Genomic DNA, 57671 nt, shown 5'->3' with positions numbered 1-57671 from the left:
AAGTTGAGCCTCCCTGTCAGGCGAACTGCTGTTGACACATTGTAGAAGGGATTGTTCGGTGTCAACTGGTTGAGAAACCACAATCTAGCTTGTGCAAATGATGTGGGGAAGATGAAAACTTCTGCTTCTTCAGGAATATTGAGTTTTTCTTCAGCAGTTGAGTGAGAGTTATCGTAAAGATGCTGACTCATAAGCTGCTGAATTGTCTAGAGTGCATTGACATTTTATCGCTGTTTCATGTCAATTGATCTCAACCTCAAAAGTTTGTCCTTCCACCGTCACTTTATCGCCCGATATTAATTTCCGTCCTCGTCGGGTTTCGATTGTACCATTGACTTTTACATCGCCTTCTTGAATCATCAGCTTGGCTTGTCCACCTGTCGGCGCTATTCCAACGAACTTCAAAAACTGGTCAAGTTTAATCGTATTGTCGCTTGTGTTCATAGGTAGTTTATCTCTGTTCGCTTTCTTTATTCAATGATGAGAGTTTCATCCGCCGACTCTCACGCGAAAGCGGCACTAAAGCTGGAGCATTACTCTGACTATTGCTATCTTTAAAACTTTCAACCACCTTAGATAATTCTGCAATTGTCGGTGCTTCAAATACACTACGCAAAGGTAACTCCACCTTGAAAGCGTCACGCACTCTAGAGACAAGCTGAGTTGCCAGTAAGGAATGACCTCCCAAGGTAAAGAAATTATCGTGAATACCTAAGCGCTTAAGTCCCAAAACCTCAGCAAAAATTTTCACCAGCACTTCCTCAACGGTAGTCCGAGGTGCAACATAACCACCTACCAATTCTGACTTGATTGTATTGGGTGCAGGCAAGGCGCGGCGATCGACTTTGCCGTTTGGTGTCAGAGGTAGGGACTCCAGCACCACAAAAGCTGATGGCACCATGTACTCAGGTAGCTTTTGTGCTAGATAAGTCTGCAATTGTGGCACTAACTGACGCGCTGCTTTGGCTTGTAGGGGATTATTGGCGTAAGATTGCCACGGACGGGAGTGAATGCTGAGTGGAAAAATAGTTCTCTGACCTATTGCATCTTGCCTAACAAAAACAACGTCGTAGCGTCCTTCACTACCCGAATCTGACCAGCTTATATCAACTTTATAGGGTAATTCCTCAGCTAGCGCATAAAAATCTTCTGGATCAACTCCCACATTCTGGAATCGTTGCAATGCTTCACGCATTTGACCTACAGTTTTAAAGTCTCCTGCGCCTGACAGCCATTCTGCTGTTTTAACGGCTGCCATGACGCGTGCATTAGGCACATTAGTAATGCCTAAAATCTCTGGTTCGTTGTTAATCAATAATTGTCGCACTGCTGACACTGTGAGATTATCTTCAGACCAGTTCAGCACTGAATCATTCCCAAGATGACTAACAGTTTCACCGCCAATATGAAGAATTACATTGTAACGAAACTGAGTTAACTCATTGTGATAGCGACCCCGCATCAGTTGAATTTGTACGTCACTAATCTCGGGAAAGTGCTGCTTTAAAGCACTGAAAAAAGCTGGGTCAATCACTAACTCTGTTTCTTGGAAAATTTGCATTTGTACCCGTTGCTGCAACTGTTCGCGGGTGAGAGAGGGTTCAGCTTGATACAGTTGCACCGAAGCATGGAAAGCTTGCAGCAGTGTCAGACTACGCACATCTCCTATAAAGATAAAGCCACCGGGGGCAGTTACCTGCACAGCACCTTCTATCACCCGCAAAAGATAGTCAATACTGGGGAAATATTGCACAACCGAGTTGAGAATCACTGCATCAAAAGCTTGTGCTTCCACTCCCTCAAAGTCAGTAGCCATCTTCTGGTGCAGCGTTACCTGGTGTAGAGACGTTGCATGCAACGTCTCTACATTTGCCAACTGCTTTTGAATGTAGTTAAGTGCCGTAGGGGAAAAGTCTGTCCCACAATATTTAGTGCAGTGAGGCGCAACTCTAAACAGAATTAGACCTGTTCCACAACCAATTTCTAGCACCCGACTAGGTTGCAAAGCCAGAATTTGCCCCACTTGGTTATTCACCCACTCGCGCATTTGCTCTGCTGGAAGAGGCTGATTGGTGTAACTGCTATTCCAACCGATAATATTGAATGTGCGATCGCAATCAGCAGCAGGTTGATCATAAGTTTCGTTGTAGAGCATCTGCCATTGCAAAACCTGCTCATCTTGCAATGGCATCTGTTGCATATGCTCTTGCTGACTGTTGTATTTAGCATTTATCGCCACATAAGCTACTAAACGCTTTTCCCTTTCATCCTCACGAGTCATGACTACCGTTTGCAGCACTGCGGGATGCTGACTTAGCACCGCTTCAATTTCTCCCAACTCAATGCGGTAGCCCCGCACCTTAACCTGCTCATCGAGGCGACCTAAAAATTCGATGTTGCCATTTTGTCGATAGCGAACTAAATCACCTGTTTTATAAAGACGTGTTTTTGGCTGATTGTTAAAAGGATGAGAAATAAATCTTTCAGCAGTTAAATCAGAACGGTTTAAATAACCTCGCGCCAGTCCATCGCCAGCAATGTACAATTCTCCTGGAACACCAATGGGTACAGGTTGCAAATGTTTATCCAGTACATAAACTTGTGTGTTGGCAATAGGACGACCAATTGCAGGTGGTACGTCTGCTTGATTTTTCACAGGAATCTGATAAGAAGTGGTCACAACTGTATTTTCAGTTGGACCATAATTATTTATAACTTGAAAAGCATACTCAGCCAGAGGATACTGATGAAGTTTGTCTCCACCTGTTAGTAATATTCGTAAAGCTGTATTATTCGACCAATCTAATAATAAAAGTTTCTCTGCCAAAGGTGTTGGTACAAAGCTAATTGTTATCGCTTTTGAGACTAGCCAATCTTGCAGTTTCTCAGGAAAAAGTTTAGTTTCATCATCTGGAAAATAGATACTTGCTCCAGCACTAAGATAAGGCAAAATTTCCCACCCGTAAGCATCAAAAGCCACTCCAGCGATTTGCGTGACTCGGTCAAGCGGTGAAACGGCAAACGTTTTTTGATGCCAAAAGACAAGATTTAACAATCCTCTATGTTCAATTTGAACCCCTTTAGGCTTTCCGGTTGAGCCAGAGGTGTAGATGACATAAGCAAGATTGTTTGCTGTAATGTTGCTGGTAGGATTATCTTCGCTTTCTTGAGCAATTGTCTCCCAATCTTTATCCAAACAGATAATTTGTGAATTGTGCCTTCCAAGACGCTCAACCCAGCGCTGCTTAGTCAATAAAACAGGGGCTTGAGCATCTTCAAGCATACAGTTCAAACGCTCAGGGGGATAGGTTGGGTCTAAAGGCACATAAGCTCCACCCGCTTTCAAAATGCCCAACATAGCGATTACCATTTCGGGCGATCGCTCTACACAAAGTTCTACTAAAACTTCTGCACCAACACCCAATTTTTGTAAGTAATGTGCAAGTTGGTTGCTGCGTTTATTTAACTCTTGATAGCTGATATGTAGAGACGCGCCATGGCGCGTCTCTACATTTTCAAATACTAGCGCCAATGCATCAGGAGTTTGCTGTATCTGAGCCTCAAATAGCTGATGAATGCACTTGTCTTGAGGATAATCTGCCTGGGTATTGTTCCATTCCACTAACAACTGATTTAGCTCAGATTGCGTTAATAGCGGTAAATTTACAATTCGTTGTTCTGGATTTGCAACTATATTCTCTAGCAGACTTTGGAAATGTCCCAGCATCCGGGTAATAGTAGCCTCATCAAATAAATCGGTGCTGTAAATAACAAAACCGCTGATTCCTTCTGAACTATTCACCCATAACCCATTTTCAGGAGTTCGCTCCCATAGGTGAAACTCCAAATCAAACCGCGTTGTTTCACTATCAAATGGCAGTGGACTTAGCGTTAACCCAGGTAATTCTAGCAATGCAATAATTTCTGCTTTGCGCTCTTGAATTTCTGCACGCAGTTCTGATGTGAGGGTTCCTTCAGGGGCGTTACAGCGCAGGCGTTCCTCTTCAACAAAAACCTGAATATCTAAGCTGCGAAGATAAGATAGAAACTCAACTGTGTTCAAAATTACGCCCCTTCGCAACAGATGTTAGTTGCTCGTTGTCAATTGACCCAGATCTTTTAACACACTCAGAACCCCATACAAATCATTCCTAGGGTTGAAAATATCGCACAGCTAAAGGCGCTTTTCAGCTGCCTCCTGCCATTTTTGAACCATCTGCTTATATATTGCAACTAGCCGTATGTATGCGTTTGTGGCATTTATGTGCCCCTCTACTACCTGTTTGTATAATAAAGCCTTCTTTTCAGTGTTACCCCCCCCCGCGTTAGTTTTAATTAGCACACGCTTTCGTTCTACCTCTGTGTAGTAATGCAGGAATTTCTTGTACTCTTCCATGAACGCTTTATATTCTTGTGTACATATTTTATACATTAAATTCACAGATCGATTAGCCATTTAATAAAGTTAATCACGCGCTGTTTTTCCCGACAACTGCCGGAAGAACCAGTGAAATGTTAAGTCTGTCTGTAATTAGGGCTACCTTGTGTGCTTATTGCAGCTTCGCTTTCGTTATCCCTCTCAGTACTATGTCTGCATCAGTTGAAAACTTCTTGGTAAAATTCTTTAGAACTCTACCTCTTCTCGGTCATTTCCCGTACTTCCAGCCATATCCACACCTTTAGCTGCCCAACACATTGTTTCAATGTACCTAGCAAGTTGTGCCACAGTCGGTGCTTCAAACAAGTTGCGTACAGACAAATCTATCTCAAAGGCATCGCGTATTCGAGAAACCAGTTGAGTCGCTAGTAAAGAATGACCACCCAATTCAAAGAAATTATTGTGGACACCGACTTGCTGTTTTCCCAAGACCTTAGCCCAAATTTCCACTAGCACCTCTTCTACGGATGTCCGTGGTGCCAGATAATCTTCTTTTATATCCAGCGTGAGTGTATCGAGTGCTCTTAAAGCATGGCGGTCTATTTTGCCGTTGGGTGTCAGTGGAAGGGATTCTAGCACCATAAGGGCTGCTGGTATCATGTAAGCTGGTAACTTTTGTTTCAGGTATTGGCTAAGATCACTCATCAGTGCTGAGTCAGATGTTCCTCTCAAGACTCGACCTTCAGGACTCAGAACAATATAAGCAACCAAAAGCTTATCACCAGGTATGTCTTCTGTAGCAATGACTACTGTTTCTTCCACTGCTGGATGTTGACTCAGCACCGCTTCAATCTCTCCCAACTCAATGCGGAAGCCGCGAATCTTCACTTGATTGTCGATGCGACCTAAAAATTCAATATTGCCATCTGGTAGATAGCGGGCTAAGTCACCCGTCTGATAAAGACGGGCTTCTAGTTTATTACTAAAAGGATTAGGAATGAAGCGTTCAGCATTAAGGTAGGGACGATTGAGATATTCTCGCGCCAGTCCATCACCGCCGATGTACAACTCGCCGACAACACCAATAGGCACAGGTTGTAAATTGGTATCAAGTAGATAAATCTGTGTGTTCGTAATGGGGCGACCAATGGGAATAGATATGGCTAATTCTGGTAATTTTTGCACACAGTAATAAGAAGAAAATGTGGTATTTTCTGTAGGACCATAAACATGAATGAATTGCTTTGGTGAACCATTTTTTATAACTTTTCTAACCCACCTTATATCAACACTCTCTCCACCAAATAGCAAATATCGTAACGAAGCAAAAGCTTGCGGACAATCTCTGGCAATTTGTTGAAATAAGGCAGTGGTCAAAAACAGAACGCTGATGTTTTTTTGTCGTAGTTGTAATGCCAATTCGTGAGGCGAAATGATGATATCTTTGCTAATTCCAAAAAGTTGAGCGCCGTTAAGTAGCGCCCCCCAAATCTCAAATGTTGCTGCATCAAAGGAAGTATTTGAGGCTTGGGCAATTTTATCAGCAGGTTGCAATTTTACATAGTTTGTGTTGCACACCAGGCGATTTACAGCTTTGTGAGTGACAGCCACTCCCTTAGGCTTTCCTGTAGAGCCAGAAGTATAAATGACATAGGCTAAGTTGTGGCTATTCACATCACTTTGGGGGGTTGCTTCACTTTCTTGGGCAATAATTTCCCAGTCTTTATCTATACAGACAATTGGGTTTGAGAAAGCTTCAAAATGCTTGAGCAACTTTTCCTGAGTCAGCAATACTGGAACCTGTGCATCTTCAAGCATGAAATTCAGACGCTCTTGAGGATAGCTAGGGTCTAAAGGTACATACGCTCCCCCTGCTTTCAAGATGCCCAGCAACCCGACTATCATTTCTGGTGAAGGCTCGATAGAAATGCCTACTAAAACTTCCGAATCTATCCCCAATTTTTGTAGGTGGTGTGCTAGTTTATTGCTGCGGATATTCAACTCCTGGTAGGTGAGTTGCTCATTTTCAAAGATGACTGCTATGGAATCAGGATGTTGCTCTACCTGCTCTTCAAACAACTGATGAATACACCTATCTTGAGGATAATCGGCATAGGTGTTATTCCATTTCACTAATACCTGATGTAGCTCCTGTTCGCTCAATAGCGGTAGATTTGCAATTCGTTGTTCTGGATTAGAAACAAGACCTTCTAGCATTGTTTTAAAATGTTCTAGCATTCGGGTAATAGTGGCTTGATCAAATAAATCAGTGTTGTACACCATTACACCTCTAATACCTTCGGAATGCTCCCAGTTTGCTCCCCATAAACTCCGAAAATCCTCAGAACATTTCCACAGGTGCAACTCCAAATCAAAGCGCGTTGTTTTAAAGTCAATATTTATAAAGCTAGGCACTAACCCAGGCAATTCTAGCGCCGACATTGGCGCATTCTCAAAACCAAACACCACTTGAAATAACGGATGGTGGCTCAAGTTTCGCTCTGGATGCAGTTCCTCAACTAGCTTTTCAAAAGGCAAATCTTGGTGACTGTATGCTCCTAGTGTGACCTCTCGTACTCTGCCTAGCAGTTCCCGGAAAGTTGGGTTTCCACTAAGGTGAGTGCGTAGCACCAAACTATTGACAAAAAAACCAATGAGTCCTTCGATTTCGCTGCGGTTACGGTTAGCAATTGGCGAACCAACGGCAATATCTTCTTGGTGTGTGTAGCGATAAAGCAACGTCTGAAATGCTGCCAGCAGCGTCATAAATAAGGTGACACCTTCTTGCTGCGAAAGTCTTTGCAGTGCATCACATAACTTTTTCGGTAACTCTAGAAATTGTGTTGCTCCTTGATAGCTTTGTATAGCTGGTCTCGGTCTGTCTGTAGGCAGATGCAACATGGAAATGCCGTTTAATTGCTGCTGCCAATAAACTAACTGGGTTTGCAGCACTTCTCCTTGTAACCATTCGCGCTGCCAGTGGGCAAAGTCGGCGTACTGGAGAGGCAGTTCCGGCAAGGATGTAGAGACGTTGCATGCAACATCTCTACAAGCTGTGTAAAGCGTTGCCAGTTCCCGAATCAGTACCCCGATAGACCAATCGTCGCAGATAATGTGGTGCATATTCAGCACGAGAATATGTTCTGTCTCCCAAAGCTGTAGCAGCATCACTCGCAGCAAAGGTCCACAGGACAAATCGAAAGGACGTTCTATCTCTGCCGTAACGATGCGCTTTGCTTGTGCCTCCTGTTCGTCTGCTCTTATGTGCCGCAGGTCTAATAGAGAAAGGGGTATGGTTAGAGAGGCTGCAATGACTTGCACAGGTTGCCCCTCTAGCACTTTAAATGTAGTCCGTAAGGCTTCGTGGCGATGCACGATTTCGTTAAACGTTTGTTCTAGTGCCGCTAAATTGAGCGAACCTGTCAAGCGAATGACTGTCGGCACATTATAAAGGGTATTGCCGGGTATCAACTGGTCGAGAAACCACAGCCGCTGTTGGGCAAAAGATGTAGGAAAGACAAAGACCTCTTGAGAAGACATAAAGTATAAACTTTTTGAACCATGTTTTCAGCATATGGGATGCAAGATATGACATAGACAAATTTATCCAAAGTTCTGTGTTTTTAATAAGTCATAGATTGAGCTATAAGCAATGACTTAAAAGCAGTTGAATTTTGATTACGCAATTTAACTTTCAATTAATTAAGTGTATAGCTAAGATATATGTAAACAATTGATTATGTTTCCCCACTCAAATAACAATATAACTTAAGATAGATGCGGAAGCTATCAGCTTCCTGGGTCTTAACCTCACACGAGCGAGAAGACAAAGATAAAAATGAGTATCACCATTGCCGATTACAACCTCATCGAAGTCATTTATGACGATACCACTACCTGTGTTTACCGTGCTTCGAGAGAGTCAGAGGAAACCTCGGTGATTATTAAAACTCTTAAAGCTGAGTATCCCACTCTCGAACAGTTGACCCAATTAAAACACGAATATCAAATACTCCAAACCTTGGACATAGAAGGAATTGTTAAACCCCTAGCATTGGAAACTTATCAAAATGGTTTAGCACTAATTTTATCAGATGTTGGGGGAGAAAGCCTGAAAAATTTTATCACCAAGCGAAATTTTGATTTAAGCAATTTTTTGCAAATTGCTATTCAATTGTCTTCAACGCTGGCTCAGTTACATCAAAACAATATTATTCACAAAGATATTAAACCCCAGAATATCCTTATCAATGCGAAAACAGGTCAAGTTAAAATTATAGACTTTAGCATTTCATCGCGTCTATCGAGTGAAAATCAGACAGCCAATAACCCCAATTTGCTTGAAGGCACTCTAGCCTACATGTCACCAGAGCAAACAGGAAGGATGAACCGCTCAATTGACTACCGAAGTGACTTTTACTCCTTAGGTGTCACCTTCTATGAAATGTTAACAGGACAGCTACCTTTTCAAACGACCGACCCTTTGGAATTAGTTCATTGCCATATTGCTAAAACACCTGTTCCACCTAAACAACTTAATCCAAAGATTCCCCAAGCAGTTTCTGATCTTGTGATGAAATTATTAGCCAAGACTGCTGAAGAGAGATATCAAAATGCCTTGGGACTAAAAGCAGACTTAGAGGAGTGCCTAACAAGACTACAAGCAACAGGAAAAATTGAAGATTTTGTTGTTGGTCAACTCGATTTATACAGCCAATTTATTATTCCGCAAAAACTTTATGGTCGGGAAAAAGAAGTTGCCACCCTAATGGATGCCTTTGAGCGAGTTAGCCTTGGGGCAACCGAAATGATGTTAGTGAGTGGTTACTCAGGTATTGGCAAATCTTCCTTAGTGAATGAAGTTCATAAACCCATTGTGCGCCAGCGGGGTTACTTTATTTCTGGTAAGTTTGACCAATTTAAACGGAATATTCCTTATGCTTCCTTGATTCAAGCGTTTCAGGAATTAATCCGGCAGTTACTAACCGAAAGTGCTGATAAGATAGCCGGCTGGAAAGCAAAACTTTTAGAAGCCTTAGGTTCTAATGGTCAGGTGATTATTGATGTGATTCCGGAAGTTGAAAGGATTATTGGTGTTCAGCCAGATGTTCCTCAATTGGGACCAACTGAATCGCAAAACCGATTTAATCGGTTGTTTCAACAATTCATTCATGTATTTACCAAACCCGAACACCCATTGGTTCTCTTCTTGGATGACTTACAGTGGGCAGATTTAGCTTCCTTGAAGTTGATTCAGTTGCTTGCCTGTGAGCCAAATAGTCAATATTTGCTACTGATTGGAGCGTATCGAGATAACGAAGTCAGTGCAACTCATCCGTTGATGGTGACTTTAGAAGAAATTCAAGAAAAGGGTGCAGTTGTTAACAATATTGTGCTCCAACCTTTGCATATCACTCATGTCAATCAATTAATCAGTGATACCTTCCGCAGTGACACGTTAAAGACAATATCGCTGGCTGAGTTAGTGTTTAACAAAACTCAGGGAAATCCTTTCTTCTTAACTCAGTTACTCAAATCTCTATATAACGAAAACCTATTGTCCTTTAATTTCGATCAAGGTTGCTGGCAGTGGGATATTCAGCTACTGCAAGACATTGATATCACTGATAATGTCGTTGAATTGATGATTAATCAGATTCATAAATTATCACTAAAAACACAGAATATTTTAAAATTGTCTGCCTGTATAGGAGATAAATTTACCTTAGATATTCTGGGTATTGTTAATCAAAAATCGTTGTCTGAAACAGCCGTAGATTTGTGGGAATCTTTGCAGACGGGTCTAGTTTTACCCTTAGACCAATCTTACAAAATTCCTTTAGTTATTAGTACTGTGCAAAATGAACAACTCACAAATGACCTAGATGCACAAGCAGCTTCCCGAAGCGTAGAACAACTGACAATTGCCTACAAGTTTCTACATGACCGAGTACAGCAAGCAGCTTATGCTCTCATTCCAGATTCGCAAAAAAAAGAAACTCATCTCAAAATTGGTCAATTGTTACTACAAAATATTACGCCGGAAGAACGAAAAGAAAATATCTTTGCTTTGGTCAACCAACTGAATTATGGTACCGACTTACTCACCTTAGAGTCGGAAAAATATGAGCTGGCTGAACTTAATCTCATAGCAGGTCAGAAAGCGAAAGCAGCGGCGGCGTATGAGTCGGCTATGCGCTATCTAAAGGTGGGTTTGGAATTATTAGCGGTAAATAGCTGGCAGAATCAATATGAGCTAACACTAGCACTTTATGAGTCAGGGGTAGAAACAGCGTACCTGAACGGCGATTTTGAGCAGATGGAGAAATGGGCAACGGTTGTCCTACAGCAAGCAAAAAGCCCTATTGACAAAATGAAAGTCTATGAGGTCAAAATCCAGGCTTGCATGGCGCAAGTGAAACAGCTTGAAGCGATCGAGATCGGGTTACAAGCACTAGAACTACTGGGGATTAGCTTCCCAGAGTCGCCTAGCGCCTCGGATATCGAGCAAACACTGACTCAAACAGCAAGAAATTTAAGCGGGAGAAATATCGAAGACCTGATTAACCTACCATTAATGACGGAGGTGGATAAGCTAGCAGCTGTAAGGATGTTAGCATGCCTAGGTTCTCCGACTTATCAAGCTGGACCTGCCTTGTTGCCGTTAATTGCGTGCGAACAGCTGAATTTGTCCATCGAATATGGAAATTCCCCTTTCTCAGCTTATAGTTATGTTCTTTACAGCATCATGATCAACGGGTTGTTTCAGGACATTGAGTCGGCTTATCAATTTGGCAAGTTGGCTTTAAGTCTTGTAGAAAAATTCAATGCTGTAGAACTCAAAACAAGTGTCTTTTTCGTGGCAGGTTCATCTGCGTTTCATGGAAAAGTTCATGCTAAGGAAACGTTGCCACTTTTGCAGGATTCATACTCTAGTGGATTGGAAAACGGACATTTTGAATATGGTGGTTATGCCGCCATGCAAAAATGCTACTATTCATATCTCATCGGTCAAGAATTGGCAAAAGTTGAACGAGAAATGGCAGCAATCAGTAATGTCCTTGCTCAACTTAAGCAAGAGAACGCCTTGAGTTGGAATCAAATATTTCAGCAGTCAATTCTTAATTTGCTAGAACCTTGTGAAAAACCGTGTTGTTTATTAGGTGAAGCATACAACGAGGAGAAATCTTTACCGGTGCTTAAGCAAGCCAATGACAGAACCGGACTTCACTACTTCTATTCAAACAAACTGATACTCTGTTATTTATTTGGAGAGTACCATCAAGCATTGGAAAATGGAGTTCAAGCCGAACAGTATTTAGATGGGGTAAAAGGATTCTTGATTGTGCCAGTATTTCATTTTTATGATTCTTTAGCACAACTAGCGATTTATCCATCAGTACCACACTCACAACAAGAACACCTCTTGAGCAAGGTGACAAAAAACCAGGAAAAGATGCGAAAATGGGCAGATCATGCTCCAATGAATTTTCTGCATAAATATGAGCTTGTGGAGGCAGAGAAAGCGCGGGTATTAGGTCAATATTGGCAAGCAATGGAATATTATGATCGAGCCATTGCGATCGCTAAAGAGCAAGGATATATCCAGGAAGAAGCGCTCTTCAATGAACTGGCAGCAAAGTTTTATTTTGAGTGTGGCAAACAAAAGGTGGCTCAGACTTATTTAACTGATGCTTACTATGGGTATATTCATTGGGGAGCAACGGCAAAAATCAAAGATTTAGAAGCAAGATATCCTCACATCTTCTTCCAGATACCGCAGCGGGAAACCAAAGGTTTAGATACGAATACAGCTAGTGTCGGTTCTCTGGATTTAGGCGCAGTTATGAAAGCATCCCTTGCGCTTTCCGGCGAAATTCTTTTAGACAAATTACTAGCTAAATTGATGCAGATTGTGATAGAAAATGCTGGTGCAGAAACAGGATTTTTAATTTTAGAAAAATCAGGACAGTTACTCATAAAAGCCTCAAGCTTCGGGCAAAATGAGATAACGGTACAGCCATCGATCCCAGTAGAAACTAGTCAGCAGCTACCCATATCTGTCATTAATTATGTGCGAAGTACTCAGGAGAATATCTTACTGAATGACGCTAGCTCTGAGGGAGTATTTACGACAGATAGTTATATCATCAACAAAAAACCAAAATCCATTTTGTGTACGCCAATTGTTAATCAAGGTAAACTTATTGGCATTCTTTATTTGGAAAATAATTTGACCACTGGTGCATTTACGCCGAAGCGGTTGGAAGTTTTACAACTTTTATCCTCTCAAGCAGCAATCTCGATTGAAAATGCGCGTCTTTATAATGATTTAGAGGAATATAACCGGACATTAGCAGCGAGAGTCGAAGAGCGAACCTTGGAGTTACAAGATAAAAATTTACAACTCCAACAGGAAATCAAAGAACGCAAGCGAGCAGAAGAAGCAGCCAAAGCGGCTAACCTTGCTAAGAGCCAATTTCTGGCTAACATGAGTCATGAACTCCGTACCCCGCTTAATGGTATTTTGGGTTACACTCAAATCTTTAAGAAAGATAAAGCTTTAACTGCCCAACAAAAGAATGGTGTTGATATTATTCATCACTGCGGCGAACATCTACTGACATTGATCAACGATATTTTAGACCTCTCCAAAATCGAAGCTCGGAAAATGGAACTTTATTCAAAAGAGTTTGTTTTTCCGGAATTTCTCGAGAGTATTGCTGATATTTGCCGTATCCGTACCAAAGAAAAGGACATTTCGTTAATTTACAACAAGCTTTCTCCACTACCAAAAGTCATTCGAGCAGATGAAAAACGGTTGCGTCAGGTTTTGATTAATTTACTTAGCAATGCGGTTAAATTTACAGAAAAAGGTAGTATAACTTTGAAAGTGGGCTATCAAGAGGAGAAACTGCGGTTTCAAGTAGAAGATACAGGTATTGGCATTGCACAAGAGCAATTAGAAGAAATATTTTTGCCATTCCAGCAGGTGGGTGAGGATAGCCGTAAGACTGAAGGAACAGGATTGGGACTGGCAATTAGCCGTCAATTAGTTCAGCTGATGGGCGGCGAACTGAAGGTGAAGAGTACCTTAGGGAAAGGAAGCGTTTTTTGGCTAGATTTGGACTTACCTGAGGTTTTCCACCATACTGATGTGAAAAGCCTTGTTCAACGCAAAATTATTGGTTTTGTTGGCTGTAAACGGAAAGTTTTAGTGGTAGACGATAAATGGTCAAACCGTTCGGTTTTGGTCAATCTACTACAACCTTTAGGGTTTGAAGTTGTGGAGGCGACAGATGGCTTAGACGGTCTTAACAAAGCGAGTGAATTTAAGCCCGATGTCATTTTTATGGACTTGGTCATGACCGTAATGGACGGCTTTGAAGCTACCCGTCGCCTAAGAATGTTACCAGAGTTAAAGGATGTGGTGGTGATTGCCGCCTCGGCTAGCGTTTTTGATTTCGATCAAAAGCAGAGTCAAGAAGTCGGTTGCGATGATTTTCTTTCCAAACCAATCCGGGAAGCCGACCTTTTAGAAAGATTACAGATTCACTTGGGGTTGGAATGGGTTTATGAGGAGCAGGAAAGCAGCGAACAATTCACAACTCAGCAACGCCAGTCCGCTCAAGCTCGGGAGCTTCCGCACGCGGCTGGCTCCTCACAACTCACAACTCAGGACTCACTTGTGGCTCCACCAGCAGAGGAACTGGCAATCTTGCTTGATTTGGCGATGAGGGGCGACTTGAGAGGCATTACACAACGAGCGGTAAAATTAGAGGAGCTAGATGAACGATGGATACCGTTTGCCACCCATTTGCGCCAACTTGCCAAAGGTTTTAAAGGAAAAGAAATTCTGGAGTTTCTTAAACAATATTAATTAAGAAAATTTTTATGACTGATTTGACTGAGAAAGGTGTCATTTTAATTGTTGATGACAATCCCACAAATTTAGAAATATTGTTCGATTTTTTAGTCGATTCTGGATTTACAGTCTTGGTTGCTGAAGATGGCGAAAGTGCGATCGCCAGAGCTGAATATGCCCCACCTGATCTCATCCTGTTGGACATACTCATGCCGGGACTAGACGGATTTCAAACGTGTTGCCGTCTGAAAGATAATGAGTTAACAAAAGACATTCCCATCATTTTCATGACCGCACTTTCCGAAACAGTGGATAAGGTCAAAGGCTTGAATCTTGGTGCAGTGGATTACATCACCAAACCGCTTCAGCATGAAGAGGTTTTAGCCCGGATCGAACTCCATCTGAGGCTTCGGAACCTAACTAAAACACTCCAAGAGCAAAATCTGCAAATCCGCGAACAAGCTGCTTTGCTAGATATCACCACAGATGCAATTCTAGTTAGAGACTTGGACAACCAAATCCGTTTTTGGAACAGAGGGGCTGAACATTTGTATGGATGGAAGGCAATAGAAGCAATTGGTAAGAATGCTAATCAGCTTCTATATCCAGAGGAAACCCGCTCTCTACTCCAAAACCTCAAGGAAAGTTTACCTGAGCGTGGCTCGTGGCAGGGTGAGTTGCATCAAGTGACCAAAGAAGGCAAGGAAATAATTGTTGCTAGCCGTTGGACTTTGATGCGCGATCAAAATGACGAACCTAAATCGATTCTGACTGTTAACACCGACATTACAGAGAAAAAACAACTCGAAGCGCAGTTTCTCCGAGCGCAGCGACTGGAGAGTATTGGCACACTTGCTGGTGGCATTGCACATGACCTAAACAATATTCTGACTCCAATTCTGACAGCAGCGCAACTGTTGCCCCTAAAACTCTCCTGTACTGATGAGCAAAGTCAGCAGATGTTTAACACCATAGAAACTAATGCTAAACGCGGGGCGGCATTGGTCAAGCAAGTGCTACAGTTTGCACGTGGAGTAGAAGGCAAGCGCACGATTGTGCAGGTAAACCACTTGTTCTCAGAAATCCAGCAGATTGTCCAAGAGACGTTTCCCAAATCCATTGAATTTTCCACAAATATAAAGTCAGACCTTTGGGCTGTCGTTGGAGATGCTACACATTTGCATCAGGTGCTGATGAACCTAGTTGTCAACGCTCGCGATGCCATGACGGGCGGCGGAACTTTGAATATCTCTGCTGAAAATGTGTTTATTGACGAAAACTATGTCCGCATGAATCTTGAGGCAAGTGTCGGTCCCTACATTGTGATCACTGTTGCAGATACGGGAATCGGTATGTCGCCAAAAATATTGGATAGAATATTCGAGCCGTTTTTCACCACTAAAGAGTTTGGCAAAGGTACAGGTTTGGGTCTTTCAACCGTAAGGGGCATTATCACAAGCCATGGTGGTTTTGTGAACGTATCCAGCAACCTTGACAAAGGAACTGAATTTAAAGTGTTCTTGCCAGCGGTGGAGGCAACAGCAACGCCGCTTGCAGACAATCTCGAACTACCAAAAGGCAACGGAGAATTGGTTCTCGTTGTGGATGACGAAGCCCCAATTTTAGAGACGACCAAAATCTCGTTAGAAACTTACAATTATAGAGTATTGACAGCCAGCGATGGAATTGAGGCGCTCGCGTTGTATGCCCAACACAAAGATGAAATTAGTGTGGTGTTGGTGGATATGATGATGCCGTCAATGGACGGAGCACTCACCATTCGCGCATTGCAAAAAATGAATTCGCGTGTCACGATTGTTGCTGTCAGCGGTCTTTATGCCACCGATAAACAGGTGGGGGTTTCTGGGGTCAAAGCATTTCTTTCTAAGCCCTACATGACAAAGGAATTATTGCAAACTTTACACAGCATTCTTTGCCAGGAAGCGAGAAACCCAGAAAGTGCAAAAAATTCCGCGAGATGGAACGGGTCGATGACGAAATTAATACCCAACCAAAACGGGAGCATCCCAAATGTTTGAGTTTTTTTTAAACGCAAAGGAACGCAGAGGTTGGTGCAGTGAAAAGTTCTGCAGGAGGGTTAGCCCGACCTAGGAAACTTTTCAAGACAAAGGAACGCAGAGTGTTAATCACAAGTAACTACTATAGCAATCCTAAATCATTTATAAACCAATACCGTTCAGATAAGACCAGAATCCTTATCAGGAACACAATGTAGAGACGCGCCATGGCGCGTCTCTACATACGTGATTTTTTATACATCAATCTTAACTGAACCGTATTGATTTATAAACAATTCCTAATTCCCTGTTAAGCGTTCCCTGCCCCTATGAGGCAATTTACAACTCAAATAAGACTGCTATATATCTTAGTCTTTTTGCGTCACCTCCAAATAAATATGCTCTAACCGCACTGGTTGACGAGCAATCGAATCAAGAGAAATGCCATCAAACCGAGATAGAATTTCCTTTAATTCTAGTTGTTCCGGCACCCAAAAAGCCAAATCATGACCATAATGCCGAGGCGTGAAACCACATTCTATACCCCTGGCGATTGCTTGTTGTTCATCTGAAGTCTGAACTATCACAATTTCCTTTGCTGGAATTTGTTTGCTAAGTTCTGCTAGACTACCCTCAACCAAAATCCGGCCCTTTTTCAAAATACCAATTTTGTGACAAAGACGCTCAGCTTCATCTAATAAATGAGTCGTCAGCAAAACCGTAATTCCCTGATTTTTCAGTTGTCGAATCAACTCCCATATTTCGTATCGTGCTTCAATATCCAAACCTGTCGTCGGTTCATCAAGAATAACTAACTTCGGCTGATGTACTAATGCAACTGCAATATTTAAGCGCCGCTGCATTCCACCACTGAGCGTTTCCACGGGACTTTTTGCCCTATCTAACAGGTTAACAGCCTCCAATGTTGCTTGTACCTGTTGCCGACGAATTTTAGGGTCTAATCCGTAAATTTGAGCAAAAAAATTAAGGTTTTCCTCACAAGATAAAGTTTTATACAGTAAATTTTCTTGAGGGGCAATTCCAATGATTTTTTTTGTTTCTTCCGAAACAGGCTGATTGTAAATTGAGATATATCCACTATCACCTTTGAGTAAATTACAAATAATATTAATTGTTGTTGTTTTTCCGGCTCCATTTGCACCCAATAAACCATAAATTTCCCCAGATTCAATGTGCATTGTCAAATCTTGAAGAACTTTTCTTTTCCCGTAAGCCTTATTCAAATTTTTGATTCTTAGCATAGCTTTAAGGAGAACTGGGGACTAGGAAGATGGAAAGAAGCGGTGGTTGTGAGATAGAGAGAATAATTTTTGGCTCTTGACTCTTGACTTTTCACAATCTTTTTTCTACCATCAACATCCGCCGATAAGACAACCATCCACCAATAACCATTACAAGAGCAAATATTGATAAAAATTGAAAGTGAGATGCAATATCTGCTACTTCATTCCCCTGAGCAGAAGCTCCCAAAAGTGCTTCATTCATGTGATATATGGGATTAAACTTTGCGATATCCAGTAGTGTTTTAGGGAACAATGAAGCGGGGAAAAAAACTCCACCTAGAATTAACAAAGGAACCCCGAAAGCTGCTACTAATGCGTTAACATCTTCGGTACGACGAGCCAATTGTGTACCCAAAATAAATCCCAAACCTACATAAGAAACTATACTCATAATTATTATTATGAGTCCTAAGAATATAGAGCCTTTGAAGGTAGCACCCCAAAATCCAGCAATGATGTAAACAAGCAGTGTTTGCCCAAAACCAATACAGCTATGAGCCAGAAAAATTCCCAAAAAATAAGATGTACCACTCAAGGGAGAAATAAAAAGGCGTTTGAGAGTTTGCTGCTCTCGTTCTGCAACCACAGTTGCTACACTACCACCCAAACAGCTAAAAAATAGTGCTGCGCCAACCAAAGTTGAAGGTGCTGCATTCTCAAACGCAAGGTCGATTGTTAATTTCGCCCGTTCTGCCAAAATCATTCCATTAAGAATTAAGACTGAAATTGGAAAAATACTCCAAAAAATCAAGCTGCGTCTTCTTCGTAACAATTCAATTAAGATGCGCTGAGTCACAGCCATCGTTTCACGCCAGTACTTCATCTTCAATATAAATAATTACTGGATTGCCATTATTGACTTATCAATTACTAGGGAAAACAAAAAACTATTCAGGTTTTAGTCCATCCAGCAAAATGGAAATCATTTCATCCACCATGACTTCCCCAGGTGCAGAACCAGGTACGGTTTTAACATAGGGAATGCTTTCCATGACAGACAAAAAGAACCCAGCAAGCAGTTCCGGGCGAGCGTTCCGGATTTCCCCTCGCTCTTGTGCTTGGACAAATACCTGTCGAATTGGCTCAAACATAGATTGCTGGGCGCAAGCCGCTAGCCTTTTGATATTCTCCTCACCCAACAAGGGCAAATCCATGTGTACCATGCTCAAGAAATGGATGGGAGGCTGAGAGAGAAACCACCTAGAAGCTGCATGAAGTTGCGAACGCAAAAGCGCGCGCCTCAAAGGGGCGCGCAAATCACCTCCTGCATCGTGAATTACTTGCTGTAAACCTGTTCGGTGGCGCTCAAACATTTGCTCAGTTACAGCCACAAAAAGTTGCTCCTTACTGGGAAAGTGATAGTACAACGATGCCTGACGAATTCCCACCTCATAAGCAATATCCCGCATGGTCACTGCATTGTAGCCTCGCGTGCGAAATAGCCGCTCTGCCTCATTGAGAATGCGCGAGCGTCCACCACAGGAGGTTTCTTTTGGAGACAGGGGGTAGTCTGCCAATCTCTAGCCTACCTAACGTTTAGTAGTCAACTATCAAATAGTATATTAAACTGGCAAATAAATAATGTTCTAGTTTGTTAACCCAATCTTGCCGTTTTGTGTCCCTTCGGCTAGAAACTCGTTGGCTACTCAGGTTGAGGGTTCAGAATTCTCAAAAGCGACAACTGTTGAGAATTCTGCCCCTTCTGCCTAAATCATTTCGTTAAGAATTAAGACTGATATTGGAAAAATACTTCAAAATATCAGGCTACATCTTTGTCCCAATAATTCAATTAAAATGCGCTCTCTTTAAAGCCATTGTTTCACGCCAATACTTCATCGGTGAGGAGTTAATTTCGTAACACATGAGTCAAGTATTCAATTCACCAGAATCGCATACCATCTCCCGTCGCGCATTACTGAAATTGTTTGGTGTGGGTGCTGCTACAGGAGTATTGGGATACTCTCGTTTTACTAAGCCAAAACCAACTGTTTTTCAACAAGATACCCTAAATTTGCCACGAATATTAAATCAACAGAAAAGTGTTGTAGTTGTTGGTGGTGGTTTGGCTGGTTTAGCTTGTGCTTATGAACTAAGTCAAAGAGGGTTTGCAGTCACGCTGTTGGAGAAATCTCCCCAACTTGGTGGCAAAATTGCCAGCTGGCAAATTGAAGTTCAAGGCGACACCTTCAGAATGGAGCATGGCTTTCATGGCTTTTTTCCTCAGTACTATAATCTGAATACTTTAGTTGCAGAACTGGAGATTTCTGAGAATTTCAAGTCATTAAATTCCTACTCTGTTGTTTACCGTAATACTAAATATAAACCAGAGGTATTTCGTCCCAGTCATTCTGCTTTCCCTTGGAACATTGTAGATTTAGCCATAGCCTCTCCCAATCGCTTTCGATGGGGCATTAATCTGACAAAATTGAAACACCTGCAAGTCTTCCAAGCTATTGGTGGTTTTGAGAGAGAAAAGAATTATCGGCGTTTTGATAATATATCGGTTGCTGATTGGGTAGAGGAAGAATTTCCCAGGGGTTTATATGACTTGTATTTTCTGCCTTTTGCCAAATCTAGTTTGAATGCACCAGACACAATGAGTGTTGCTGAACTTATGCAGTTCTTCCACTTTTATTTTTTTGGCAACCCTGAAGGACTCGCTTTTAATGGCACTAAAGATGATATGGGAACAAGTTTGGTGCAACCTATAGCTAAAGCTATTCAAAGTAAAGGTGGCAAAATTATGACAGGGGTCATAGTGAGTGAAATTCAGGCTGCACAGGGCAAGATAAATTCACTCAGCTATCAGGTTGGTAATAATACAAATAACGTCCCTTTTTGGGTAAAGCGTAACGACAATGTAGAGACGCGCCATGGCGCGTCTCTACAGTATTATGGTGCTGCTGATGAAGTCTTTGCCTTGCCAGATGGTGCTCAAGAAGTAATTTCTCTCACCTGCACTCACCAAGGTTGTACTGTGAAAATGGCAGAGGATGGCAAGTTTCATTGCCCTTGTCATGGAGCGGTTTTCGCAGCTGATGGTAAAGTGTTGAAAGGTCCAGCACAACGGGATTTACCCAAATTTAAAGTCGTACAGCGTCAGGATGATGGTTTGCAATTGATAGGAGCAAATCTTAATTCAGTATCACCAGAGATAATTCAAGCAGATTACTACGTTTTCGCTACCGATGTACCTGGTGTACAGCAGCTATTTCGGCAAATCAATGGTGATGTTAATGGAGTCGTGCGATCGCCCTCTGGGGCGCTGCACTCCGTGCAATCGCAAGTCGAAAAGTTGAGCCTTGCCGATCCATTCGCTGTTTGTCGTTTTTGGTTTGACCGCGATTTTGAGTGGCAACACAGTTATTTTACTTCTTTATCTGGTTATCAGCTCACTGACAGCATCACCCTCTATCACCGCATTCAAGAGCAATTTATTGAATGGGCAAAACGCAATGGTGGTAGTGTGGTGGAATTACACGCTTACTGCTACAAAGAAAAACAATTCCCCAACCAAGAAGCATTGTTAACGACATTTGAGCAGGAACTCTATGAAATTGTGCCTGAGTTAAAGCAAGCAAAAATGCTACATCGGGAATTGGTGAATCAAAAGAACTTCTCTGGATATCCCCCCAACAGTTACGCCGAACGCCCAGAAACTAGTACCAATATCTCTAACTTGGTGTTTGCTGGAGATTGGGTAAAAATGCCATTTCCCTGCGGCTTGATGGAAAGGGCGGTGAGTAGTGGCTTACTAGCAGCCAATGAAATTTTACATCAAGAGGGTTTGCAGAGGCGATCGCTTTTGTCAGTCAGTCCAGAAGGGTTATTGCAGATTTAAGCTAGGACAAGAAAAAAAGCCCAGGTGACGAATCTGGGCTTAATCATTAAGCTATTTGGCATGAATCAGGGATCGTACAAATTTGCTATGGACTGTTTAAGTTGTCCAAAAACCTTTGTAAATCAGTTATGAATTAACTTTACCAAAAGTATAAATTGCACTATGTTCACTTCTTGCGGGAAATGTCTTAAGCTTGCGAAAACTTTCTCAAGGTCATCATCTTGCACCTCACCGCTGTAAACTTGAGCGTTACCCATATTTTCCCACTTAGAGAATGAAACCACAGATATAGCGGTTTGCAATTGGGTAAGGTACACCAAAGAAATAATGAACCACAGATGGACACAGATGGACACAGATAAATTTGTACTTCATTCAAACGAGAACCGCTATAAGCACAGATAAACACAGGTAAAGCTTCATCTGTGTGTATCTGTGGTTCTTAATTTTACTCCTAAGTGAACTTGGCACTGACAACTGTCAGCAATTTTTTTCTTTTCAGCAGCTACAACTGATTTCGATATGCTTTTGGTGTCATTGACGTATGCTTGCGAAACAGTGCTATGAAGTGGCTTGGACTGCGAAAGCCAACATACTCACAAATCTCTACAACGGATAATTTTTTCTCTGCCAGTAGTATCTTTGCTCGCTCAATTCGACAATTCATCACGTATTGATGAGGAGTAAAACCCGTTGACTTCTTAAAGAGGCGAGCAAAGTGATAGGGACTCATTTGCACTACGCTTGCAAGTTGAGCAAGTGTCAACTCATTCTCAAGATTGTCATTGATATACTCGAGTGTGCTACACAACTTGTAGTTGGGTAAACCACCACTCATCTCTTGGACGCGTTGCTTGGAGGTAGAATGTTGCTGTAGCAAATAACTCGCTAGCGCGGTTGCTAGTGATTCACCATAAAGACGTCCAGACAAACATCCAGATTCAAGTTCTGCCTTAAGCGCCAGCCCAATATGTTGAATTTGGGGACTGACTACTCCCAAACTAGGTGCAATTTCAATACAATCCGCATAGCCTAACTCCTGTGCAACTTGGGTGACAAGAGCAGGTTGAAGGCGTAGCACGAGGAAATCACTAGCCTCTAAATAGACCCCTTTACATGGTAAACCAGGAGGAAGAATTGTTATTTCACCGTGTGTAAAGCGCTTGCTAAGAAGACGCCCATCCCACATCAGTTCTGCTTTAGCTGGACGCTTAAAGTGTAGGTTAATGACATAATCCGATAACAATTGTGAAGGCAACTCGTGGGCAGGCATATGCCAGTATTCGGCAAGAATATTCTTCCACCCTGCTTTCTCACTAGAAAGAATTGGTGTAACAAATTTATTCAGTGCTATCTCTGGGTGAGAACCCTGATCGTCTATAACTTTATCTTCTGGCATTGCTGTCGCCATTGATATTTACTTAAACCAATAACTACACAGATAGTCAATGATGGACTTATGACCAAACAGCGCAACACCGCTCACCTATGCTGCTTAGTCATAAATATTAACATAAATATTAACACTTTATGTAGTCTTATTTACCGGGGGCAATACGGCTCGGATAAGCGTTTGGGTTGCAGGGGATCAGCTGCAGCACCTTTGAGAAAAATTAATGCCCATTAACCCTACCGAAGAGCATCACCTGATTGAACATCAAACCAGTGGATATTCTGAGACGGCAAAGCTAATGTCATTTGTTCATTATGCCATTTTTGGTCTGGAGGTAACAAAGCACGCACGGTCAACGGTTCTCCCTGAGAATTGGCAACACGAACACTTATCAAATTGTGCATACCTAAGTTTTCCACCAGATACACTTGACCTTGAATCGTCTGTGTATCATCTGGTTGTGCAATGCGGACGTGTTCTGGACGGATTCCTAACACAATTTCTGGTGGTACTGTTGGTATATCTGGCAGCACCATTCTTGAATGACCTAACATTGCGTAATGTCCCTTACAGGGTAGGGTCAGCAAATTCATTTGCGGACTGCCAACAAATCCAGCTACAAATAAATTAGCTGGATGGTTGTAGATGCGCTCTGGTGGGTCGAGTTGCTGGACGAGACCGTTGTTAAGTACAGCCACTTTTGTGGAAAGCGTCATCGCTTCTGTCTGGTCATGAGTCACATAAACCACTGGGGCTTTTTGGGCAGCAAATATTTGCTTAATATCAGCTCGGACTCGTTCACGCAAGAGCGCATCTAGGTTACTCAGCGGTTCATCAAGCAAGTAAACTTGAGCGCGACGCACCAACGCCCGACCGACGGCTACCCTTTGTCTTTGTCCCCCTGATAATTGACCTGGTTTGCGTTGCAATAATTCTTCTAATCCTAGAAGTTTTGCAACTTCTGTCACTCGCTGTTGAATTTCAGCGCGAGGGGTTTTTTTCAGCTTCAGTCCAGAGGCTAGGTTTTCGTACACACTCATGTGGGGATAAAGCGCATAGCTTTGAAACACCATCGCCATATTGCGATCGCCTGGTCGCTTAAATGTAATATCCTCGCCTCCAAGAAATATCCGACCACGAGTAGGTTCTTCCAACCCTGCAATCATTCGCAGTGTCGTAGACTTACCACAGCCACTTGGACCTAGTAAAGTGAGAAATTCATTGTCATCTACACTCAAGTTAACGTCTTTAACTGGAATAACTTTGGGAGTATATGTTTTATTTAAGTTTTTCAGTTCAAGTGTCGCCATGATTTTTATTAAGGGAGTACAGAGTAAGGAACAGGGATTGTTAGTAGTGAGTAGAATAACTAACTACTACCCAGGCTCCTATCAACCTTTAACAGCACCAGCAGTCAGACCTTGAATAATCTTGCGCTGGAAAAACAAAACGAGTAAAACCAAAGGCAATGTGCCAACAACGGTTGCTGCAGCAATCGAACCATAAGGAATTTCAAAGACTGATGCACCACCTAATTGTGCCGCAGCAACGGGAATGGTTTTCATCTCTTCACGAGTAATAAACGTCAGAGCAAAGATAAACTCATTCCAGGCAAAAATAAAGGTGAGAATTCCAGTAGTCACCAAAGCAGGAATTGTCATGGGTAGTAATATTTGCACTAGCATTTGCCAAGTGTTGTAGCCATCTACCCTTGCGGAATCTTCCAAATCTTTTGGTAATTGCTGAAAAAAGCTACGTAACACCAGAATTGTCAAAGGTAAATTAATAGCAATGTAGGGAATAATGAGCGCTAAATAGTTGTTGCCTAGATGCAACCATTGGATAATTTCCAATAGTCCCAAAAACAATAAAATTCCAGGGAACAAAGTCACAATGAGGATACCTGCAAGGATGGCTTTTCCACCCCAAGGACGCAACCGTGCTAAAGCGTAAGCAGCAGGCGCACCCAGCGCTAAAGATAAAGCTGTGGAAACAATTGAGACAAAGGCACTATTTAATATGTATCGCCAAAACGGACGACGAATGAATAATTCAGTGTAGTGATTGAGAGTAATCCGAGTGGGAAAATAAACAGTGGGAATTTTAGCAATATCCTGATTCAACTTAAATGAGGTCAGTAATTGCCACATGACTGGGGCTAAACAGAAAATGACAACTAAGGCGATCGCCACCCAAAGCAAAATCTTTTTTCCCGAATTTTTTATCCTTGTTTCTGGTTGAGGATTTGCCGTCAATTTTTCCTGAGTTACTGCCATATAAATTTTGGATTTGAAATTTTACAGTTAGTAAGATGTATTCATTCGAGATTTGTTGAGTAAAAAACTAGCAATAGCTACCGCCGCAATCAACAACATGAAAGTACAAACGACCAGTGCAGCCCCATACCCAAAGTCTAAGTAGCGCATGACGGTAGAGTAAATGTAGAGTGATACGACTTCTGTAGCACCACCAGGACCACCTCCGGTCATCACAGCAATCAAGTCGAAAACCCCAAAAGCTTGAGCAAAGCGAAACAGCATCGCAATGAGAATTTGTGGCATCAAAAGGGGTAGAGTCATTTGATAGAAGCTTTGCCAAGGTGTCGCGCCATCAATCGCGTGAGCTTCGTACAAATCTGGCGAAATCGACTGCAAACCAGCTAATAGCAAGATACTAATAAATGGAGTTGTTTTCCAGACATCTGCAACTATCACGGCTATCATCGCCAGTGTTGGTTCTCCCAACCAGTTAATTCCAGTTTTCATCAAATTCAGCCGCAACAGAAGGTCATTAACAACCCCAAACTGGTCATTAAAAATCCACGCCCAGGCAAGACCAATAAGAGCAGTGGGCAAAGCCCAAGGTAAAATAGCGATTGTACGCACAACACCCCGTCCAAAAAACCGCTGATTCAAAACCAGAGCAATACCGAGTCCTAGCAGTAGTTCTACCACCACGGTGATTATGGTGAATACTGTTGTTGTCCAGAAACTTTGCCAGAAACGACCATCTCCTGCTATCCGCGCGTAGTTTTCCCATCCAGAAAAGACGGGTTGCAGCTTCGTTCCCAAATTTTGAGTAAAGAAACTTAACCAAAAAGCACGAACTATTGGATAGCCGAAGACAAACAACAGCAACAGTAAGGCGGGTAGTAAGAAAATCCACGCCGTTCGTTGTTCTCGACTTCGTATTGTTTGTATGTTACTCATTGGTCATAGGTTATTAATTATTAATTGTACAGACGCGTTATGGCACGTCTGTATATTAGTTATAGAGGTTTGCCTTTGCATTCAATAAAGTTGTTGTGGGGCGAACCGGACAGTTCGCTTATAGTTAAGAATGGGTGCGACGCCTATCCCACAAGAAAATCCGCGAGCAGCATTGTGCAGGAGTGGTTAATAATTACAACAAAATACAGGATTTAACCAAACTCTATTGACGGTATTTCATGAGATACTTTCAGAATTTCATCCCAAATTCTGCAACTTGAGTTGTTGGCTTGGTGTATCTTTATTCTTAGTGTATCCTTACAAGGGAAAGATGTACCCTTTTCAATGAGTTCCAGCGTAACTTATGAGACTCGGATTACTTAATCAAGTGTTGACAAGAGTTACCAAATCCTTTGTCATAGCCTCACTTGGTGCAATTGCCGCAATTGCAACGATCAATCAGAAAAGCTACGCTAATGACAATAAGTTCTTCTGCGGTCAGAGCAACGGTGCTCCCGTAACGATGGTTCGTACTTCACGAGGCAATGAACCATTCATTCGTTGGGTCGTTAAAGATTTCAGTAATTCAGGGTTCACACCGCAGAAACGCTGTGAGATGGTTTCTGCAAGATTCCAGCGCTATTATGACAACGGCACGCTGTACATCACAAGTAGAAATGATTCTCAAGGTTATCCAGTGCTGTGTATCGCCGATCGCAAGGGTGGTTCTTGTTTACCTGACAACGTGCTTGTTACCCTCAAGCCTGGAACAGATACCGGGCGTGTTCTCAGACAAATTCTTGATTTTCGCCGTGGTGCCGATGTAAAACCTGTTGAACTCAGTGGCAGTCATTACGAATCATACTCTGATGGTGATCTCTATGTGGATGTCAAGCAACTTGTAGATCAAGTTGACACTGAGGAAGGTAGTGAATCTGCTGCAACCAACACTCCTAATGGAGATCTTTATCTGGATGTCAATCAAGTTGTAGATCAAGGTGACAGCGAGGGAGGTAGTGAATCTGCTACAACCAACACTCGTAGTTGAGTATCACTTTAGCTTCGTTTTTTATTCTCACTCAGTTCGGAGTCAGGCTAGATGACTTGGAGGTGGCAACGACTACGTCTCAGTTCTAACCTGTTGCTAGTTACCTGTCTTAGTGGAATTGCAATTTCACTGCTACGACAGGTAACAGTTTCTGTTTCTTGCAACTACTTAGATCCCAACCTTGCTAAAGTTTCACAGCCGACAAACCAACTTTCGGCACAACAGGTGCAACAACTAGCTGAGGCAATTACGGTCAAAGTTCTCTCAAACGAGTTACTAGGATCGGGAACTTTGATCAAAAGGGAAGGGCAAGTTTACAGCGTGATCACTAATGCTCATGTCATCAGAGCTGCTAATCCTCCCTATCAAATTCAAACTCCAGATGGACGCATTTACCCAGCTACGCTTTCCAACGCAGTTTTTCAGGATAATGATTTGGCTTTGTTGGAGTTTCGTAGCACAAATGCAATTTATACAGTTGCAACGGTGGGCGATTCAGCGACGTTGACAGTAGGGGATAAGGTGTTTATTGGTGGATTTACCTCAAATGCGGCTGCCGCGCCAGTACCAAGCCAGTTGGAACCCTCCCAAGATCTGAGCGGCGAAAGCCCCCACTCAGGCTTTTCTGCACAACGCAGTGACTCCTCAACCGAAGTTCCCTCCGCAGGCGAAAAGCTTCTCACCCCCCCTCCAGCAGCAAACAGTGGTGTCACAAAAGAATTTCTTTTTACCACTGGTCAAGTTTCTTTGGTGCTAGACAAGGCTTTAGAAGGAGGCTACCAAATCGGGTACACCAATGATATCCGTAAGGGTATGAGTGGGGCACCTTTGCTGAACCATCAGGGTGAGATGGTGGGCATCAATGGATTGCATAAAGACCCACTGTGGGATACTCCTGACTTGTATCATGATGGCTCAGAGCCTTGCAAACCCTTACAGGATCTTATTACTCGCTCCAGCTTGGCAGTGCCTATCAAAACAGTCGTAGAATTGGCTCCATAATTTGTGACATTAGTACCGGATCTGCGTTTACGATAGATGAATTTTGAATTAAGGCAAAGTTCGTGTATTCTCGATCCAACTTTGCAATTGCTGACACTGTCAGAGGTTACAAAACAAAAAGCTGAAATACTTACTAATAAGTAAAGCTAATTAGAGGAAAGATGATGAGGTTTGCTTATGAAATTCCAGTAGTAGTGCTTGGTGCAGCGGCAATTGTGATAGTACAGTCTCCAGTCGTGGTGGGTTTAACCGCAGTAGAGGTTAACAACATTGCTAAGGCGATAACAGTTCGTATAGATGGGTCTAATCCCGGTTCTGGGGTGATTATTAACCGCCAAGGAAATACTTACACTGTCCTCACTAACTGGCATGTGGTCCAACTCAAAGGAGATTATACCATTCAAACCCCTGATGGTCAGCGTTATCAGGTTAATCCTAAACTTGTCAAACCCTTGTCAGAGGTAGATTTGGCAATTGTACAATTCGAGAGCACACAAAGCTATCGTAAACCTGAGCTAGGCAATGCCGAACAGCTCATTGAAGGTACAACGGTTTATGTTGCTGGGTGGGCTGTCGCAGATGCAGTCAGCATAGAAAGTAGCTACCGTTTTGTCGATGGACGCATTTCTGGGCGCTTGTCTACAAATAAGGCTAAAAATGGTTACAGTTTGATATACACAAATACCACCAAACCAGGTATGAGTGGCGGTCCGGTGCTAGATGAGCAGGGACGTTTAGTGGGAATCAACGGACAAGCAATAACCGATATTAGAACTGGAGGGATAGATTTTTTCGGCATTCCTATCAACACCTACTTGCAAGTTTCCTCAGCATTTGTTGGTTCGCTTGTCGCTACAAACAATACAGCTTCTAGCTTGCAAGGTAGCAATTCTCTTGAGCAAAAACCCTCCTCTGTTGTTCCTTCAAAAGTTGACATTCAATCGACATCACAAGTTAGTACTCATGAACTCGAAAATTATCTCAGAGCTTTGTCAGCAATGAAACCAGAGCGTCAAGAAGCATTTGAAGAAATCAGAAAAATTGTTGGTGGTGAGGAAGTTCCAAAAATTGATTGTAACGATCAAGATAGCTTAAATTATCTTCCCCAAGAGGCTAGAGATATAGCGGTAAATTACTGCAAGCGCTCCCAAAAAATACTTGAAGATAATGGTCTGACTTTTGATAGGTTTAATCAAATTACTGCGGAGCTAGAAGAAGATAACTTAAAGCGTCAGGTTGATAATGCTTCACCAAAATTGCAAATGAGTCCTGGGAGTCAGCACGTAGAATTACGGTTTCTTAACAATTTTTAATATGCAATCTCTTTTCTAATCATTCTTCAGAATTTGGAATGAATTAATCATCTTTTCTGCTATTGGTAGAAAGTTAGAATATTGTGATGATTCTGCTGTATAAGTGATGTAGTAAGCTTTATTGTGTCTTACAGTCCCAGTCTCCATAACTCGTAAATGACATTTACCATCTTGGCGAGTATAAATTAACTTATAAGCTCTAAAGTTTGACAACGTAGTTGTTGGAGATGACTCATCAGTGATATGAGTGCTTGGGTTATTATTCTTAATTTTTTTTACAGCTAAGTTTTTATATTCCTCTAGAGACAGTAATTTTTTTGGTAAGTCGTTAATACGTATAGCCATCTCCAGTGGACAGGAATGTGACAAATTTTTATCGGTGGGAAAGAATTCAGCAACCTCTCCAAAGAAATCACCTTGTTCTTGTTTTATCCAACCTTCCGCATATTTAATTTTTATATCATATTGAGAATTTTCATAACTTAAGAAATTTATATTGTGTTTTGGTTCTCTCAATTTATAGAACTGGTAAAAAAATGCGATCAAAAGGGCCACTGATGTGGCTATTCCCACTCCAATTAAAGCTTTCTTAAGTGGCGATGTCGATGATAGCTCCTTGATGGCTTGCAACGCCTCATTTGCTGAGTAGTAGCGCTCACGGAAGTCATAGCACACCATCTTGTCTAGTATATTTGCTAATTGAGGACTGACCTGTGCGCGATCGCGCCAAATAATCTCTCCTGTCGTGGGGTATGTTGTATCGGCGGGGTATGTTGTCAGTTCCCCACCTTCTTGAGAATCGGGATGTATTCCTGTCAAAGCTTGGATACAAATGATACCAAGTGCGTAAATATCGCTACTAAATTTTGGATTACCATTTGCTTGTTCGCTGGGCATATAACCACGAGTGCCAATTGCCAGAGTAAAAGTCGTTTCTCCCTGAGAATTAACTACCTGAGTAGAGATTTGATTGACTGCACCAAAGTCAATCAACACAATTTTGCCATCTGACAGACGCCGTCGGATATTGGAGGGTTTTATATCGCAGTGAATCACCCCTTGCTGGTGGACAAAAGCTAAAACCTCTAAAATATCTTGTAAAAGTTGAACCACAAAAGCTTCACTCAGTGGTTTTCCTGGAAGCATTTCTTCATTGAGGTCGTGACCTTCAATAAATTCCTGAACTAAATAAAATTCTTGATTTTCCTCAAAGTGAGCTAATAGTCGCGGAATTTGGTCATGGTTTCCTAATTGTTCTAAAGTCTGGGCTTCCTGCACAAACAGAGTTTTTCCAGCCTGCAAGGTCTTCTCATCGGTAGCTATCGGTTTAAATTGCTTGATAACACATTGAGGATTTCCCGGTCGTTGTGTATCTTCAGCTATAAAAGTGACAGCAAATCCCCCTTTTCCTATCTGTTGGATAATTCGGTAACGTCCTCCTATCGTTTGACTCATCATTACACTCACCGTATATCCTGAAAGTTGCACTTTGTTGGAGTTGTTAATCATGACAAAATACAGGACTTATACAAGTTATATAATGTTAGGCTGAGTTTATGTCTGTGTAAACAAACGCTTAGAAGGAAGCTTTTTACAGGTTGTAATCTGCAATACAAAGTTGGGGAATGAGTTGCTTAAAGCTAGCGCACAAAGCTTAAAGCTGGGTAGATTCACAAGTTGACAGACATAGTCCACGCTACCAACTCAACGAGCTATCATACCACTGCCCCTACTAGATGACGTTGCTCAGTTGGCTGGGGGTGTGATTGAAGAGTTTAGTCTTGCGTGTAAAGGGACACACTTGCGGAATCAGATTAGCAATCTGTCGAGCCGTCTTGGAATTATGGATCTCGGTACTCAGCACTCCCCCACACCCTATTTTCCACCTGCTAACAGTCGTCTGGTTTCACTAGCAGCAGCTTGCATCGCTGTTTCAGGTGTCATACGATTTGTCAAGGCAGCACTGAGGTAACGTTGCAAAATATCTGATGTTTGAGCATATTGAGCGATAGGTGGACGTAAAACTGCTCTATCAACTATTTCCAGTAGCTTAGGATAGTGAGGGTATTTGCTGACAATTTTTGGGTCTGTAAATAATGAGCGTCGGCTTGGCACAAAACCCGCGTCCAAAATAAATTGGCGTTGTGCTTGTTCACTCGTGAAGTACTGAATTGCTTTCCAGGCTTCTTTCGGATGTTTGGAAGATTTGGCAATTCCCAAACCCCAACCTCCCAAACAAGCTCCTCCACTGTTACCAGGGGTGGAAAGCATTGGTTTAATCCCAATTTTACCTTTGATGGGTGAATCTTCACTATTGGCTAGAGGCCAAACATAGGGCCAACTGCGTAGAAATGCTGCTTCACCGCTTTGGAAAAAGCGCCTGGTTTCTTCTTCCTGGTACGTTGTCACTCCACCAGGAGAGATACCCTCCTGTATTGTGTCTTTGAGAAACGCGATCGCCTTTAATGTCTCGGGTTTATCTAGTCCAACTTCTAAGGTAGCGGGATTGACCCAAAATCCCCCAAAACCTTCCAAAACTTCCACAAACATAGCAGCAAGTCCCTCATACTGGCGACCTTGCCAAACATAACCCCAATTAATTTTGCCTTGTTCTTTTAATGACTTAGAAATTTTGAGCAAATCTCCAAAGGTGTCTGGCGGTTGATAACCTGCTTGCTTGAGCAAGTCTTCCCGGTAGTAAAAGACTCCAACATCGCTCCGCATGGGAATTCGATATAATTTGCCTTCGTAACGTCCCCCTTCTACGTCTTTGGGCGAGAATGCTGCTAACTCTTCTTTTGTCAAGCGATCGCCCAGATCTAACAACCACCCAGCAGCAGCAAACTTGGGTGTCCAAATGACATCCATATTCACCAAGTCATAAGGAGAATCACCCAAGATAAATGCTGAAGTATAGAGGTCTTCGAGCAAATTTGCAGCATTTGGACCTTCAATAAGATTGATGCGAATGCCCGGATTTTTTGTTTCAAAGTCTTTGATTATGCCTTGCTTCCAAGGTGGGGCATCAAGAGCAGTAATCAACATATTCAGGACTACTGGTTGCTGCGATAAGGCTTGCGATATAGAAAATAAGATGATGCTCAGTAAAACAGCCAAAAACATCCCTAAGCGAGATTTAAGTTTTTGTAATATCTTTTCCAACATTTTTTAGTGAAATAACAATATCTTCTAATAATTACTTTATATTTTTTTATGAAAACACTGGAATATTACTTATAACATATTTTATATAAAAAGTAGTTTATATCGTAATTTTATGATAAATTCAAATACGATTAAGCACTTTTCAAAAATATCTACTTTCAGACTATGCTAAAACGCATTTACATTTTTTTACATAGAGGCGAGTAACTAGTGCAGGACGGTAGAAATAACTAGACAGTTAGATATAGGTGAAAACCCGGTTATGTAAGTCTTTTTCTCTCCTGATTCCTGACGAATGACTTCTGACTCCTAGCACTAGCTATTATGACTTAATAAAAATCGCTCCTATCATCTAGTACCTACTCACAAATTACCTGGGACTAAGTAAACTCTCTTCAAGTAAATTGACATCTTCCTTAAGATATGAAAAATTTAAAAAAGGCTCTTTTACTTTAAGAGGTTGAATAAACTCAAGTCGTCATGCTATCAGTTGTAACAAAGCCTATTGAAATTGAACGGCACGCATTTTCCACGGGATGCCGCAAACTTTGTCCCAAGGTGATAGTCATGTCAGAGGAAGTTTTCTTGAAACAGGCTTTAGGGTTTTTATCTGTCATTTATTCCTGAACATCTGTCATTTATTCCTGAAAAAATAGAACATTATACCACAAAATAACTCTACTTATGTAGCTTCATTCTGTAGACTTAAAGCTACTAAAAAAGCTCTTGCGAGATTAATTGAACAACTGTATTCTTTCAGTGTCTTCTCTCAAACTATCCACAAAATATAATAGTATCAGGGCAGCCAAAAAGTGCTGTTCTCCTGGTGAATTAAGCGATATCGGTTCCTGATTGTTGTATGTGTTCTCAGTTAATGACCTCATCAGGAGGATTGGGAGTGGATAGAGGATTGAGTGTGGATAACTGATGGTATCCACATTCAAGCAATATGCAATGACAAACATTTAACAGTATCGAGTATCCAAAGCCTAGAAATTCCCTGGCTAGAGGAAGAGCTTTGTCACTCGCTAATGGTGTCATAAGTAAAAAACACCATCAATTTCACCCTATGACTTATGGAATGCAGGTTCTTGGCATATTGGTTCAAGAATCTATTGGGCTAGAACCAACAACTGGGTGAAAAGTTCATCTTTAGTGGTGATGGATTTTGATAAACATCCAGGAATATCTGACGAAACCATGAGATTTAAATTATGTCAAGCAAATTCATTCTTAATAGTTTCACAAGGAATTCGACCCTTATTTCATTGGAATTAGGAGACATTCTGATTGCAGTGCGTGGTAGTGTTGCCAATATCACCGTTGCCTTGGATTTTTTCGATAGACCTGACCCTAGTGTGTTCCAGCTACTGCAACCCATTACCGACTTCATCCAAGATTGTCTAACAGATTACCCGCATTTCGACTTCTTTGAGGTCATCAATGCTAATCTCGCTTCTGGGCTACTTTCTAATTCAGATTTAGGGTTGTCATCAGTACTGGACTCGTTAACCGTGACACTTGATGTTGCACCGACAAACGTGATTCCTTTCCCGTTTGCGAACACAATCACTTGTACCCCTGCTGGTAATAGCAATGGACTTGTCGTGTTTAAGTTAGAAGATATCTTGATTCCGGCGAGTGACAGTGTTGCCGATGTTTTTGTCAGCCTGGATTACATAGATGGATTGGACTTGAGTGGATTTAAGCCACTACAACCAATCATTGACTTTATCAAATATTCTCTTGCAGATTACCGCAATTCTGACTTGTTTGAAGTGATCAACGGTAATCTCGCCTTTGGGCTACTTTCTAATTCTGAGCTAGGTTTGTCATCAGTACTAGATTCCCTAACTATTACACTTAGTATCGAACAAGGAGGAGTGATTCCTTTCCCTTTTACTAACACAGTGACTGCCACCTCAAAAAGGATAACTCAACTCTCTGCCCTGGCAGATTATTTAATGAGCGATAGCGCTGAACAGTTAGTCAGTTCCTCCTACAAGAATATTAATGGGAAAACACTGAAGCGATTTTGGTGATTAAGCGTTCCCACTTGTTGAAGACGGTGCTGACTGAATTAGTTATCATTTCATCTAAAAAATCCGAAGAAGACCTCAAGTTATGTAACCGTACTCAGGGTAATACCTGAGTGATTTTATATGGTTAACAGTTATCAGTTGTTAGTCATAACCTCATTTATCTAAATTTCTCTCAAAAGTTTCTTGTGATGGAGATGAAACAACCTGTTGATTTATTTTTTGATGGCGTGTTTGCCATTCAGTGTAGAAAAAGAGAATGGCTAGCAAAATGTAGCCAACAGCCCAAGGTGTTCCAGTTCCAAAACCCAAATTGACAACAGTATCTGCTACAGTCCAGTGGTAGCTATGCATCAAGCCAACCCAAGAAAGTAAAGCAGCTGCAATAGACCAATAGGCGGCTTTGCGGAAGTCTCGCTCAATAATATAAACTGTGATACCAGCCAAAATCATCGCTGAAAAAATAAACCCCTGCTCCAAAGCAAAAGCACCATCAATATACGTATCACTCAGCTTAAACTGCTCAATCAAGGCTGGTGTTAAGGGTTTTTCTAGAGTCCCTAAACCTGCTGCCCGTAGAGCATTTTTGGCAATTAATGCACCCCAGCCTGCAATACCTGGTAACAAACCTACAACAACAGCAGGGGCATGGTGAGGAGGAGTTGCTGTGAAGCTTTGAGCCACAATCACAATGCCAATCCACAACACAATTGCCATTCCGGCTTCAATGGGGACAAAATAGGCAAGTAACGCAACGGTTCCTGTTAGGCACAGCAAGCCCATAAAAATACCATTGAGAATGGAGTAACCAACTCTTGCCCCCAAAGCTTTCCAACCAGGATGTCCAATATAAATGGTGGTTGGAAAACAGGAACCACAAACAGCGGCAACAAGCGTACCAATGCCATTAGCTGCAAGACTTGGAGTAGCAGGATAAGCATCTCCAGCCGCTTCAGCACTCTCTAAATTTTGAAGACTACCGACAAGGTTAAAAAGCCCCATTGGTAAGATGATACTGAAATAGTCTAATAAGACTGCGCGACTGTTCCACAATTTCCCTAGCCATAACCCTGGCAAGTAAACTCCTACTGGTTGTAGTGCAGTGACGAACTTGGTGTTATCCCAACTGACCAAACCTGTACCCCACGCTAAACCGATTCCCAAAAGAACTGCCAATAACCCACCAGGGATGACAAATCGAACTTGTCCAAAGTAGGTAATCAGAATAACGCCTAAGGGAACTAAACCCACTACAGGATTGGCAAAAGTCCGAAACAAAAAGCCAATGGCAATGAAGGTGATGGCAATACCACCCAAAGTTGAAAGCATCGCCGCACGAGGAGCAAGACGGCGCAGAGGATTACCAATCCATGCTCCTGCTAATTCAATCAAACCTGAACCCAAGCAAGCCACCAAACCGGCTTGCCATGCTAGTTCAGCAGCCTGTTCTGAAGATGCACCTTGAGCGATCGCCGCTAACCGCACAGGTAACATAACTAGAAATATATAAGCAAAAAGGCTCACGGTATTGATGCCATAGGGCAAAGCAGTGATATCATCTCGTTGCTCCCGTTGACCTTTTTGGTAAGCTAACCAACCATAATAGAAGTTACCAACAATTAAACTGAAAGCAATTCCTGGCAAAATGCGTCCATATACCAGGAAGCCAGGAAAACCAAGCACCCCTTGACACAAATTGACAATCAACAAAATTTGAATCAAGTTGTCGAGAAAAAGCCCAAATAAACCATCTATGTCTCTGCGAACAAACCAGCGAGGAACCTTTTGTGTTGCCATTTCCATCGTCTACTTTTGCCTTGACAATTTTTGCAGTAGTCTTGTCGCTTTCAGTTTATAACCAAGTTCAGAGATTATCTTATAAGGTTCATAGTTTATCAGGTCTAGTCTCAATTTTCCTGAAGAATTTTAGGTTTAACCATGACTACATTACCGCAACAGAAATAGAAAAGAACCTAGCAAACTCAATGTAACGCAGGCATGACAGGCAAGGTAAACTGATTGAATTGACTAATATAGTTAAGCCACGCTTTCCTTGAAAAAATAGTCCTATGCCTGCGTTTTTATTAGAAGTTGGTACAGAAGAACTACCTGCAAGCTTTCTCCGTGACGCCATCGCGCAGTGGAAATCCCGTATTCCCGAAACTCTGGAAGAAAACAGCCTCAAAGCAGATGCTGTGGAAGTTTACGGGACTCCCCGCCGTCTAGCTGTACTCATCAAAGGTCTACCATCCCAACAAAGCGACCGTGAAGAGGAAGTTAAAGGTCCCCCCGCCCAAGCAGCTTTCAAAGATGGGAAACCGACGCCAGCAGCGCAAGGCTTTGCCAAAAAGCAAGGTGTGGAACTCGACGCCTTGGAAGTTCGCGCCACTGATAAAGGGAATTTTGTCTTTGTACAGAAAGTAACCCCCGGTCGTCCTATAGCGGAAATTTTGACAGAACTTGTACCCCAATGGATTTGGAGTTTAGAAGGGAAACGATTGATGCGTTGGGGTGATGGGGATCAGAAATTTTCCCGACCCATTCGTTGGTTGGTTGCTTTGTTAGATGAGGCGGTGCTGCCCATAAAATTAGAAAATGGTTCGCAGACGCTAAAGAGCGATGGCATCTCCCACGGTCATCGCGTCTTGCATCCAGAACCCGTGACCATTGCCCACGCTACTGATTATGTCACTACACTTCGCTCTGCATATGTCGTAGTTGATACCGAAGAACGGAAAAATACCATCACACAGCAAGTCAAAGAATCTGTACAAAAACTGGATGGCTATGCAGAGATTTACCCAGATTTATTAGAGGAAGTCACAAATCTCGTAGAATTTCCCTCAGCAGTTGTCGGCAAATTTGAACAAGAATTTTTGAACTTGCCTACTGAGGTGATTACCACTGTTATGGTGAGTCACCAGCGTTATTTTCCTGTGTTTAGAGCTACAAATACCAAGGAATTACTCCCAAATTTTGTCACAATTTCTAACGGTGACACGGCTAAATCAGACATTATTGCTGTGGGCAATGAAAGAGTTATCCGCGCACGTTTAGCCGATGGCCGATTTTTCTACGACGCTGATTTAGAAAAACCTTTGGAAAGCTTTTTACCTCAGTTGGAAACAGTTACTTTCCAAGAGGATTTGGGTTCAGTCCGTGCCAAAGTAGACCGCATTTGCAATATTGCCAAGCTTATCACAGAACAACTGCAATTAAGCGACAAGGAACAGGAAAATATTCAAAGAGCAGCTTTGCTCTGTAAAGCTGATTTAGTCAGCCAAATGGTCTATGAATTTCCTGAATTACAGGGAGTTATGGGACAAAAATATGCATTATTCAGTGGAGAAGATGAAGCAGTTGCAACGGCAATTTTTGAACATTATCTACCTCGCGGGGCAGATGACATTTTTCCCAAAAGTTTGCCAGGTCAAGTTGTCGGTTTAGCAGATAGACTAGACACATTAGTTAGCATCTTTGGATTGGGGTTAATACCCACAGGTTCTTCTGATCCCTTTGCCTTGCGACGGGCTGCAAATGCGATCGTAAACATTACATGGACAGCTAATTTGCCAATCAATTTGCAACAGTTGCTGGAAAAAATCGCTACAGATTTCGCTAATAAACGTCACAAAGAAAGGAATCAGTTAGTTGCTGCTTTACAAGAATTTTTCCTGCAACGCATCCGGACTTTGCTGCAAGAAGAAAAACAGATTGACTATGATTTGGTAAATGCAGTTTTGGGAGAAAATGACCCAGAATATGCACAAAGGGCGTTACAGGATTTATTAGATGTGCGCGATCGCGCAACCTTCCTCCAACAAATCCGCAATGATGGTACTTTAGATAACATCTACGAAACCGTCAACCGTTCCACCCGTTTAGCAGCTCAAGGAGATTTGGATACAAAACAACTTGATCCAACATCTGTAGTTCGCACTTCCCTCTTTCAAAAACCTTCAGAGGAAGCTTTTTACAATGCCATGGTGGATTTAGTCCCACAAACTCAAGCTGCACAACAATCAAGAAACTATCGGCAGTTAGTAACAGCACTCTTGCAAATTACCCCCACCGTCAGCAACTTTTTTGACGGTCCAGAAAGTGTTTTAGTCATGGACCCTAATCCAGAAATCAAACGTAATAGGTTAAATTTGCTCGGATTAGTTCGCAATCATACCCGTGTGTTAGCGGATTTTGGTACAATAGTCAAAAATTTGTAGCATTTGTGAAAAAGTTGTGTGATTTTAGCAAATAAACGCTACGATATGAGTGCTTAACCAGGGACCTCTGCCACAGTCTATGCCCAAAGCCCACGTCATTGGATTAGGAAAGTCCGGTATTGCTGCGGCGAGATTGTTGAAACAGGAAGGTTGGGAGGTGGAGATCGGCGATCGCAACACCTCCGAAAACTTCCTGAAGCAACAACAAGAACTTGCCGCAGAACAAATAACCGTTAAATTGGGGTATTCCCTGCAACTCCATGATTCAGATTTACCCCAACTGATAGTTGTTAGTCCCGGCGTACCTTGGGATATAGGTGTATTAAATAAGGCACGAGAATTGGGCATTGAAACCATTGGGGAAATGGAACTCGCTTGGCGACATTTGCAATCAGTACCCTGGGTAGCCATTACTGGCACAAATGGTAAAACCACTACCACATCCTTAATTGCCGCGATTTTTCAACAAGCAGGATTTCACGCTCCCGCCTGCGGTAACATTGGCTACGCTGCTTGCGAAGTTGCGCTTTCTTTGGATAAGGGACAAGGGGAGGAAAATACGTCCTCATTCGCTTCATCTGTCTCATCTCCCTCATCTGGCCATACCCAAATAGACTGGGTCATTGCAGAAATGAGCAGCTATCAAATAGAATCATCTTCCTCTGTTGCGCCTCACATCGGCGTGTGGACAACTTTCACACCAGATCACCTCAGTCGCCATAAAACTATAGAGAACTACTACAACATTAAAGCGCACCTGCTGCGTCAGTCTCAGTTGCAAGTTTTCAACGGTGACGACCCATATTTAAGGAAAGTGGGTGTAAGAGATTGGTCTGATGCCTATTGGACAAGCGTTAAAGGTAAAGATGGTTTGATAGGTGATAAAGGCTATTACATTGAAGATGGTTGGGTTGTAGAGACGAGAGGTGGCGCGTCTCTACAAGATGAATGCATTGTAGAAGTTTCTGCTTTGCGGATGGTAGGAGAACACAACCTGCAAAATCTGCTGGTATCTGTTGCAGCCGCACGTTTAGCGGGAATTGATCAAGATGCAATTTCCCGCGCCATCAGTGAATTCCCTGGTGTTTCCCATCGTTTAGAACACATTTGTACCTGGGAAGGCATTGATTTTATCAACGACAGCAAAGCGACGAACTACGATGCAGCTGAAGTTGGGTTAGTATCCGTTAAAAGTCCAGTCATTTTAATTGCTGGTGGCGAAGCCAAAGCCGGTGATGATAATGGCTGGATGACAAAAATTAAAGACAAAGCCGCTTCTGTATTACTGATTGGTAGTGCTGCACCTGCATTTGCTAAACGCCTGCAAGAAGTAGGCTATCACAGTTACGAAATTGTAGAAACAATGGAGAAGGCTGTTCCCAGGTCAGCGGAATTGGCAAAACAGTATCAAGCGCCTGTGGTGCTCCTCTCTCCTGCTTGTGCCAGTTTCGACCAATACGCCAATTTTGAACAACGGGGCGACCATTTTCGGCAGTTGTGTTTGGATCTTGTATAGAGACGCTTCAAATAGCGCGTCTTTACGTCTGAATAAAAATGGACTTACTCTTGTTACAGCCGTCTGCATTTAAATAGACTACCTGACGGGGTGACAAAGAAGCTACAAAGGAGACTGGATAAGAGACATAGCACGTAGACCCTTCTGAAAATAGGGTAGTTTACCAGGCTTTAAACGCATCAACGATTTGCTACAGCAGGGAACCCTGAGTGTGAAGTCCAACGGTGCTGTACGCATCCGTAGTGATGCTGATGTTAATAATGCACCGATGATCTGCGCCTTCCAACGCGCTGGGTACAGACAGTTTGCCTCCAGAAGAGAATACTGCTATTCGATGAGGTCATCACTTCTGCCCTAAGTACGGGAGTAAGTTGTAAAAAGTCCTGAGTCAGTTCCTGTGACTACTCAGCACTCATCACTCAAAACTCAGGACTAATTAGAAATTGGCACATTATTAAACGCTGCTGTATCTGGCACAAACACGTCTAAACTGTTAACACCCTCGGGAATCCTTAACCAAACATAGGCATCAGCTGAGGCATTGGGACGCAAAGAAGATAGACCAACACTACCCGTTGAGCGCTGCAAGTTAACAGTTTTATAGGTTTCGCTCGTATCAGGATTACGGGCTGTTGTACTACCAACCGATATAATGTCACTGCCACCAACTCCATCCGAAGCAAGACGACGGATACGCATCTGCACATTCACCACATCACGATTGGCAGTTTCTGGATCTTTAATCCGCTTTACCGAAAGTAACTCCACTTGTACCTTTTTACCAAAAGCAGGCTGTACAAATTGACCAGGTTTAATAGCAGTACTAGCCGCGGCTGATTGTGGCTTTGAAGAAGTGGTTTCAGTGTCGGTTGTGGATTGTGCCGTTTTATCCGCAGATGAAGACGTTTCCAGTGGATTAGGCGAGATGTTAGGAGGAGCAGTACTGGTTTCTTCTACACTGGAAGCCTTTTGGGTAGAAGTGGTGACGCTACTGCTACCAGGATTAGCAACATTCAGCGTTTGTTGCAGAGTAAAAACTTGGTAAGCCGTATAGCCACTACATAATAAAGCCAAAGTCGAGAGTAAGACAGCTACACTAGATAGGAATGTACTCACAGCGTAACCTCTACATCGTGTTTGTGCATATACAAGTTTGTTAATCTCTCGATTTTGTCATGCCATGAGTACATTTGGTGAATGACTTGCATACTAGTTGTCTAAGTTACGAGTGTACTGCGTCAGTCATCATACCGATATACTTTTATCTTCGGAAAGAGGTTTATGTTTCTTTAACCAAACTTATTATTAAATTCAGAAATATCTGTGAAAAATGAGGTTTTTAAATATACCTTTCTTCAAAGCTCTAGCTTTGGTCGCTTTCGCTGATACCAAGAATTCTGAGCTCATCACCTTTATTTAAAACTTTTCCTGCTTCTGATGCAGGTATATTTGTATTCACGCTTAACCTGAAGAAATGATTAAAGCGGGTTGGCGTTGTCCAAGGTGGTAGAGACTCCTTACGCCTACTCACAAATATCTTCTGAAAATTGGTTGTTAGTTTCCCTGTCTGAGAATCTCTTGCGGGAACAACGCAACGCTGACAAGGATTTATCCCTTCAAACAAGACTTCTCCCACTTGAAATTGAACAAAACCCCCAGCTTCAGTAAATAATTGGTCTTCCCAAAACGGTGGGACTCCACCAATCTCTATATTTGCTCGTAGGCGGAGTCGCATTTCATCGACACTGATTTCAGGATACCAGGAAGCGACTTCTTCAATTGTGCCTGTGCTTATCACAGTGGGTCCTTTAGCATTAGTATCGTCTGGAAAGCCAGTTATCGTGTTTTGCACAAATTTAACTGCAAAGCCAAAGTAATCGCTTAACCAGGCTTCCAGCAGGATTTGCTCATTATCAACGTGAAAAATAGCTTTTTGGTCAGTCCCTTGAATGTGTAGCGAGAGTGTTTTGAATTCAGCATCAAACCTTGAACGCAGCAAGTGAACCTTGGCATTGCGCTTTCCATTGACAAAATGACCTTGCTCATCAAATATGGCAAATTCTCGGTCATGCTGAAGTGCGCCGCTTTCAAGAATTTTTGCTTGATTTACATCAACTCTGTCGAGAGATTTTATCGGGTAAATAGAAATCGCTGCAAGGTAGGGTGACATAAATAATTCAAAATTCAAAATTCAAAATATGCCCTACGAACATACTACGCCGAGTGTGCAACTCCGATCCAGGAGGCACAAAATGAAGAAAACTTAGTGGTAGCAATTCTTAACTAGGATGCGTCTAGTGCCCTTCTAGATAGGGGGAAAGCAAGAGTTGATGTCGTCTAGTGCCGGACTACTCTGCGGCGGCTGCCACAGATGATTCATAAATGACTGTAAATATTTTTGTCCACCTACTTACCAGGTTATTAATAAAATGAAGCAAGAATTACCTTTTCCCTGTTACACTTGAGGATGGCAAATCTTGAAGAGCCACCAAGAAAAAAGAGGGGACAAGGAAAAAAGAAAAAACATACACGCTTAAGGTTTGTTGAGAAATTCATTCCGACTATTTTTGCGATTCAATATTTTGGGTTGTTCATCTACTCTCTTCTCAGTCTTTGAGGAATCATTAAATAGAGCAACTACTTTCTTTAAAAGTAAGTCTTACGATTCTAAACTCAGTTCTGATTACTCGATTTATGGATCTTAGAGAACAACTTGCTGAACTAGAACACCAGCAGTGGGCACATTGGACACGCTACCTGCTCGACAATTTAACCCCTGAAAACATCGAACGATGGCGTCAGCAAATCGATACTCCGTACTCTAAGCTATCTGAAGCAGAAAAAGACAGTGACAGGAATTGGGCAGATAAAGTATTAAGGATTATTGAGCAGAAACAGTAATGCTTACACATAACATATTGTTGCATCCTTATCAAAGAATGAATTGATAATTGGATGATTTATGGTATTGTCAGTATTAGGATGCTTCATCAGAAGCTAGGTGTGGCAATAGACTGGCATTCTCGGTTCGATTTAGCAAATGAAAGCATAAACCTAGTCGGCTCCGATGGCAAGCGGGGTTAGATCTTGTGGTTCTTTATCAGCCACCAGTATTCTCGTCCTCGTGCTGTCAGTTCTACGGTATGGCTTCTGCGAGCAGTCCAGTAAAGCTGCTCTCCCGGTATTGAAGCTTTGAGGAGTCCGCTATCTCGATATTCTTTGAATAATTTTGCGATCGCAACTTTCTCGTGATTCACAGGTTCATGCAAATTCCCATTTTCATCTTCCGGTTCGTGTTCCGGATCGAGCGGATACTGGTAAGTTTGTTCTGGAAATAATTCCAGGAGCTTGTATAGTTTAATGCGCTCGATCAGAGGGGCACATTGGCGGAGCACTGTTACTTTTGTGGCGTAGGATTTGTAAATGGGACGTTGATCCCAGGAGCCAAATCTGCGTTCGACATAGGAGTAAACCGATGCAGCAGTCACCCATCCCATGTGGTCAGCTGCACCTCCCTCTAGGGCGTCACAGATGGCACTGGTAAATAAACCCCGTCCACCCGATTCGATTGAGACTTGAGTATCGCGGGAGGCGGCAAGAACGGTCATATCTTCTCGCAGAACCGCAAGTGGGTTTGAGTTATTCCCCGATTTTAAGAGAGCAGGGTTTGCAATGTCGCCACTGTGGCAGCAATCCAAGATGATGAGAATATCACTAGCTTGAGAGTGGGATGCCATATTGACGATTTCTTCCATCGGAACGCCCCAGTCATCTTTAGTGGCATCGGAGGAGCAGAGATACCCACCCAAGAACGAAGACAGATAGCCATGCCCAGAAAAGTAGAACAGAATGTCTCCTCTAAAATCGCTGGAAAATAGTTTTTGACAGACTTCTCGTAGTTTAACCCGTGTAATTGGTTTACCGTTCTCCATACTGTCAAGCAAAATCCGACATTCATAATTGGGACTACCATCTTGATTGCGCTGAAGCAATTTGCCCATTGCTTCAGCATCAGCTACACATCCATTTAGTTTGCCAAAGGAATCGTAGCTATTAATTCCAACTACAAGAGCACGTCTGGGCATAGTTTTTAACAGTTATCAGTTATCAGTTATTAGTTATCAGTTATCAGTTTCATCCGCAGGGGGAAACACCACACCAATTGGTGGAAAGCGTTGGTGGCGGGTTTAAATCCCCCACCATACGCCTGGTCACTGTTCACTGTTCACTGTTTTAATGGATTATTTTCATTGTGTTCTACTGTGAGCTTACGTTCAGCCAAGAATTGTTTGTTATAGATAGAAGCTCCATAACACTATAGAGCTACAGATGGGGCAATCAAATTAATCATTAGAGCTTACTGCTTTTCATTTATCCATCCTTTGACAATTTTCACGCATAAATGGATGTTACGTTTATCTGGTTTACCTATTTTTGGAGCGACAGTTTTACTAAAGACTTGACGAAGTTCTTTCTCTGATACTACATCTAGTGCTTGCAAAGCTTTCACAAATTCTTTTTTCTCTGTTGATAGCACACTATTAACTAACTGAATTACTTTTTCTTCTAGCTCGGCTTCGGTTGAATCAGGTTTGTATTCTCTTGTCACTATAACCGTATCTATAATTTTTTTTGCTGTCTCTTTAATAGTTTTTTGTTTTTCTACTAGTTGTAATTTTTCATCGTCTTTCTTATCCTTATTTTATTCTTTAACTCTTTTCCTTATCAACTTATCGGCTAATTTGTTCGCAGGATCGATGATTTTAGATTTTATTGAGGATAATAGTTCTGTCTTGTTTAAATATTTGTACTGTTTTAATAAGTTCCCGTAATTTACCAAGTCTGAATTGGTACTGAGAGAACGCTCACCTTTTTGTAAGATTAGTTGAACCGGAAGTGAGGGAATAGATGGAATTAGTATTTGTATTTCTTGGGGAACTATCCTAGGACTTGTTAAGTCAGCAATGACAAAACGAGCCAGATGAGCAATAGCATTAACTGTCTCATTGAAACCTCTGTTATCAGATTTAACAAAGTCGAATATTACAGGAATGTAGCCATGTTTTTCTCTGAGTTCGTCCTTAAGGGCATCCAGTATCTCTTTGCGTTCTGGTAAAAATCTACCCAGAATAAGAACAACTTTTGTAGTCGCTGCGTGGATTATATTTCTGATTTTTTTATTTTCAAGTAATAGATAGATAAATTGTGCAACTTCAATATCGTCTACTGTAATTTGATTTTTGATATCTACAGAGGTGACAATTAGACTTTTTTGGTTTTTCGGTTCTCCTTTCAGATTCCAAACTGAAATACCATAGATTCTGCAATACTCCAAGTTGGTATCCTCAATTGTTGTTTTGACAAACAAAGCTCCTGTTAAGTCGGACTTACGGAGATCTGCCCCACTGAGGTTGGCTTCGCTGAAGTTTGCTTCTGTTAAGTTGGACCCCCTGAGATCTGCCCTACTGAGGTCGGCTTTGCTGAAGTTTGCTCCTGTTAAATAGGCTTCTGTGAGATCCCAACCACTCAAGTTTTGACCAACTGCTCCCTCCTCGTTAAGAATTTCCCAAACCTTTTTCCACTTTGAACCGAAATTTGTTTTATCATCAATATTTTCTTTAGGAATTTTTAAGATCGCCATATTGAGGATGGCTTCGCTGAGATCTGCCCCACAGAGGTGGGCTTTACTGAGGTTAAAACCAGTGAGGTCAGCCCCACTCAACTTAGCATTAGTGAGGTCGAGCGATCGCAGGTTCTCGAGTTGACTGTTTTTCAGCGGCAGGTTACTCAGTTGGTTGCCGCTAAGGTTGAGCGATCGCAACTTCTTGAGTTCACCGATTTGCTCCGGCAGACTGCTCAGTTGGTTGTCGCTGAGGTCGAGCAATTGCAGGTTCTGAAGTTCACCGATTTCCCGCAGCAGACTGCTCAGTTTGTTGTCGCTGAGGTCGAGCGATTCCAGCTTATCGAGTTGACCGATTTGGGGCGGCAGGCTGCTCAGTGGGTTGTCGCTGAGGTCGAGCAATTGCAGGTTCTTGAGTTGACCGATTTGGGGCGGCAGGCTGTTTAGTTGGTTAAGACTGAGGTTGAGCGATTCCAGGTTCTTGAGTCCATCAATTTGGGGCGGCAGGCTGCTCAGTAGGTTAAAACTGACGTAGAGCGGCGATCGCAGGTCTTGGAGTTGACCGATTACCTCCGGCAGGCTGCTCAGTTGGTTGTTGCTGAGGTTGAGTGATCGCAGCTTCTGGAGTTGACGGATTTCTGGCGGCAGTTCGCTCAGTAGGTTGGTGCTGAGGTTGAGCGATCGCAGCTTCTTGAGTTGAACGATTTGCGGCGGCAGGCTCATCAGTCCGATGGCGCTGAGGTCGAGCGATTGCAGCTTCTCGAGTTGACCGATTACCTCCGGCAGGCGGCTCAGTTGGTTCTTGCTGAGGTTGAGTGATCGCAGGTTCTTGAGTTTACCGATTTTCTCCGGCAGCCTCGTCAGTTGTGGGTTGCCGCTGAGGTTGAGCGATTCCAGCTTCTTAAGTTTATCGATTTGCGGCGGCAGGCTCCTCAGTTGGTTAAAACTGAGGTCGAGCGATCGCAGGTCTTGGAGTTGACCGATTACCTCCGGCAGGCTGCTCAGTTGGTTGTTGCTGAGGTCGAGCGATCGCAGGTTGTGGAGTTGACCGATTACCTCCGGCAGGCTGCTCAGTTGGTTTTTGTTGAGGTTGAGTTTGCTTGCTTGTTCTGTGTTTGCCCTGTCAATTGTTTGCAGCAACTGTTCTTCAGTCATCTCGCTACACCTGTGGAAATAGAATGTACTGAAACTTTCAGAAAACTAGATATTCAAATTGAATGCAGAAGCCACTACTTGATAAACTGGCTTGCTTCTCTCATTAGCGTCACTTATCACCATGATTCCAGAAGAGCCATTTTTTATAAATTATCTTTACTGCTGCTCTACTCGCACGAACTAAATGCAACGCACGGTCGATGCCAGGTATCGGCTCAATAAACAGGGGTAGTCGAGAAAAATAAAAAAACGAGCGAGGAACACATAGCGTCGTAGAATATGACAGATGACGCAAAAGCAATCGAGTGAAAAGTTAGTAGAGACTTTAGTGCAAACCATCAACCCGAAGGAAATTGCAGAGGAGTCCTTGCGTCAAACAGTAGAGATACTACTGAACCTGATAGAGCAATTACATACAGAAGTAAAAGAGTTACGAGAAGAAAACCAACGCTTAAGAGACGAAAACAACCGCCTCAAGGGAGAACAGGGTCAGCCAGACATCAAAGCCAAAAAACCGAGAGGGTTCTCAAACAACCACTCATCAGAAGAAGAACGAAAGACTCTGAAAAACCACTCCAAGGGCAGCAAAAATGCTCATCTAAAAATAGACCGAGAAGAAATACTGGAGTATCCCTTAGAATGACTGCCAGCAGATGCACAATTCAAAGGTTACGAGGAAGTAATCGTTCAAGACATCACCCTGGCAGCCGATAACGTATTATTCCGTAAACAGAAATACTATTCGCCGTCTGAAGGAAAAACTTATCTGGCAGAACTACCACTAGGTTACTCTGGAGAATTTGGCCCGGGAATAAAAGCCTTGGTGATTAGTTTGTACTATGGAGGCAATATGACCCAAGGCAAACTGTTAGAGTTTTTAGAGGATATTGGCATCTCCATGTCAGCAGGGCATTTGTCCAACCTGTTGATCAAAAACCACCCTTGTTTTGAAAGCGAGAAAAGTGAAATCTATGAAGCTGGGCTAGCTAGCAGTCCCTGGCAGCAGTTTGACCAGACTGGTGCCCGTGTTGCTGGAGTCAACTATACCACCAATGTAGTGTGTAACCCTTTGTATACGGTCTACTTTACAACTCCCAACAAAGACAGATTAACTGTACTGAAGGGATTACAAAACGGACGAGAACTAGAGTTTCTTCTTAACCAACTCACCTTCTCACTCCTGGAGGCTTTCCAACTACCGACTAAATGGAAGAATTCTCTAAAACTCTTGCCTCAAGAAACTGTATTTAGCTGCACAGACTTTAATACACTACTTGATACATATCTACCCAAATTAGGCTCTGTCCAACGTACTCGTGTTTTAGAAGCAGCCGCAATCGCCTTTTATCATCAGCAAAGAGATTGGCCAGTGGTGCAAGCTCTCGTATGTGATGATGCTCCTCAGTTCAAGTTACTCACTGATGATTTGGCTTTATGCTGGGTAGATGAGGGACGACATTATAAGAAGTTAAGTCCACTGGTTGCTTATCATCAACAAGCCCTTGATAAATTCTTGGATGATTTCTGGGATTATTACCGAGAATTACTCACTTACAGAGATTTTCCCAGTGCAGAAGTCGCACGAGAACTAAAGTCTAAATTCTGGAAACTTTTTGATACAAAAAGTGGTTACGAACAGTTGGATGAACGAAAACGATTAACTGTTGCCAAAGCTTCAGAACTGCTTCTAGTTTTAGAGCATCCGGAATTACCCCTGCATAATAATCCTGCTGAATTAGCTGCTAGGACTATGGTGCAGCGACGTAATGTTAGCTATGCAACTCAGACAACTGAGGGAACTCAAGCTTGGGATACTTTTATGTCTCTTGTGGCTACTACTCGCAAGTTAGAAATCAGCTTTTTTGAGTATATGCGTGACCGTATTTCTCAAATTCGAGCAATCCCCTCTCTTGCCCAAGTTATTCGCGAGAAATCTTCTCTCATTCCATTGGGCTGGTCGTGGCAGCTTGAATCACTGCCTACCCCAAATTATTGAGCCGATACGAATTCGCGGCTACACAGGCAAAGTCCGCCTGCGCGGACTAATTACAGCCTGCGGAGGCAGGCTTTGTTTGTATAGCCCCAGACTTCCAGTCTGTTCGCGTAGCGTGCGCCTTAGCGCATGGGCATTTTGCACATTTGGGATGCTCCCCATTCTTAAGTAGGTGTAAGTGAAATCAACTTATGCACAGGCGGAAGATGGAACGTCGATTGTAGATAGCTGAAACATTTTGCAGCCGCAGTGCAATTGTTCTGCAGATACAGACAATGCTTCCTCAGGAGCGCGCAGGTTATGCACGGGTCCGGTCTTTTTGTACAGTGCGTAAGTTCTATTTACTTACTTGTACAAACTTCTGTATTCCCAAGGCTTCACAAATTTAGAATCACTCCAAACTCCTCGCCGACTTTCTTTTGCCTCAGTTTCGGCTAGTTGAATAACATCTTTACTGGGACACTTGTTTAAATAAGAACGGTAAACAAGCGCTAACCCCTCTCTGACTAATACTTCTTGGATAAAAGTCCCATCAGACAAACGCACTTCAGCCACTTTGCGCCCGTAGCGATCGCTGTCAACAATATTCAATTTCACGCGATCGCCTCCTTGTTTGACTAGTTGCTGTACTCGTTCTTGCGCCTTCGCACCCCAATCAAATTGATCGCGAGCAAGAGAACTTTTACTTTGTTTTTCCTTTTTGGAGTGCGCGATTTCCGGTGCATCCACACATGCAAACCGCACATTGAAATTGTCTCCCTTAGCGTCTTTCACCGCGAGAGTATCGCCATCACTGACTCGTTCCACTAAATCACCAGAGGGACCGAAAATTCGGTCACAGCCTAGTAAACTAAAAATGAGGATAGCTGTACAAAGCACAAGCAGCGCCTGTTTTATTTGTTTCACAATACCAAAGCACAATGTTTTCTGTGCCATGATAATAGCAAACTGTTCACTTCATCCCCCACAGCAGTGAAACGGAACTGGGGGACTTCCCGCAAGGACTGTTAACGATGCTGACAACTTTCAAAGAGTTGGGGTGGTTGAGAGTTATCGCCCAGAAAAAACCCCGAAGTCATCGGGGTATGCGGTGCTTTCATCTATGCAGCTTATTCCAGTGTTGTATTGTATTTTGATTTGAGTAAAGCAATTTCACACCATCCGAAAGACGTAAAACGTTAATATGTCATTATATATACATTGTTTTGATTTGAAAGGATGTATGATATAATTATTAGGATATATAGTAAAAGCTGGATTCTTCACTACACTCCATAGCGAACTTTTACAAACAGCGTTAATAATTAAGTCCTGTCAACGACAAAAACCCCGACTAGGTCGGGGTTGACGGTGTTTGCCAAAACAGGTTTCCTGTGACGTTTATATTTTGCTCTGGAAACAAGCGATCGCACGCCATCCAAAAGATATAAAATGGAAATTTGTGATGGGGTATACACTCTCCTAATTCATCATGATAATTTCTCATGAATACAGTGGTTTGCAATTGGGTGAGGTACACAAAGAAATAATGAACCACAGATGCACAACGGACACTTGCTACAACGGGGGGAACCCTCCGCAGTCGCCTCAACGGGGGGAACCCCCGCACGGCGCTGCTCTCCGCAACGCAGTGTCCTCCAGATGGACACAGATAAATTAGTACTTCATTCAGATGAGAAGCGCTGTAATAGAATTCCGTCATGATGAATTGTAAATAGAGGTAGGGTGCATTATGCAGCTTTAACGCACCCTACTAGTGAGCCAGAAACTCTTCCAGGCTTGGTACATCTACCCAACTTGATGTAGCATTAGATTCATGGGATAAATCCATTAATAACTGTGAGTAAACCCCTTCTCGCAACGATGGAAGTATCTCTTGCTTGCGTTCAATTCCTTGCACCCATTGGTCTACGACTCTAATAAATGCAGAAATTCGGCCATCAGAGTAATTTTTTGGAAATAAAAACCGATTGGGAATTTCTATTTCAGTAAGCGGTTTACCTGGTTGAGAAGCCCAAACGCGGAAACCATGGATGTAATCTTTTTGATTTTCGCTTCCTAAGACTAAAGTACCGCGATCGCCATAAACTTCTACCCAATGAGTACGCGATGCATGAACCACAGCACTGATGGAAACTTGGCAAGGTGTCCCATCTGCCAACTCTAACATAAGCATACAGGTGTCATCTGTTTCCACTGGCTTTAATTCTCCGCTGCTGGGATCTCGTCGCTGGGGAATGGCGGTACTGAAATGGGCGCTTAATTTGCGTACAGGACCAAAGAGCCAGTGAATGTAATCAAAAGTATGAGAACCCAAAGACCCCAATGCACCCCCTCCCTGGTCTTTAAGAGAATACCAGTTCCAAGGGCGTGCAGCATCAGCACGAGAAGAACCTAACCAATCAATTCTGATCAAACGCTTTGAACCCACATAACCTTGTGACAGCAGTTCAGAAAATAATTGCCATCCTGGTACAAAGCGAAATTCAAAGTCTACAGCCGCTATGACGCCTGCTTTTTGCGCTAACTGATAGAGTTCTTTAGCTTCGGCTGCATTTATTGTTGTAGGTTTTTCTAGTAATACGTGTTTCCCTGCTTTTAGCACTGCTTTTGCCATTTCATAATGCAAAAATGGCGGTGTGGAAATGCTAACTGCTTGGACTTCTTGTAGCCTGACTATATCTGCAAGTGTGTTGCAGGCGTGGGGAATATTGTAGGATTGGGCGATGGCTTTGGCTTTATCTAAATCTCGGTTATATACAGCAACGACTTCTGTGTGAGGATGAGCTTGAAATCCGGGAATGTGAACTTTCTGACCAAATCCTGTGCCAACAACTGCAACGCCAATCACTGCTTGATTAATTCCCCATAATTTATGACTTTGTTATTATACCATCATTTTTCTCATCTCAAAAATCGCATTGAGAAAGGGTAGCGATAATGTTGCCCTTTGTAAGCCTTGATGGCTGCAAAATTTACGAAAATTAATTGCAATAGCATTAATATTGAAATAAATACACCAAGAACAGCTAATAAACTATTAAAAATACTTTCTAAATATTTTGTCGTCGAATTTGTAGTGACTGCAACACCACAAGTGGTAAAAACCATAAATAACGATACAACTATGACAATGAAAGCATAAACTGTTAGTGATAGTTGAAAATTCAACGATTCTTTTCCTTGGAAGTCAATCCAAGGGTCGGATTTTTTTTTCCAATGCCAAATGATTAATGGTCCCAAAATATTCAAGAACGGCAGATATAGAACCCATTTGAGATCTTTTTGCTAGCTAGCAGCTAATCGTTTGAGCATCAATCGGATAAAACAAAGTTTGAGCTTGGCATTGGCACGAGCGAGTGTGCGGTCAAAGTTTTTGACTAAACTTTTACATCGCTCTACCCAAGCATTGGATCTCTCTATCACCCATCTAGCAGCCACCGGAACAAATCCGGATTGTCCTTTGGCTTGCTTTTCAGCTTTTGATGGCTTGGCAGAGAGTTCAAATTGGATTTTGGTCATGATCTGGGGATAAATTTGCTCTAAGGCCGGGATAATTTTTTCAGGATGATAGCCATGATCTACCAAGATAGTTGTTTTGGGCAATTCCAGTGGTTTAGATTGGAAATAATCGATATTTTGTGAGAGCATTTCAATCAACCCCTGGTCATCAGATACGTTGGCGGTGGTGCAGTGAGTGAAGAAAGGGAAACCCAATATATCCACTGCTAGATGTCTTTTAATCCCGTTGGTTGCTTTGTAAAAACAAAACCCTTTCGACTCAACACTGGCATTACAAGTATTTTTGACCGCTTGTGAATCAATCAGGATCAGGGTTGTCCAGTGTGGTTTTTTTTTACTTGTTCACGCACTCCCTGATGTAAATTAGCCATAATTGAGTCCAGGATGCCATCTTCACACCACTGCTTGTAATGCCAGAACACAGTAGAATAGGGCGGCAAATCTCTGGGTAAGTCTGCCCAGTTGCAACCATTCTTAAGTTGATAAAATATCCCGTTCAATATTTGCCTCTTTGTCCACACAGGAGGTCTTGTTTTCTTCTTGGTCGGCAATAACGGCTCGATAATTTCCCATTCCAAGTCTGTCACGTCGCTTGAATATCCCATTTTTCGCCCTGACCTGATTCTATTCCACTGTTTGTGCCGATTTTACTTCTTCACCTCAAAGATCTCAAATGGGTTCTATAAGGGAATACCGAAAAATAATACGCTTGCTAGTGGTATCCACAACAAAGCTGAGAGATGACACAACATAGCCCATATACGGATTTGTTGCTTACAATTTTCTCTCATAACTTTTTATCTTCGGTGGATTTGTTCAATAATTTTCCACCGTACCATATCTGAAAAAGCCAAACAAAACAAGATTTACTGCGTCAAGTTAAATAGAGGAAAACTTAGATATACCTTTTGAAGGAAAGGCTAAAAGTTATGATAGAGAAAGAGTTTCAAAAGCCAAGACCTCGTAAGTCTTTTGCTCAACATTGGCTCAAAAGTGAAAAAGCCCTCAACGAAATTATTCAAGCTTCCGAATTACAATCAACCGACCGGGTTTTGGAAATTGGTCCTGGTACAGGTATTCTCACGCGCCGCCTATTACCGTTGGTACAATCTCTACTAGCAGTAGAAATAGACCGCGACTTGTGCGAGTCGTTGACAAAAGAATTCAAACGCCAAGAAAATTTCTTACTTTTGCAAGGAGATTTTCTTGAGTTGGATATAGAATCTCATTTAAAACCATTTCCAGCCTTTCAACAGCAGAATAAAGTTGTTGCCAATATTCCCTACAACATAACAGGGCCAATTCTCGAAAAACTTCTGGGTACAATTGCCAATCCAAATCTGAAACCATATGATTTGATAGTGTTATTGGTACAAAAAGAAGTCGCACAAAGGCTGGGAGCAAAACCAGGATCAAAAGCATTTGGGGCGCTGACTGTACGAGTACAATACTTGGCAGAGTGCGAGTTAATTTGTACTGTACCAGCAGGAGCGTTTTACCCACCGCCCAAGGTAGATTCAGCAGTCGTGCGCCTAGTTCCACGCCAATTTGAACCACAAGCTACAGACACAGGACGGTTGGAAACTTTGGTGAAGTTGGGGTTTGGGGCAAAACGTAAAATGTTACGAAATAATTTGCAATCAGTCGTAGAACGCGATCGCCTGTCACAATTGTTGGAAAAATTAGAGATTAACCCCCAAGCTCGCGCTGAAGAAATTAGCGTTAGCCAGTGGGTAACTCTAGCAAATGAGTTATGAATACTGTAGAGACGTGCCATAACGCGTCTCTACGCTCAGCTCAGCAATCAGCAGTTGAATATGCGTTCTTATACACTAATAGCCCCTGCCAAAATCAACTTACATCTAGAAATTATTAGTGATCGCCCCGATGGTTATCATGAGTTAGTCATGATACTCCAAAGTATAGACCTAGCTGACGAAATTTATTTACAAGCGAGCGATACCGAAACTATCCGCATTCGTTGCGACCATCCGGAAGTTCCCTTAGACAAAAGTAATCTGGCATACAAAGCAGCAGAACTCATGGCGGTAGAGTTTCCACAAGCCTTTGCTAAGTATGGCGGTGTTAACATCACTATTAACAAGCGCATACCTGTTGCGGCTGGGTTAGCTGGGGGTTCGACGAATGCAGCAGCAGTGTTGGTAGGGATAGATTTACTATGGAACCTGGGGCTAACTCAATCAGAGTTAGAAGAATTGGGAGCACAATTAGGTTCAGATGTGCCGTTTTGTGTAGCAGGTGGGACGGCTATTGCTACAGGAAGAGGTGAGCAACTTGCTCCCCTTCCCAGTTTAGATAACATATATATAGTGTTGGGTAAATACCGCAGCCTTGCAGTGTCTACCGCTTGGGCATACAAAACCTATCGACAAGAGTTTGGTGATTCCTATCTTAGAGATACCGACAGCTTGTCAGCCCGTGCAGCAGCTATACATTCCGGACCAATAGTAAAAGCGATCCTTCACAAGGATGCAAGGGAGATTGCTCAAAAGCTGCACAATGATTTAGAGCGTGTGGTGTTACCAGCATATCCGCAAGTTTTGCAACTACGCCAGACGTTTGCAAGTGCTGGTGTTTTGGGGACAATGATGTCTGGTTCAGGTCCAAGTGTATTTGCAATCTGTGAGTCTTTGCAGCAGGCGGAACAAGTTCAACTGCGTGTGAGGGAGATTCTTCCTGATGAGGATTTAGAATTGTTTGTGACTCGGATGACTTCACATGGGATTCAGGTAGCATCATCGGTGTAAGGATTAAGATAGGAAGCGCACGAGGCAACACAGGAAGCAGAGAATTATGAGTGATGAGAATATAACGCAGCAAGCAGAAACTCAAGCGCAGGTTCAACCAACTCCATTACGCTGTATAACTGGGGCGGTCATTTCGGGAGGACTTGGGTATGCAGTGTACTCTCTGATGATTGCCATAGCCACAACTTTTGCCACCAAACCCATTCATTCAGATAACCCAATGGTGGTAAATATTGCTTCTGCGGTGCGTACCTTGGTTGTGGGTGTGACTGCTTTGGGAGCAGGAATATTTGGGATAGTGGCGATCGGATTGCTGGCTTTGGCGGTACAGTTGTTGGTACAGCAAGTTATAAAGCCGAAAAGTTAAAAAGATTAATGAGAATGGATAACGATATTGTTCTTTTCCTTTTGGGCGCTGGTGTCCTTGTCCTCTATCTCGTCTTTTCAGCGTTGACAGAGATGGGCACTAAGCTACCTTGGAAAAAATAGGAGTTCAGCTTTTTACTTCTCTGTTTTTACCAAACAAGAGAAGAGATATACCCGCGACTCACACCCTCATATCTGCGTTGATTTGGCGACTTGGGCCTGCAGACAGCAGGCTCAGTTTTTTCCCTTTTACCAACTTTCGATGATTGGGGATCGGGTAAGGTATACTGTGCAGATATAGGGCAAAGTTCGACGGAACAAGGGTTAGTGTTACCGCCAGTATGCCTGATTCTTATCCTTTTACCAACATTCGGTTAATTGTTGGTATTACAAAGGATCTGTCCCACTCTAGGCGTATGTTCTACAAAAATGCCCTTTCGTGGAGAAGAAGAGTAAAACCCTAAAGATTACGAAGTTCAAGAACTGAGTTTTCAATTAGCGGCGATCGCGCTCCCCGCAGTGCCCTTTGGGCAATCGTCACTAGCAACATATGAAAGAAACACACTTTTGTTGATTGTAATGAAGAAAAAGCTTGCCCAGTTAAATTACGCGCCTCAATAACTAAGTTGAAAATTGTTGCCATAATGTTGCCATAATTAGGATTAAGCCACAATGAGATTAATTTTTTAGCTTCTTCACGCCCTCGCTCCTTAGGCGCAGCGCTTGGTTTTAATCTTCTACTGCGCCTTTTTTGTCTCCCAACTCACGAAGGACATTCCTTCGGTTGTTGTAGGCTTTAGTATGTTTAGGATTGAGGCGCAGCGCTTGGTTGTAATCGTCTAATGCGCCTTTTTTGTCTCCCAAGTTACTACGGAGAAGCCCTCGGTTGTAGTAGGGCACTAGTAAATTTAGGATCGAAGCGCAGGGCTTGGTTGTAATCGTCTAATGCCCCTTTGTTGTCTCCCAAGTTACTACGGAGAACCCCTCGGTTGTAGTAGGCACTAGTAAATTTAGGATCGAAGCGCAGGGCTTGGTTGTAATCGTCTAATGCCCCTTTGTTGTCTCCCAAGTTTCTACGGGCAATCCCTCGGTTGTTGTAGGCACTAGTAAATTTAGGATCGAGGCGCAGCGCTTGGTTATAATCTTCTATTGCCCCTTTGTTGTCTCCCATTTCTCTACGGAGAAACCCTCTAGCAAAGTAGTTAGTAACGTGGTTAGGATTGAGTTCTACTGCTAAGTTAAAATAGTATAGTGCATCTTCCTTGTCTCCACTTATTGCGTTCGTAAACGCGAATGAGTAATGTTCAACTATAGTAGAGTTAGTTTCTGCTTGTCTCGACTGATACCAAGCTGTCAGCCCTAATGTCGCCATAATCGTCAATGCTGCCCCTGAGACACCAGCAATTCCCCTTCGCCTACGGGCTTTCTCTTCTCGAAGCTGGCGTTCCCTCAATTCAATACTTAATTGGATAAAGTTTTGCTCTGATGGACTTAGTTCTTCGCGACGTTGCTTTAATTTTTCTTCTGCCTCTGACAGCGGCACACCACGCAACAAGACTCCTTCATCTCGTTTTGTCTCTTCCCACTGATGTATAATATCCCTTAACCGCTCTTGCCAAGCTCGAAACAAACGGTCTTTTTTCATCCACTCGCGCAGCGTTTGCCATTCGCGGATTAGGGCTTCATGGACAACCTCCACTGTATCTTCCCCAGATTTCTCATCATGTCCGGTGACAACCAAACGGGCTGTGTATCCTGCTAAATCACTCACCAATCCCCAATTCTCATCTCCGACTTCTTTCCGGGTGGCGATGCGACGAGTATCCTCAGTTCCTTCCCCTGGACGCACCAATTGCACAAAAATGCGCTGTGCAGCTTTTTGTTTTGTTTCACTCAATTTTTGGTAAACTTGCTCGGCGTGATTTGCTAACGCTTT

At 42.5% G+C, this 57671-nt stretch carries 42 protein-coding genes and 2 pseudogenes (2 of these 44 cut by a window edge); 15 read left to right on the top strand and 29 right to left on the bottom strand.

What is annotated here, in order from left to right; translation table 11 throughout:
- The 4 genes and pseudogenes from MAS10914_RS0120510 to MAS10914_RS0120490 form a co-directional block, all read right to left on the bottom strand.
- Positions 1–191: pseudogene (locus tag MAS10914_RS0120510) on the bottom strand (non-ribosomal peptide synthetase) (its annotated part extends 3925 nt beyond the left edge of the window); the annotation flags it as partial.
- 49 nt (positions 192–240) lie between these two features.
- A complete protein-coding gene (locus tag MAS10914_RS0120505) occupies positions 241–444 on the bottom strand; it encodes an RNA-binding S4 domain-containing protein (RefSeq protein ID WP_017317819.1) in 204 nt (67 codons plus the stop codon).
- Between the two features lie 7 nt (positions 445–451).
- Positions 452–4063: a non-ribosomal peptide synthetase gene (locus tag MAS10914_RS30695; protein ID WP_017317818.1), complete on the bottom strand. Its 3612-nt coding sequence runs from the start codon at positions 4061–4063 to the stop codon at positions 452–454.
- A gap of 561 nt (positions 4064–4624) precedes the next feature.
- Positions 4625–7918, bottom strand: a pseudogene (locus MAS10914_RS0120490) (non-ribosomal peptide synthetase); the annotation flags it as partial.
- Positions 7919–8216: 298 nt separating this feature from the next.
- Here MAS10914_RS0120490 and MAS10914_RS0120485 point away from each other — a divergent pair.
- A complete protein-coding gene (locus tag MAS10914_RS0120485; RefSeq protein WP_017317815.1) occupies positions 8217–14258 on the top strand; it encodes a hybrid sensor histidine kinase/response regulator in 6042 nt (2013 codons plus the stop codon).
- A gap of 14 nt (positions 14259–14272) precedes the next feature.
- Positions 14273–16282, top strand: coding sequence for an ATP-binding response regulator (locus MAS10914_RS0120480; RefSeq protein ID WP_017317814.1), 2010 nt, complete (start codon positions 14273–14275; stop codon positions 16280–16282).
- A 347-nt stretch (positions 16283–16629) separates the two neighbouring features.
- Here the strand turns inward: MAS10914_RS0120480 and MAS10914_RS0120475 are convergent, their stop codons facing one another.
- From MAS10914_RS0120475 to MAS10914_RS0120465, 3 genes are all read right to left on the bottom strand, one after another.
- Positions 16630–17523: an ABC transporter ATP-binding protein gene (locus MAS10914_RS0120475; RefSeq protein WP_026082698.1), complete on the bottom strand. Its 894-nt coding sequence runs from the start codon at positions 17521–17523 to the stop codon at positions 16630–16632.
- 91 nt (positions 17524–17614) lie between these two features.
- Positions 17615–18388, bottom strand: coding sequence for an ABC transporter permease (locus MAS10914_RS0120470; protein WP_017317812.1), 774 nt, complete (start codon positions 18386–18388; stop codon positions 17615–17617).
- A 64-nt stretch (positions 18389–18452) separates the two neighbouring features.
- The gene (locus tag MAS10914_RS0120465; RefSeq protein ID WP_017317811.1) at positions 18453–19082 is read right to left on the bottom strand and encodes a TetR/AcrR family transcriptional regulator; all 630 of its coding nucleotides are present in this window, start codon (positions 19080–19082) and stop codon (positions 18453–18455) included.
- Between the two features lie 344 nt (positions 19083–19426).
- Between MAS10914_RS0120465 and MAS10914_RS0120460 the strand changes: the two genes are divergently transcribed.
- Positions 19427–21406, top strand: a complete 1980-nt coding sequence (locus MAS10914_RS0120460; protein ID WP_017317810.1) for an FAD-dependent oxidoreductase — start codon at positions 19427–19429, stop codon at positions 21404–21406.
- Between the two features lie 505 nt (positions 21407–21911).
- Here MAS10914_RS0120460 and MAS10914_RS0120450 read toward each other — a convergent pair.
- The 4 genes from MAS10914_RS0120450 to MAS10914_RS0120435 all read right to left on the bottom strand — a co-directional run bounded on the left by MAS10914_RS0120450 (position 21912) and on the right by MAS10914_RS0120435 (position 26008).
- A complete protein-coding gene (locus MAS10914_RS0120450) occupies positions 21912–22817 on the bottom strand; it encodes a helix-turn-helix domain-containing protein (RefSeq protein WP_017317808.1) in 906 nt (301 codons plus the stop codon).
- Positions 22818–23035: 218 nt separating this feature from the next.
- The gene (locus tag MAS10914_RS0120445; protein ID WP_017317807.1) at positions 23036–24109 is read right to left on the bottom strand and encodes an ABC transporter ATP-binding protein; all 1074 of its coding nucleotides are present in this window, start codon (positions 24107–24109) and stop codon (positions 23036–23038) included.
- Positions 24110–24190: 81 nt separating this feature from the next.
- Positions 24191–25075, bottom strand: a complete 885-nt coding sequence (locus tag MAS10914_RS0120440) for a carbohydrate ABC transporter permease (RefSeq protein WP_017317806.1) — start codon at positions 25073–25075, stop codon at positions 24191–24193.
- Between the two features lie 27 nt (positions 25076–25102).
- Complete coding sequence (locus MAS10914_RS0120435; protein ID WP_017317805.1) at positions 25103–26008, bottom strand: carbohydrate ABC transporter permease; 906 nt, start codon at positions 26006–26008, stop codon at positions 25103–25105.
- A 364-nt stretch (positions 26009–26372) separates the two neighbouring features.
- Here MAS10914_RS0120435 and MAS10914_RS30690 point away from each other — a divergent pair, with 364 nt between their 5' ends.
- From MAS10914_RS30690 to MAS10914_RS32240, 3 genes are all read left to right on the top strand, one after another.
- The gene (locus tag MAS10914_RS30690; RefSeq protein WP_017317804.1) at positions 26373–27056 is read left to right on the top strand and encodes a COP23 domain-containing protein; all 684 of its coding nucleotides are present in this window, start codon (positions 26373–26375) and stop codon (positions 27054–27056) included.
- A 51-nt stretch (positions 27057–27107) separates the two neighbouring features.
- On the top strand, positions 27108–28058 hold the full coding sequence (locus tag MAS10914_RS32245) for a S1 family peptidase (RefSeq protein ID WP_017317803.1): 951 nt from the start codon (positions 27108–27110) through the stop codon (positions 28056–28058).
- 161 nt (positions 28059–28219) lie between these two features.
- Positions 28220–29371 (top strand): DUF4168 domain-containing protein, encoded by a 1152-nt coding sequence (locus MAS10914_RS32240; protein WP_084786386.1) that lies wholly within the window; start codon positions 28220–28222, stop codon positions 29369–29371.
- A 15-nt stretch (positions 29372–29386) separates the two neighbouring features.
- Here MAS10914_RS32240 and MAS10914_RS0120415 read toward each other — a convergent pair whose 3' ends face one another.
- From MAS10914_RS0120415 to MAS10914_RS0120410, 3 genes are all read right to left on the bottom strand, one after another.
- Positions 29387–30880 carry a serine/threonine-protein kinase gene (locus MAS10914_RS0120415; protein WP_232224203.1) on the bottom strand — a complete coding sequence of 498 codons (1494 nt, stop codon included), beginning with the start codon at positions 30878–30880 and terminating at the stop codon, positions 29387–29389.
- A 223-nt stretch (positions 30881–31103) separates the two neighbouring features.
- Complete coding sequence (locus MAS10914_RS36675; protein WP_198014994.1) at positions 31104–31235, bottom strand: Mo-dependent nitrogenase C-terminal domain-containing protein; 132 nt, start codon at positions 31233–31235, stop codon at positions 31104–31106.
- 11 nt (positions 31236–31246) lie between these two features.
- Positions 31247–32536 (bottom strand): ABC transporter substrate-binding protein, encoded by a 1290-nt coding sequence (locus MAS10914_RS0120410; protein ID WP_017317800.1) that lies wholly within the window; start codon positions 32534–32536, stop codon positions 31247–31249.
- Between the two features lie 1214 nt (positions 32537–33750).
- On the opposite strand from MAS10914_RS0120410, the gene MAS10914_RS0120405 reads away from it, so the two are divergent.
- A complete protein-coding gene (locus MAS10914_RS0120405) occupies positions 33751–34578 on the top strand; it encodes a hypothetical protein (protein WP_017317799.1) in 828 nt (275 codons plus the stop codon).
- A gap of 153 nt (positions 34579–34731) precedes the next feature.
- Here the strand turns inward: MAS10914_RS0120405 and MAS10914_RS30670 are convergent, their stop codons facing one another.
- Positions 34732–36378 (bottom strand): hypothetical protein, encoded by a 1647-nt coding sequence (locus MAS10914_RS30670; protein WP_017317798.1) that lies wholly within the window; start codon positions 36376–36378, stop codon positions 34732–34734.
- A gap of 266 nt (positions 36379–36644) precedes the next feature.
- Between MAS10914_RS30670 and glyS the strand changes: the two genes are divergently transcribed.
- Positions 36645–38795 (top strand): glycine--tRNA ligase subunit beta, encoded by a 2151-nt coding sequence (gene glyS, locus MAS10914_RS0120395; RefSeq protein WP_017317797.1) that lies wholly within the window; start codon positions 36645–36647, stop codon positions 38793–38795.
- A 79-nt stretch (positions 38796–38874) separates the two neighbouring features.
- Positions 38875–40311 (top strand): UDP-N-acetylmuramoyl-L-alanine--D-glutamate ligase, encoded by a 1437-nt coding sequence (gene murD / locus MAS10914_RS0120390; RefSeq protein ID WP_017317796.1) that lies wholly within the window; start codon positions 38875–38877, stop codon positions 40309–40311.
- A gap of 432 nt (positions 40312–40743) precedes the next feature.
- Here the strand turns inward: murD and MAS10914_RS0120385 are convergent, their stop codons facing one another.
- Both MAS10914_RS0120385 and MAS10914_RS0120380 read right to left on the bottom strand, forming a co-directional pair.
- Positions 40744–41427 carry a hypothetical protein gene (locus MAS10914_RS0120385; protein ID WP_017317795.1) on the bottom strand — a complete coding sequence of 228 codons (684 nt, stop codon included), beginning with the start codon at positions 41425–41427 and terminating at the stop codon, positions 40744–40746.
- A gap of 247 nt (positions 41428–41674) precedes the next feature.
- Complete coding sequence (locus MAS10914_RS0120380; RefSeq protein WP_017317794.1) at positions 41675–42481, bottom strand: MOSC domain-containing protein; 807 nt, start codon at positions 42479–42481, stop codon at positions 41675–41677.
- Between the two features lie 524 nt (positions 42482–43005).
- On the opposite strand from MAS10914_RS0120380, the gene MAS10914_RS0120370 reads away from it, so the two are divergent.
- Positions 43006–43212 (top strand): hypothetical protein, encoded by a 207-nt coding sequence (locus tag MAS10914_RS0120370; protein WP_017317792.1) that lies wholly within the window; start codon positions 43006–43008, stop codon positions 43210–43212.
- 179 nt (positions 43213–43391) lie between these two features.
- Here the strand turns inward: MAS10914_RS0120370 and MAS10914_RS0120360 are convergent, their stop codons facing one another.
- The 3 genes from MAS10914_RS0120360 to MAS10914_RS32235 all read right to left on the bottom strand — a co-directional run bounded on the left by MAS10914_RS0120360 (position 43392) and on the right by MAS10914_RS32235 (position 47086).
- Positions 43392–44396: a caspase family protein gene (locus MAS10914_RS0120360; RefSeq protein WP_017317790.1), complete on the bottom strand. Its 1005-nt coding sequence runs from the start codon at positions 44394–44396 to the stop codon at positions 43392–43394.
- Between the two features lie 272 nt (positions 44397–44668).
- A complete protein-coding gene (locus tag MAS10914_RS0120355) occupies positions 44669–44920 on the bottom strand; it encodes a hypothetical protein (protein ID WP_017317789.1) in 252 nt (83 codons plus the stop codon).
- A 93-nt stretch (positions 44921–45013) separates the two neighbouring features.
- Positions 45014–47086: a leucine-rich repeat domain-containing protein gene (locus MAS10914_RS32235; protein WP_017317788.1), complete on the bottom strand. Its 2073-nt coding sequence runs from the start codon at positions 47084–47086 to the stop codon at positions 45014–45016.
- A 286-nt stretch (positions 47087–47372) separates the two neighbouring features.
- On the opposite strand from MAS10914_RS32235, the gene MAS10914_RS0120345 reads away from it, so the two are divergent.
- Positions 47373–47729 (top strand): hypothetical protein, encoded by a 357-nt coding sequence (locus tag MAS10914_RS0120345; RefSeq protein ID WP_017315956.1) that lies wholly within the window; start codon positions 47373–47375, stop codon positions 47727–47729.
- Between the two features lie 207 nt (positions 47730–47936).
- Positions 47937–49082 carry a transposase gene (locus MAS10914_RS34460; protein WP_017315955.1) on the top strand — a complete coding sequence of 382 codons (1146 nt, stop codon included), beginning with the start codon at positions 47937–47939 and terminating at the stop codon, positions 49080–49082.
- A gap of 342 nt (positions 49083–49424) precedes the next feature.
- Here MAS10914_RS34460 and MAS10914_RS0120335 read toward each other — a convergent pair whose 3' ends face one another.
- The 6 genes from MAS10914_RS0120335 to MAS10914_RS0120315 all read right to left on the bottom strand — a co-directional run bounded on the left by MAS10914_RS0120335 (position 49425) and on the right by MAS10914_RS0120315 (position 53206).
- A complete protein-coding gene (locus tag MAS10914_RS0120335) occupies positions 49425–50015 on the bottom strand; it encodes a thermonuclease family protein (RefSeq protein ID WP_017317787.1) in 591 nt (196 codons plus the stop codon).
- Positions 50016–50412: 397 nt separating this feature from the next.
- Positions 50413–50781, bottom strand: coding sequence for a hypothetical protein (locus tag MAS10914_RS34455; protein ID WP_156818203.1), 369 nt, complete (start codon positions 50779–50781; stop codon positions 50413–50415).
- A 51-nt stretch (positions 50782–50832) separates the two neighbouring features.
- Positions 50833–51930 carry a Gfo/Idh/MocA family protein gene (locus MAS10914_RS0120330; protein ID WP_017317786.1) on the bottom strand — a complete coding sequence of 366 codons (1098 nt, stop codon included), beginning with the start codon at positions 51928–51930 and terminating at the stop codon, positions 50833–50835.
- Between the two features lie 53 nt (positions 51931–51983).
- Positions 51984–52340, bottom strand: a complete 357-nt coding sequence (locus tag MAS10914_RS30650; protein WP_084786384.1) for a DUF4870 domain-containing protein — start codon at positions 52338–52340, stop codon at positions 51984–51986.
- A gap of 27 nt (positions 52341–52367) precedes the next feature.
- A complete protein-coding gene (locus tag MAS10914_RS0120320; protein WP_232224257.1) occupies positions 52368–52904 on the bottom strand; it encodes a transposase in 537 nt (178 codons plus the stop codon).
- Between the two features lie 5 nt (positions 52905–52909).
- Entirely contained in the window at positions 52910–53206 is a 297-nt protein-coding gene (locus tag MAS10914_RS0120315) for a transposase (RefSeq protein ID WP_017314682.1), read from the bottom strand.
- Between the two features lie 324 nt (positions 53207–53530).
- Here MAS10914_RS0120315 and rsmA point away from each other — a divergent pair, with 324 nt between their 5' ends.
- The 3 genes from rsmA to MAS10914_RS0120300 are packed head-to-tail and all read left to right on the top strand — an operon-like array spanning position 53531 to position 55736.
- A complete protein-coding gene (gene rsmA, locus MAS10914_RS0120310; RefSeq protein ID WP_017317784.1) occupies positions 53531–54358 on the top strand; it encodes a 16S rRNA (adenine(1518)-N(6)/adenine(1519)-N(6))-dimethyltransferase RsmA in 828 nt (275 codons plus the stop codon).
- 60 nt (positions 54359–54418) lie between these two features.
- Complete coding sequence (ispE, locus tag MAS10914_RS0120305) at positions 54419–55369, top strand: 4-(cytidine 5'-diphospho)-2-C-methyl-D-erythritol kinase (protein WP_017317783.1); 951 nt, start codon at positions 54419–54421, stop codon at positions 55367–55369.
- Between the two features lie 46 nt (positions 55370–55415).
- Complete coding sequence (locus MAS10914_RS0120300) at positions 55416–55736, top strand: DUF3082 domain-containing protein (protein WP_017317782.1); 321 nt, start codon at positions 55416–55418, stop codon at positions 55734–55736.
- 459 nt (positions 55737–56195) lie between these two features.
- Here MAS10914_RS0120300 and MAS10914_RS0120290 read toward each other — a convergent pair whose 3' ends face one another.
- From MAS10914_RS0120290 to MAS10914_RS30645, 3 genes are all read right to left on the bottom strand, one after another.
- Positions 56196–56378, bottom strand: coding sequence for a hypothetical protein (locus MAS10914_RS0120290; RefSeq protein WP_017317780.1), 183 nt, complete (start codon positions 56376–56378; stop codon positions 56196–56198).
- Between the two features lie 86 nt (positions 56379–56464).
- Entirely contained in the window at positions 56465–56635 is a 171-nt protein-coding gene (locus MAS10914_RS33620; protein WP_198014993.1) for a tetratricopeptide repeat protein, read from the bottom strand.
- Positions 56604–57671 carry the 3' portion of an nSTAND1 domain-containing NTPase gene (locus tag MAS10914_RS30645; RefSeq protein WP_156818202.1) on the bottom strand. 1452 nt of this gene lie beyond the right edge of the window, so the window shows 1068 of its 2520 coding nt (coding positions 1453–2520); its start codon lies off the right edge, out of view; its stop codon occupies positions 56604–56606. The genes MAS10914_RS33620 and MAS10914_RS30645 overlap by 32 nt, the downstream gene beginning before the upstream one ends.

It is taken from the genome of Mastigocladopsis repens PCC 10914 (genome assembly GCF_000315565.1).
Classification (GTDB): Bacteria; Cyanobacteriota; Cyanobacteriia; order Cyanobacteriales; family Nostocaceae; genus Mastigocladopsis; species Mastigocladopsis repens.
This window is presented reverse-complemented; position numbering and strand designations above follow the sequence as displayed.

What these genes read in the sequence shown, in the direction of transcription:
- ispE (WP_017317783.1), top strand. Translation starts at nt 54,419, where the DNA reads ATGCGTTCTTATACACTAATAGCCCCTGCCAAAATCAACTTACATCTA.
- MAS10914_RS0120370 (WP_017317792.1), top strand. Translation starts at nt 43,006, where the DNA reads ATGGATCTTAGAGAACAACTTGCTGAACTAGAACACCAGCAGTGGGCA.
- MAS10914_RS0120450 (WP_017317808.1), bottom strand. Translation starts at nt 22,817, where the DNA reads ATGGCGACAGCAATGCCAGAAGATAAAGTTATAGACGATCAGGGTTCT.
- MAS10914_RS30690 (WP_017317804.1), top strand. Translation starts at nt 26,373, where the DNA reads ATGAGACTCGGATTACTTAATCAAGTGTTGACAAGAGTTACCAAATCC.
- MAS10914_RS0120405 (WP_017317799.1), top strand. Translation starts at nt 33,751, where the DNA reads ATGTCAAGCAAATTCATTCTTAATAGTTTCACAAGGAATTCGACCCTT.
- MAS10914_RS0120300 (WP_017317782.1), top strand. Translation starts at nt 55,416, where the DNA reads ATGAGTGATGAGAATATAACGCAGCAAGCAGAAACTCAAGCGCAGGTT.
- MAS10914_RS30670 (WP_017317798.1), bottom strand. Translation starts at nt 36,378, where the DNA reads ATGGAAATGGCAACACAAAAGGTTCCTCGCTGGTTTGTTCGCAGAGAC.
- MAS10914_RS0120335 (WP_017317787.1), bottom strand. Translation starts at nt 50,015, where the DNA reads ATGGCACAGAAAACATTGTGCTTTGGTATTGTGAAACAAATAAAACAG.
- MAS10914_RS0120460 (WP_017317810.1), top strand. Translation starts at nt 19,427, where the DNA reads ATGAGTCAAGTATTCAATTCACCAGAATCGCATACCATCTCCCGTCGC.
- MAS10914_RS0120445 (WP_017317807.1), bottom strand. Translation starts at nt 24,109, where the DNA reads ATGGCGACACTTGAACTGAAAAACTTAAATAAAACATATACTCCCAAA.
- murD (WP_017317796.1), top strand. Translation starts at nt 38,875, where the DNA reads ATGCCCAAAGCCCACGTCATTGGATTAGGAAAGTCCGGTATTGCTGCG.
- MAS10914_RS32235 (WP_017317788.1), bottom strand. Translation starts at nt 47,086, where the DNA reads ATGACTGAAGAACAGTTGCTGCAAACAATTGACAGGGCAAACACAGAA.
- MAS10914_RS34460 (WP_017315955.1), top strand. Translation starts at nt 47,937, where the DNA reads ATGACCCAAGGCAAACTGTTAGAGTTTTTAGAGGATATTGGCATCTCC.
- MAS10914_RS34455 (WP_156818203.1), bottom strand. Translation starts at nt 50,781, where the DNA reads ATGACGGAATTCTATTACAGCGCTTCTCATCTGAATGAAGTACTAATT.
- MAS10914_RS0120505 (WP_017317819.1), bottom strand. Translation starts at nt 444, where the DNA reads ATGAACACAAGCGACAATACGATTAAACTTGACCAGTTTTTGAAGTTC.
- MAS10914_RS0120345 (WP_017315956.1), top strand. Translation starts at nt 47,373, where the DNA reads ATGACGCAAAAGCAATCGAGTGAAAAGTTAGTAGAGACTTTAGTGCAA.
- MAS10914_RS0120380 (WP_017317794.1), bottom strand. Translation starts at nt 42,481, where the DNA reads ATGTCACCCTACCTTGCAGCGATTTCTATTTACCCGATAAAATCTCTC.
- MAS10914_RS0120315 (WP_017314682.1), bottom strand. Translation starts at nt 53,206, where the DNA reads ATGGGATATTCAAGCGACGTGACAGACTTGGAATGGGAAATTATCGAG.
- MAS10914_RS0120480 (WP_017317814.1), top strand. Translation starts at nt 14,273, where the DNA reads ATGACTGATTTGACTGAGAAAGGTGTCATTTTAATTGTTGATGACAAT.
- MAS10914_RS0120290 (WP_017317780.1), bottom strand. Translation starts at nt 56,378, where the DNA reads ATGGCAACAATTTTCAACTTAGTTATTGAGGCGCGTAATTTAACTGGG.
- MAS10914_RS0120415 (WP_232224203.1), bottom strand. Translation starts at nt 30,880, where the DNA reads ATGATTAACAACTCCAACAAAGTGCAACTTTCAGGATATACGGTGAGT.
- MAS10914_RS0120435 (WP_017317805.1), bottom strand. Translation starts at nt 26,008, where the DNA reads ATGAGTAACATACAAACAATACGAAGTCGAGAACAACGAACGGCGTGG.
- MAS10914_RS0120440 (WP_017317806.1), bottom strand. Translation starts at nt 25,075, where the DNA reads ATGGCAGTAACTCAGGAAAAATTGACGGCAAATCCTCAACCAGAAACA.
- MAS10914_RS0120360 (WP_017317790.1), bottom strand. Translation starts at nt 44,396, where the DNA reads ATGCCCAGACGTGCTCTTGTAGTTGGAATTAATAGCTACGATTCCTTT.
- MAS10914_RS0120475 (WP_026082698.1), bottom strand. Translation starts at nt 17,523, where the DNA reads ATGCTAAGAATCAAAAATTTGAATAAGGCTTACGGGAAAAGAAAAGTT.
- glyS (WP_017317797.1), top strand. Translation starts at nt 36,645, where the DNA reads ATGCCTGCGTTTTTATTAGAAGTTGGTACAGAAGAACTACCTGCAAGC.
- MAS10914_RS0120470 (WP_017317812.1), bottom strand. Translation starts at nt 18,388, where the DNA reads ATGAAGTACTGGCGTGAAACGATGGCTGTGACTCAGCGCATCTTAATT.
- rsmA (WP_017317784.1), top strand. Translation starts at nt 53,531, where the DNA reads ATGATAGAGAAAGAGTTTCAAAAGCCAAGACCTCGTAAGTCTTTTGCT.
- MAS10914_RS32240 (WP_084786386.1), top strand. Translation starts at nt 28,220, where the DNA reads ATGATGAGGTTTGCTTATGAAATTCCAGTAGTAGTGCTTGGTGCAGCG.
- MAS10914_RS0120485 (WP_017317815.1), top strand. Translation starts at nt 8,217, where the DNA reads ATGAGTATCACCATTGCCGATTACAACCTCATCGAAGTCATTTATGAC.
- MAS10914_RS32245 (WP_017317803.1), top strand. Translation starts at nt 27,108, where the DNA reads ATGACTTGGAGGTGGCAACGACTACGTCTCAGTTCTAACCTGTTGCTA.
- MAS10914_RS0120410 (WP_017317800.1), bottom strand. Translation starts at nt 32,536, where the DNA reads ATGTTGGAAAAGATATTACAAAAACTTAAATCTCGCTTAGGGATGTTT.